Source organism: Ruegeria sp. HKCCD7255, assembly GCF_013031565.1.
Classification (GTDB): Bacteria; Pseudomonadota; Alphaproteobacteria; order Rhodobacterales; family Rhodobacteraceae; genus Ruegeria.
Genome location: NZ_WQAG01000002.1, coordinates 281,783 through 338,552 on the forward strand (window position 1 = coordinate 281,783; position 56,770 = coordinate 338,552).

The 56,770-nt window shown below is 57.7% G+C and carries 54 protein-coding genes, 1 tRNA gene and 1 pseudogene (2 of these 56 cut by a window edge); 31 read left to right on the forward strand and 25 right to left on the reverse strand.

Features of this window, described 5'->3' with window-relative positions; translation table 11 throughout:
• From GOX45_RS05090 to GOX45_RS05110, 5 genes are all read left to right on the forward strand, one after another.
• Positions 1 to 884: the 3' portion of an NUDIX domain-containing protein gene (locus tag GOX45_RS05090; RefSeq protein WP_171098646.1), read on the forward strand. 235 nt of this gene lie to the left of the window's left edge; the window shows 884 of its 1,119 coding nt (coding positions 236-1,119); its start codon lies beyond the left edge, outside the window; it ends in the stop codon at positions 882 to 884.
• A gap of 66 nt (positions 885 to 950) precedes the next feature.
• Entirely contained in the window at positions 951 to 1,985 is a 1,035-nt protein-coding gene (locus GOX45_RS05095; protein WP_171098648.1) for a cysteine synthase A, read from the forward strand.
• Positions 1,985 to 4,402 (forward strand): DUF3772 domain-containing protein, encoded by a 2,418-nt coding sequence (locus tag GOX45_RS05100; protein ID WP_171098650.1) that lies wholly within the window; start codon positions 1,985 to 1,987, stop codon positions 4,400 to 4,402. The genes GOX45_RS05095 and GOX45_RS05100 overlap by 1 nt, the downstream gene beginning before the upstream one ends.
• A gap of 89 nt (positions 4,403 to 4,491) precedes the next feature.
• A tRNA-Ser gene (locus tag GOX45_RS05105) sits at positions 4,492 to 4,581 on the forward strand.
• A 245-nt stretch (positions 4,582 to 4,826) separates the two neighbouring features.
• Positions 4,827 to 5,843 (forward strand): glycosyltransferase family 2 protein, encoded by a 1,017-nt coding sequence (locus GOX45_RS05110; protein ID WP_171098652.1) that lies wholly within the window; start codon positions 4,827 to 4,829, stop codon positions 5,841 to 5,843.
• Here the strand turns inward: GOX45_RS05110 and GOX45_RS05115 are convergent.
• The 3 genes from GOX45_RS05115 to GOX45_RS05125 all read right to left on the reverse strand — a co-directional run bounded on the left by GOX45_RS05115 (position 5,725) and on the right by GOX45_RS05125 (position 9,474).
• Entirely contained in the window at positions 5,725 to 7,401 is a 1,677-nt protein-coding gene (locus tag GOX45_RS05115) for a hypothetical protein (protein ID WP_171098654.1), read from the reverse strand. The two genes, GOX45_RS05110 and GOX45_RS05115, sit on opposite strands and share 119 nt — an antisense overlap.
• 17 nt (positions 7,402 to 7,418) lie before the next feature.
• On the reverse strand, positions 7,419 to 8,309 hold the full coding sequence (locus tag GOX45_RS05120) for a lysylphosphatidylglycerol synthase transmembrane domain-containing protein (RefSeq protein ID WP_171098656.1): 891 nt from the start codon (positions 8,307 to 8,309) through the stop codon (positions 7,419 to 7,421).
• 106 nt (positions 8,310 to 8,415) lie between these two features.
• Positions 8,416 to 9,474 (reverse strand): hypothetical protein, encoded by a 1,059-nt coding sequence (locus GOX45_RS05125; RefSeq protein WP_171098657.1) that lies wholly within the window; start codon positions 9,472 to 9,474, stop codon positions 8,416 to 8,418.
• 287 nt (positions 9,475 to 9,761) lie between these two features.
• Here GOX45_RS05125 and GOX45_RS05130 point away from each other — a divergent pair, with 287 nt between their 5' ends.
• The 3 genes from GOX45_RS05130 (at position 9,762) to GOX45_RS05140 (ending at position 12,134) form a co-directional block, all read left to right on the forward strand.
• Complete coding sequence (locus tag GOX45_RS05130) at positions 9,762 to 10,604, forward strand: glycosyltransferase family 25 protein (RefSeq protein ID WP_171098659.1); 843 nt, start codon at positions 9,762 to 9,764, stop codon at positions 10,602 to 10,604.
• Between the two features lie 106 nt (positions 10,605 to 10,710).
• Positions 10,711 to 11,079, forward strand: a complete 369-nt coding sequence (locus GOX45_RS05135) for a group 1 truncated hemoglobin (protein ID WP_171099253.1) — start codon at positions 10,711 to 10,713, stop codon at positions 11,077 to 11,079.
• Entirely contained in the window at positions 11,076 to 12,134 is a 1,059-nt protein-coding gene (locus GOX45_RS05140) for an adenylate/guanylate cyclase domain-containing protein (RefSeq protein ID WP_171098661.1), read from the forward strand. The genes GOX45_RS05135 and GOX45_RS05140 overlap by 4 nt, the downstream gene beginning before the upstream one ends.
• Before the next feature lie 2 nt (positions 12,135 to 12,136).
• On the opposite strand, the gene GOX45_RS05145 is transcribed toward GOX45_RS05140, so the two are convergent.
• The 9 genes from GOX45_RS05145 to guaA form a co-directional block, all read right to left on the reverse strand.
• Entirely contained in the window at positions 12,137 to 12,751 is a 615-nt protein-coding gene (locus GOX45_RS05145) for a TetR/AcrR family transcriptional regulator (protein ID WP_171099255.1), read from the reverse strand.
• Positions 12,752 to 12,844: 93 nt separating this feature from the next.
• A complete protein-coding gene (ppk2, locus tag GOX45_RS05150) occupies positions 12,845 to 13,714 on the reverse strand; it encodes a polyphosphate kinase 2 (protein ID WP_171098663.1) in 870 nt (289 codons plus the stop codon).
• Positions 13,715 to 13,762: 48 nt separating this feature from the next.
• Positions 13,763 to 14,710 carry an alpha/beta fold hydrolase gene (locus tag GOX45_RS05155; RefSeq protein WP_171098665.1) on the reverse strand — a complete coding sequence of 316 codons (948 nt, stop codon included), beginning with the start codon at positions 14,708 to 14,710 and terminating at the stop codon, positions 13,763 to 13,765.
• Positions 14,710 to 15,657 carry a homoserine O-succinyltransferase gene (metA, locus tag GOX45_RS05160; RefSeq protein ID WP_171098667.1) on the reverse strand — a complete coding sequence of 316 codons (948 nt, stop codon included), beginning with the start codon at positions 15,655 to 15,657 and terminating at the stop codon, positions 14,710 to 14,712. The genes GOX45_RS05155 and metA overlap by 1 nt, the downstream gene beginning before the upstream one ends.
• A 38-nt stretch (positions 15,658 to 15,695) precedes the next feature.
• Positions 15,696 to 16,568 (reverse strand): ATPase, encoded by an 873-nt coding sequence (locus GOX45_RS05165; protein WP_171098669.1) that lies wholly within the window; start codon positions 16,566 to 16,568, stop codon positions 15,696 to 15,698.
• A gap of 49 nt (positions 16,569 to 16,617) precedes the next feature.
• Positions 16,618 to 17,514, reverse strand: coding sequence for a DMT family transporter (locus GOX45_RS05170; RefSeq protein ID WP_171099257.1), 897 nt, complete (start codon positions 17,512 to 17,514; stop codon positions 16,618 to 16,620).
• Positions 17,515 to 17,664: 150 nt separating this feature from the next.
• The gene (locus GOX45_RS05175; protein ID WP_171098672.1) at positions 17,665 to 18,810 is read right to left on the reverse strand and encodes an OmpP1/FadL family transporter; all 1,146 of its coding nucleotides are present in this window, start codon (positions 18,808 to 18,810) and stop codon (positions 17,665 to 17,667) included.
• 118 nt (positions 18,811 to 18,928) lie between these two features.
• Positions 18,929 to 19,792 (reverse strand): DMT family transporter, encoded by an 864-nt coding sequence (locus GOX45_RS05180; protein ID WP_171099259.1) that lies wholly within the window; start codon positions 19,790 to 19,792, stop codon positions 18,929 to 18,931.
• Between the two features lie 133 nt (positions 19,793 to 19,925).
• Complete coding sequence (gene guaA / locus GOX45_RS05185; RefSeq protein WP_171098673.1) at positions 19,926 to 21,500, reverse strand: glutamine-hydrolyzing GMP synthase; 1,575 nt, start codon at positions 21,498 to 21,500, stop codon at positions 19,926 to 19,928.
• Positions 21,501 to 21,591: 91 nt separating this feature from the next.
• Here guaA and GOX45_RS05190 point away from each other — a divergent pair, with 91 nt between their 5' ends.
• Complete coding sequence (locus GOX45_RS05190) at positions 21,592 to 22,032, forward strand: GNAT family N-acetyltransferase (RefSeq protein WP_171098675.1); 441 nt, start codon at positions 21,592 to 21,594, stop codon at positions 22,030 to 22,032.
• Positions 22,033 to 22,162: 130 nt separating this feature from the next.
• Complete coding sequence (locus tag GOX45_RS05195; RefSeq protein WP_171098677.1) at positions 22,163 to 23,707, forward strand: trimethylamine methyltransferase family protein; 1,545 nt, start codon at positions 22,163 to 22,165, stop codon at positions 23,705 to 23,707.
• Here GOX45_RS05195 and GOX45_RS05200 read toward each other — a convergent pair whose 3' ends face one another.
• Entirely contained in the window at positions 23,708 to 24,007 is a 300-nt protein-coding gene (locus GOX45_RS05200; RefSeq protein WP_171098679.1) for a DUF6477 family protein, read from the reverse strand.
• A gap of 241 nt (positions 24,008 to 24,248) precedes the next feature.
• Here GOX45_RS05200 and GOX45_RS22290 point away from each other — a divergent pair.
• The 3 genes and pseudogenes from GOX45_RS22290 to GOX45_RS05215 all read left to right on the forward strand — a co-directional run.
• Positions 24,249 to 25,361: pseudogene (locus GOX45_RS22290) on the forward strand (DUF6456 domain-containing protein); the annotation flags it as partial.
• A gap of 111 nt (positions 25,362 to 25,472) precedes the next feature.
• Positions 25,473 to 26,423 (forward strand): lipoyl synthase, encoded by a 951-nt coding sequence (gene lipA / locus GOX45_RS05210; protein ID WP_171099261.1) that lies wholly within the window; start codon positions 25,473 to 25,475, stop codon positions 26,421 to 26,423.
• The gene (locus tag GOX45_RS05215) at positions 26,420 to 27,571 is read left to right on the forward strand and encodes an amidohydrolase (RefSeq protein WP_171098681.1); all 1,152 of its coding nucleotides are present in this window, start codon (positions 26,420 to 26,422) and stop codon (positions 27,569 to 27,571) included. The genes lipA and GOX45_RS05215 overlap by 4 nt, the downstream gene beginning before the upstream one ends.
• Here GOX45_RS05215 and GOX45_RS05220 read toward each other — a convergent pair.
• Positions 27,561 to 27,734: a hypothetical protein gene (locus GOX45_RS05220; RefSeq protein WP_171098683.1), complete on the reverse strand. Its 174-nt coding sequence runs from the start codon at positions 27,732 to 27,734 to the stop codon at positions 27,561 to 27,563. The genes GOX45_RS05215 and GOX45_RS05220 overlap by 11 nt on opposite strands.
• A gap of 4 nt (positions 27,735 to 27,738) precedes the next feature.
• Complete coding sequence (hpt, locus tag GOX45_RS05225) at positions 27,739 to 28,281, reverse strand: hypoxanthine phosphoribosyltransferase (protein ID WP_171098685.1); 543 nt, start codon at positions 28,279 to 28,281, stop codon at positions 27,739 to 27,741.
• A 73-nt stretch (positions 28,282 to 28,354) separates the two neighbouring features.
• Between hpt and GOX45_RS05230 the strand changes: the two genes are divergently transcribed.
• Complete coding sequence (locus GOX45_RS05230) at positions 28,355 to 28,798, forward strand: type II toxin-antitoxin system RatA family toxin (RefSeq protein ID WP_171098687.1); 444 nt, start codon at positions 28,355 to 28,357, stop codon at positions 28,796 to 28,798.
• A gap of 38 nt (positions 28,799 to 28,836) precedes the next feature.
• Positions 28,837 to 30,132, forward strand: a complete 1,296-nt coding sequence (locus GOX45_RS05235; protein WP_171098689.1) for an MmgE/PrpD family protein — start codon at positions 28,837 to 28,839, stop codon at positions 30,130 to 30,132.
• Here GOX45_RS05235 and pyrC read toward each other — a convergent pair.
• Positions 30,129 to 31,166, reverse strand: a complete 1,038-nt coding sequence (gene pyrC / locus GOX45_RS05240; RefSeq protein ID WP_171098691.1) for a dihydroorotase — start codon at positions 31,164 to 31,166, stop codon at positions 30,129 to 30,131. The genes GOX45_RS05235 and pyrC overlap by 4 nt on opposite strands.
• Before the next feature lie 163 nt (positions 31,167 to 31,329).
• Between pyrC and GOX45_RS05245 the strand changes: the two genes are divergently transcribed.
• From GOX45_RS05245 to GOX45_RS05255, 3 genes are read left to right on the forward strand one after another with little or no spacing between them, the layout of a single operon-like run.
• Positions 31,330 to 32,238: a MoxR family ATPase gene (locus GOX45_RS05245; protein WP_171098693.1), complete on the forward strand. Its 909-nt coding sequence runs from the start codon at positions 31,330 to 31,332 to the stop codon at positions 32,236 to 32,238.
• Positions 32,239 to 32,242: 4 nt separating this feature from the next.
• The gene (locus GOX45_RS05250; RefSeq protein WP_171098696.1) at positions 32,243 to 32,788 is read left to right on the forward strand and encodes an AAA family ATPase; all 546 of its coding nucleotides are present in this window, start codon (positions 32,243 to 32,245) and stop codon (positions 32,786 to 32,788) included.
• On the forward strand, positions 32,781 to 34,040 hold the full coding sequence (locus tag GOX45_RS05255; protein WP_171098697.1) for a VWA domain-containing protein: 1,260 nt from the start codon (positions 32,781 to 32,783) through the stop codon (positions 34,038 to 34,040). The genes GOX45_RS05250 and GOX45_RS05255 overlap by 8 nt, the downstream gene beginning before the upstream one ends.
• Here the strand turns inward: GOX45_RS05255 and GOX45_RS05260 are convergent.
• A complete protein-coding gene (locus tag GOX45_RS05260) occupies positions 34,037 to 34,537 on the reverse strand; it encodes a hypothetical protein (protein ID WP_171098699.1) in 501 nt (166 codons plus the stop codon). The genes GOX45_RS05255 and GOX45_RS05260 overlap by 4 nt on opposite strands.
• A gap of 204 nt (positions 34,538 to 34,741) precedes the next feature.
• On the opposite strand from GOX45_RS05260, the gene GOX45_RS05265 reads away from it, so the two are divergent.
• The 6 genes from GOX45_RS05265 (at position 34,742) to GOX45_RS05290 (ending at position 42,155) form a co-directional block, all read left to right on the forward strand.
• Entirely contained in the window at positions 34,742 to 35,710 is a 969-nt protein-coding gene (locus GOX45_RS05265) for an XdhC family protein (RefSeq protein ID WP_171098701.1), read from the forward strand.
• Complete coding sequence (locus GOX45_RS05270) at positions 35,707 to 36,708, forward strand: molybdopterin-binding protein (protein ID WP_171098703.1); 1,002 nt, start codon at positions 35,707 to 35,709, stop codon at positions 36,706 to 36,708. The genes GOX45_RS05265 and GOX45_RS05270 overlap by 4 nt, the downstream gene beginning before the upstream one ends.
• Positions 36,709 to 36,861: 153 nt before the next feature.
• Positions 36,862 to 37,347, forward strand: coding sequence for a (2Fe-2S)-binding protein (locus GOX45_RS05275; protein ID WP_171098704.1), 486 nt, complete (start codon positions 36,862 to 36,864; stop codon positions 37,345 to 37,347).
• Positions 37,348 to 37,430: 83 nt separating this feature from the next.
• Positions 37,431 to 39,791: a xanthine dehydrogenase family protein molybdopterin-binding subunit gene (locus tag GOX45_RS05280; RefSeq protein WP_171098706.1), complete on the forward strand. Its 2,361-nt coding sequence runs from the start codon at positions 37,431 to 37,433 to the stop codon at positions 39,789 to 39,791.
• A 102-nt stretch (positions 39,792 to 39,893) separates the two neighbouring features.
• Positions 39,894 to 40,685, forward strand: a complete 792-nt coding sequence (locus tag GOX45_RS05285) for a xanthine dehydrogenase family protein subunit M (protein WP_171098708.1) — start codon at positions 39,894 to 39,896, stop codon at positions 40,683 to 40,685.
• Between the two features lie 153 nt (positions 40,686 to 40,838).
• Complete coding sequence (locus GOX45_RS05290; RefSeq protein ID WP_171098710.1) at positions 40,839 to 42,155, forward strand: aspartate aminotransferase family protein; 1,317 nt, start codon at positions 40,839 to 40,841, stop codon at positions 42,153 to 42,155.
• 71 nt (positions 42,156 to 42,226) lie between these two features.
• On the opposite strand, the gene infC is transcribed toward GOX45_RS05290, so the two are convergent.
• From infC to GOX45_RS05320, 6 genes are all read right to left on the reverse strand, one after another.
• A complete protein-coding gene (gene infC / locus GOX45_RS05295) occupies positions 42,227 to 42,775 on the reverse strand; it encodes a translation initiation factor IF-3 (protein WP_171099263.1) in 549 nt (182 codons plus the stop codon).
• Positions 42,776 to 42,934: 159 nt separating this feature from the next.
• Positions 42,935 to 43,786 (reverse strand): ferredoxin--NADP reductase, encoded by an 852-nt coding sequence (locus GOX45_RS05300; RefSeq protein ID WP_171098712.1) that lies wholly within the window; start codon positions 43,784 to 43,786, stop codon positions 42,935 to 42,937.
• A gap of 105 nt (positions 43,787 to 43,891) precedes the next feature.
• The gene (locus tag GOX45_RS05305) at positions 43,892 to 44,299 is read right to left on the reverse strand and encodes a DUF934 domain-containing protein (RefSeq protein WP_171098713.1); all 408 of its coding nucleotides are present in this window, start codon (positions 44,297 to 44,299) and stop codon (positions 43,892 to 43,894) included.
• Positions 44,296 to 45,057 (reverse strand): phosphoadenylyl-sulfate reductase, encoded by a 762-nt coding sequence (locus GOX45_RS05310; RefSeq protein WP_171098715.1) that lies wholly within the window; start codon positions 45,055 to 45,057, stop codon positions 44,296 to 44,298. The genes GOX45_RS05305 and GOX45_RS05310 overlap by 4 nt, the downstream gene beginning before the upstream one ends.
• On the reverse strand, positions 45,047 to 46,711 hold the full coding sequence (locus GOX45_RS05315) for a nitrite/sulfite reductase (RefSeq protein WP_171098717.1): 1,665 nt from the start codon (positions 46,709 to 46,711) through the stop codon (positions 45,047 to 45,049). Before GOX45_RS05315 ends, GOX45_RS05310 begins: the two co-directional genes overlap by 11 nt.
• A 62-nt stretch (positions 46,712 to 46,773) precedes the next feature.
• Complete coding sequence (locus GOX45_RS05320) at positions 46,774 to 47,088, reverse strand: DUF2849 domain-containing protein (protein WP_171098718.1); 315 nt, start codon at positions 47,086 to 47,088, stop codon at positions 46,774 to 46,776.
• A gap of 199 nt (positions 47,089 to 47,287) precedes the next feature.
• On the opposite strand from GOX45_RS05320, the gene GOX45_RS05325 reads away from it, so the two are divergent.
• Positions 47,288 to 47,767, forward strand: a complete 480-nt coding sequence (locus tag GOX45_RS05325) for an Lrp/AsnC family transcriptional regulator (RefSeq protein WP_171098720.1) — start codon at positions 47,288 to 47,290, stop codon at positions 47,765 to 47,767.
• Between the two features lie 84 nt (positions 47,768 to 47,851).
• Here GOX45_RS05325 and GOX45_RS05330 read toward each other — a convergent pair whose 3' ends face one another.
• Complete coding sequence (locus tag GOX45_RS05330) at positions 47,852 to 49,033, reverse strand: cytochrome P450 (protein WP_171098722.1); 1,182 nt, start codon at positions 49,031 to 49,033, stop codon at positions 47,852 to 47,854.
• A gap of 47 nt (positions 49,034 to 49,080) precedes the next feature.
• Here GOX45_RS05330 and GOX45_RS05335 point away from each other — a divergent pair, with 47 nt between their 5' ends.
• From GOX45_RS05335 to GOX45_RS05355, 5 genes are all read left to right on the forward strand, one after another.
• Positions 49,081 to 50,814: an ATP-binding protein gene (locus GOX45_RS05335; protein WP_171098724.1), complete on the forward strand. Its 1,734-nt coding sequence runs from the start codon at positions 49,081 to 49,083 to the stop codon at positions 50,812 to 50,814.
• A complete protein-coding gene (locus tag GOX45_RS05340; RefSeq protein WP_171098725.1) occupies positions 50,811 to 52,040 on the forward strand; it encodes a sigma-54 dependent transcriptional regulator in 1,230 nt (409 codons plus the stop codon). Before GOX45_RS05335 ends, GOX45_RS05340 begins: the two co-directional genes overlap by 4 nt.
• Positions 52,041 to 52,402: 362 nt before the next feature.
• The gene (locus GOX45_RS05345; RefSeq protein WP_171098727.1) at positions 52,403 to 53,404 is read left to right on the forward strand and encodes a DctP family TRAP transporter solute-binding subunit; all 1,002 of its coding nucleotides are present in this window, start codon (positions 52,403 to 52,405) and stop codon (positions 53,402 to 53,404) included.
• 112 nt (positions 53,405 to 53,516) lie between these two features.
• Entirely contained in the window at positions 53,517 to 54,194 is a 678-nt protein-coding gene (locus GOX45_RS05350) for a TRAP transporter small permease (RefSeq protein ID WP_171098728.1), read from the forward strand.
• Positions 54,194 to 55,570 carry a TRAP transporter large permease gene (locus GOX45_RS05355; RefSeq protein ID WP_171098730.1) on the forward strand — a complete coding sequence of 459 codons (1,377 nt, stop codon included), beginning with the start codon at positions 54,194 to 54,196 and terminating at the stop codon, positions 55,568 to 55,570. The genes GOX45_RS05350 and GOX45_RS05355 overlap by 1 nt, the downstream gene beginning before the upstream one ends.
• Before the next feature lie 49 nt (positions 55,571 to 55,619).
• Here the strand turns inward: GOX45_RS05355 and GOX45_RS05360 are convergent, their stop codons facing one another.
• Entirely contained in the window at positions 55,620 to 56,450 is an 831-nt protein-coding gene (locus GOX45_RS05360) for a hypothetical protein (protein WP_171098732.1), read from the reverse strand.
• A gap of 191 nt (positions 56,451 to 56,641) precedes the next feature.
• Here GOX45_RS05360 and GOX45_RS05365 point away from each other — a divergent pair, with 191 nt between their 5' ends.
• Positions 56,642 to 56,770, forward strand: partial view of a multidrug efflux SMR transporter gene (locus GOX45_RS05365; protein ID WP_171098734.1) — the 5' portion only. The gene runs 183 nt beyond the window's last position; only the first 129 of its 312 coding nucleotides appear in the window; its start codon is at positions 56,642 to 56,644; the stop codon falls past the right edge of the window.

Below are 56,770 nucleotides of genomic sequence, written 5' to 3' on the forward strand. Positions count from 1 at the left end.
GTGGTTTCGACTATGCTTTGGATACGCGAACCATAGCATTGGCCGATGGAGAGACCGCGCAGGCCTTGGTGTTTTTTCCCGCGCCGGACCTTTGGACGCCGGACAAACCTTGGAGTTTGCAAGATTGGGCGGATGAATGGGGCGCATTGACGGTTCTGGCGGCCGAGGACGTCATGGCGCAATACGGTATCCTTTCTCCGGCCGAGATTGCCAAAGCTTTCCCGGCAGCTCGAATGCGCGCCTGGGCCAAGCTTGAGGCGCGCAAACGGCTGACCGATGATCCGCGCTCTGTTGCGAAGGACGTTATCGTACACAGCCACAAACGCGCCTATCTGGGCTATTTCGGGATGGAAGAGATCGAGTTCCAACATCGTCAACACGATGGAACTATGGGGCCGGTACTTCATCGCAGTGCTTTGATGCAGGGCAGCGCAGTGGTTCTGCTGCCCTATGATCCGCTGCGCGATCTGGTGTTGTTGGTCGAACAGTTTCGCACGCCGGCTTTTTTGATCGATGATCCCGAGCCCTGGTTGTGGGAACCGGTTGCAGGCATGATCGATCCGGGCGAGACCCCTGAGCAAGCGGTGCATCGCGAATCCATGGAAGAAGCACAGACCGAGCTGACATCACTGCATTATGTCGGGGGGGCCTATTCCTCGACCGGATCATCCACCGAATTTGCCCATCTCTATGTCGGTCTGGGAGATCTGACCGAAACAACCGAAAGCGGCGGCTTGCAGTCAGAGGGCGAAGATATCCGCAGCAAAATCCTGCCTTATGAAGAGTTTATGCAAATGGTTGATACCCATGTCTTCAAGGATCTGCCTCTGCTGACCTTGGCCCATTGGTTGGCCCGTCATCGTGATCAATTGCGGCAGCCATGATCGCCGCTTGTGGTCACGGCAGGTGGCCTGTAAATCTTTCGCACTACCAATAGACAAGAGGGCGCCATGCGCATTGCACGAGACCTGGCCGACGCCGTTGGCAACACCCCACTGATCCGTCTGCGTCGTATCAGCGAGGAAACCGGCTGTGAAATTCTCGGCAAGGCCGAGTTCCTGAACCCGGGCCAATCCGTCAAAGACCGCGCGGCACTGTTCATCATCAAGGACGCCATCGCACGCGGAGAGCTGAAGCCCGGTGGCACCATTGTCGAAGGAACGGCGGGCAATACCGGTATTGGTCTGGCGCTGGTCGGGGCCTCGATGGGGTTCAAGACCGTGATCGTGATCCCGGAAACCCAGTCGGAAGAAAAGAAAGATATGCTGCGTCTTGCCGGCGCGCAGCTGGTGCAGGTACCGGCGGCTCCGTATCGCAATCCGAATAACTTCGTGCACTATTCGCGCCGTCTGGCCGAAGAACTGGCGCAAACCGAGCCGAACGGGGCGATCTGGGCGAACCAATTCGACAATGTGGCCAACCGGCAGGCACATGTGGAAACCACAGGGCCCGAGATTTGGGAGCAAACCGGAGGCAAGGTTGATGGCTTTGTCTGCGCTGTCGGCTCCGGGGGCACATTGGCCGGTGTCGCCGAAGTGCTGCAGCCAAAAGGCGTCAAGATCGGCATAGCCGATCCGATGGGCGCGGGGCTCTATTCCTATTACACCACTGGTGAAATCGCGATGGAGGGTGGCTCGATTGCCGAAGGTATCGGACAGGTTCGGATCACCAAAAACCTCGAAGGGTTCACACCGGATTACTCTTATCAGGTCACGGATAACGAGGCTCTGCCCTATATCTTTGCCCTTCTGCGCGAGGAAGGCCTGGTGATGGGCGGCTCAACCGCGATCAACATGGCGGGCGCTGTGCGCTTGGCCAGAGATCTGGGTCCGGGCCATACGATTGTGACGATCCTGTGCGACTATGGCACGCGTTACCAGTCCAAGCTGTTTAACCCCGAGTTCCTGCGGGAGAAAGAACTGCCTGTGCCGGACTGGATGACCGAGGCACCGCGCAGCATTCCCGGCGTTTTCGAGGACGTATGATGCCACGGCGATTTCGCCTGCTTGCTGGTCTATTTACGCTTTGGTTGATCTGTCTGAGCAGCATGGCCGCTGCTCAGCTGTCGGATCGACAAAGCGAGTATTATCAAAAATGGCTGAGCACGGCGGATCGCGCAGAAGAAGTGATCGAGGCCAACAGGGCCTCGGAAGCAGCGCTTGAAAACCTGCGGCTAGAACTGGACGGGTACCGCGAGGATTTCAACAGGGCGCGTGGGGCCAATACCGAGCGTATCGCAACGCTTCAAAACCAGATTGAGGCGTTGGGACCGAAACCCGAAGGTGACGCGACCGAGCCTGAGGAAATAGCCACACTCCGCGAACATCTTGAAAGCCAACTCAACAGCTTGCGTGTTCCGCGCATTGTGTCGGAGGAGGCGTTTACGCGGGCCAATGGTCTGATCAATGAAATCGACCAGATCCTGCGCGAACGCCAGGCCAAGGAATTGCTGGAACGTGGCCCATCCCCCTTGAATCCAGCCAATTGGCGCCCGGCATGGGTCGACTTTACCGAAGCGACCAAAGGTCTGTGGAACGAGACTATCAGAAATCTCTCGTCCGATGTCGTGCATGAACAACTTCGCAACCGTGGGCTGGGAATATTCCTGCTTGTAGCGTTGGCGGTGGTGCTTGTCAGCTATGGGCGGCGCTGGTCCGAGCAGGGCGGCGCGTATATCCGCCATTGGGGTGGACGTGGAAGCGGTGTCGGAACCTTTGTCGTCTCGCTGCTGCGTGTCCTTCTGCCCTGGCTTGGGGTCGTCGCGTTTGTGAACGCAGTCAAGATGACGGGTATTCCGGGTCTGCGCGGCGCTTTGTTGCTAGAACAAATTCCGTACTGGGCCTGGTTGATCTTTTACTATGACTGGATCGGGCGTCAGGCCTATGTGCTGGGCGCGGCGCAAGGGTTCAAAAGGTTCTCGGAAGCGCCAACCAAAGAGCTTCGGGTCTACCTCGATCTGCTTGCAATAATGCTGATCTTGCACGAGATGGCCGTTCTGTTTGAGCAGATCGAGAATATCTCGGATGCAACCCGGGCCGTTGTTTCTTTCCCCGTGATTGTGGGAACCGCAATTCTACTGCTGAGAATCCGGCGGATACGGCGGCCCAATGCCCAGGACAGTGATGGGAAACCGGTCACCTTGGCCGGGTTCAGCCAATTGGTCGAGATCCTGCGACGGGCCTTGTTTCTGCTGGGCATCGCTGCGCCGATACTGGCCGTATTCGGTTACACGAATGCAGCCGAAGGCATCGTGTTTCCAACGGTCAAAACGCTAATACTGATTGGCGCGCTGGTGATCTTTCAGCGCTTCTTCAGCATGCTTTATGGCTGGATTACGGGGCAGGGCGACGCCGCGCGGGATTCTTTGTTCTCTGTCCTTATCGGTTTTGCGCTGGCACTGTTTTCTCTGCCTCTGATCGCGCTTTATTGGGGTGCGCGCGAGACTGACTTGCGCGAGATTTGGACGCGTATTCTGCAAGGGTTCGATATTGGCGGCGTCACCATTTCGCCCAGCAATTTCCTGACCTTTGTTGCGATCTTTATCATCGGCTATACGCTGACGCGATTGCTGCAGGGCGGGCTGCGCAGTTCTTTGTTGCCCAAGACCAAAATAGATCCCGGTGGGCAGAATGCGATTGTAGCCGGGACCGGCTATGTGGGTATCTTTCTGGCAGCGCTGGTCGCAATCATGGTGGCCGGGTTCGATCTGTCTTCACTGGCCATCGTGGCCGGTGCGCTGTCGGTAGGCATCGGGTTTGGCCTGCAAACCATCGTGTCGAACTTCGTCTCAGGCATCATCCTGCTGGTCGAGCGCCCGATCTCGAAAGGGGATTGGATCGATGTGAACGGGATGATGGGCTATGTCCGCGACATCTCGGTCCGGTCGACGCGGATCGAGACCTTCGACCGGTCGGATGTCATTGTACCCAACTCGGATCTGATCAGCGGTGTCGTTACCAACTATACCCGCGGCAACACAATCGGACGCGTGATCGTTCCCGTGGGCGTGGCCTATGGCACGGATACGCGCAAGGTCGAGGCCATATTGGGTGAGATCGCCAATGCCCACCCCATGGTGCTGGCCAATCCGGCTCCGAGTGTTGTGTTCCAGGGGTTTGGTGCGGATTCGCTGGATTTTGAAATTCGTGCGATCCTGCGCGACGTGAACTGGATGCTCTCTGTCAAGTCGGACATCAACCACGAGATCAACCGTCGCTTTACAGAAGAAGAGATCGAGATCCCGTTCGCACAGCGCGATGTCTGGCTGCGTAACGCCGAAGTACTGCGCGCGGCTTCTGAGCCACCCGCAACCAAGGATCCAGAGGCCCCGAAAGAACCCTCGAAGTCGCCGGTCGAACTGAGCGAGTCGGATATGGATTCCGGCACCGGTGACGAGACCTGACTGTGGTGGCAGGCCCAACAAAAGGCTGAACTTTTCGAAGCATTCTGGCCTTGCAAATCCGCTTGTGATGGTTCACATACCGTCGATACGGAGAGGTGGCCGAGTGGTCGAAGGCGCACGCCTGGAAAGTGTGTAGGCGGGAAACCGTCTCCAGGGTTCGAATCCCTGTCTCTCCGCCATATACTCTTTCAAATGTTCGGAGATCGCCGCATTTGAACGTGCATGACAGGGCTGTTCGAGGGGAAATTGCCACGCTTTCATGAGAATATGCACTGACTTTGGCTCATGTTCCGTCGCTTTGCTGGACGTCGCCGGTCAATCGCCGTTAGATTTCTGAAAACGAGAAAAACGGGTCAGAGCAGAACAATGACTGTCAATTCTTCCGAAATGCGGGCTTTTCCGCAGTGTTTTCGTGTGATGTGCCATGCGCGCTGATATTCTCTTGTCCATTATTATCCCGGCCCATCATGAGGCTGAAGGGCTGCAAGAGAGCTTGACGGTCATTCGCGGCCATACCGAAGATCTGTGTGCTGTTGAGTTCATTGTGGTCGATGACGGCTCGTCGGACGGTACGTGGCAGGTCATTCAACAACTGTCCACACAGCACAGTGATATTCACGGCGTGCGCCTGTCGCGCAATTTTGGAAAAGAAGCTGCTATCGCGGCGGGGCTTGAGGCAGCGCGCGGGGATGCGGTCGTAACCATTGACGCTGATCTGCAGCACCCGCCCGAACTGATCCGTGAGATGTTCAGGAAATGGCAGGCGGGCGCCAAGGTGGTGAACACCGTCAAGGAAAACCGTGAAGAGGAAGGTCCGATCAAGGCCTTTCTGACACGATGCTACTTCAAATTGTTCTTTGCTTTGGCCGGGATGGATGTAGGCAATGCGGCGGATTTCAAACTGCTCGATCGCGAGATTGTCGATTGCCTGATCGCCTTACCCGAGCGCGAGCGGTTCTATCGCGGGCTGGTTGCCTGGGTCGGGTTCGAGCAGGACACGATCCTGTTCACCGTTGCGCCGCGCAATGCAGGTGAAGGCAAGTGGTCGATGACCAAATTGCTGCGGTTGGCGCTCGACTCGATCGTGTCGTTCAGCACCACGCCGATGCATTTGATGACGTTTCTGGGCGGAGCGTTTGGCCTTTTGGCTGTCGCGCTCAGCCTTCGAACTTTGTGGCTGTGGATCACAGGCGCCGCTGTTCCGGGTTTCACCACGGTTATCTTGCTGCAGATCATCGTTGCCTCAATCTTGATGATCGGGTTGGGCATCATTGGGATTTACATCGCCAAGATCTATGAAGAGGTAAAGCGCCGACCCGACTTTATTGTTCGGGAGCGGACGTCGATGCGACCTCTGGCGCATAGCGATAGACGTCAAACGGACCAACCTGAAACGGAGCTTCGGAGTGTGCCTTCACGTGATCCAGAAGCTGCGCGCTGAGCGGGGTCAGGTATTTGTCAAACCTTCGGTTCACCACGTTTAGCGGAGCGGCCTCGTCCAGCGCGGTGATGGTGTTGGTGACATCGGCGTCACTTAGCAACCCCATGGCTGTCGAGAAATAGCGCACGGGCGGGGTGCGATTTGTCATGAAGTACAACTGTGGCTCGACCGGAATGGTCATCAGGTGCTCATCATCTGAGCCTGTGCGTTCAAGTTCTTTCAGTAGGGCTTCAAAATCCGCGATGTCATCTTGCATCAGCCGCAGGCTGACACCTGGTAGCTCTGCCCGGACCGGTGGGCCGCGCCGTTCACCTGCAATGATACCGGTCAAACCACGCTCGACCGGTTGACCGGCCTGAAACGCAATCGCCCAAAGCGCGACGGCCAGCACGATCACCGACAGCGCAAGGGTGCCGCGCAAGATCAGCAGCGCGCACAACACCGCGGGCAGGACAAACATCAGGTAGATCGGGATCTGATAGTGCAGAGCGCCGATGGCCCAGAATACGGCCAAAATAGCGGTGGGTGAGCAGCGTTGAACATGCGTCACATCGCGGTTCACTATAATCCCAAGGGCCGGAACGGTCAGGATCAGGAAGATCCAAGCCAGACCGGATAGCGATGCCACCAGACCAGCACCCGAAAGCATAACCTGCCACGCCATTTGCAGCAGGTTCCAAAAGCTGGCCTGTGCGATGAAAGCCTGCCCGTGGATCGACAGCGCCGAAAACAACATGTCGTTGAGCCAGAATCCAAAAGCGTCCTTTGAAAGGTTTGATATCGCCAGCGGAAGCCCGGCGATCAGAAACCCGGCTAGAACCAACATCACGGTGCGTCCGGCATATCCCCAAGAAAACCGTGCAGTCAGCGTTGCCGTGATCAGCAGGCCCAAAGGCCAGATACCGGCCCAGAGTAAGGCCGAAATCTGATCTTTGGTCGCTACATAGAGGATCAGCCCAAGGCTTGCGACGGCCCCGATCAGCAAGGCCGGACCTCGTGGATTGTCCTGTTCCTTTGGGGCCTCAACCAGCAAGACGCAGATCAGTCCCAAGGCCAGGAAAACACCGCTGAGCTGGCGGGTAAAGAAACACATTCCGACCAGAAGGCCTGCCAGAAACAGCCGCAGCATGGACCCCGGCCGCAGCTTTTCCAGGCACAAGGCCAGAACGAAGAACCAGCCCAAGGCGTGCCAATTTGCGCTAGGGTTCGGGAATTGCACAAAGGAAAAGGCCGCAACGGCAATGCCGCCCACACAGGCGACGAAAGGACCCCGCGATGCGAGAAGGATGTAGGCGATGATGCTCTGCACCAGCGTGATTGCGATCAAAGGATAGCGCAGGCTCAGCAGGTCCTCACCAAACAGGCGAAAGGCCCAGGCGTTCAGCAGGTTGCCGTAACCGGCATGCAGATCGATGATATCCTTGTGGATAATGTCCCCGGCATTCATGCGCTGCGCGATGTAGGCGTAAACGCCTTCATCCACCGGCCACCAGAACAGATCATGGTAGAAAAACAACAGCAACGCGACCGACATCAGGCTCAGGAGTACCCCTGCCATATGAGGGTGTCGCGCGATCACCGGGCTGCGTCAGTCTGAGAAAACAGGGTTGTTGCAGCCGAGCCGATAGCTGCGGCCACGGCCTGCGACAGGCCAAAGATCACCGCCATTGCAATGGCGGTTGGGGCCTCGACCCCAATGGTGGCAAAGGCTGCGGCGGCAGCGAATTCCCGCGTTCCCCAGCCTCCAACTGAAATCGGTAGCGTCGCGGCCAGCAAGACCGCGGGAAACAGCACCAAAACCCCGAAGAACCCAACCGGAGCCCCTTGTTCCAGAAAAAACAGGTAAGCGATCAGGATGGAGGCGAGATGAGCAAAGATGGACAGGGCCGCGGACAGCCCTGCCACAGATAGGAACGCCGGGCCCAGAGCCGCTTTGTTTTTCGCACTACGTTGCCACCAGATAAGGATCGCGACCGTTATCGTTGTCGGCAGGACAAAGGCGGCAAGGGCCACATAGATGGGAAGGATGGATGCGGCGGCGATGGCTCCAACAAGAACGATGGCACCCAAGGCAGCAAGTCCGATGATGCGATCAAAAACGCCAACCGCCATGGCGGTGCTCAGGCTCAACCCGTGTTTGCGCACCAAAAGCACACGCCCGGCATCGCCTGCCAAGCCGGTGGGCAGCAGCAGGTTGCCCAACGTGGTCAAAAAGGTCAGCCGCGTGGCTTCCGTCAGGCGCAGATGAGCACCAACAGAGCGGGCCAGGATGGCAAAGCGCCAGGACAGGATCAAAACGATGCCGGCCTGAATGGCAACCATCACCGCAAAGATCCAAAGCGGTATAGCGCGCAGGCGTACCCAGACCTCGGACAGATCGATCAGGCTGGCGGCGATCCCCAGCAAGAGGATCAGGCTGAGTACCCTCAGAAGGGCGCGTTTGCGGGCGTGACGCGGGTCTGTCACTGATGACCCCGACGCGCCGGATGGAGATCCGAAAATTGCGCCAGGAAAGCGCGACCCCTCGGGGGAGGCGCTGTCCTTGGGCGGCAGCTGGACGGTTTCCACCGGATCAGCCTTGCGTGTTCAGATCCAGCGTTTCGCGGATTTTCGGCTTGCGCATTTTCCACAGCTTGCTGTCCACGATGTAGTGATGGAAATTCACGATCTGATAGAGAACGATGGTGGCCGACAGACCGGCAAAGAACACCCAGTCGATGGCGCGCAGAACGCCCCAATACACCACGCCGGTGATCACGATGCAGGTCAGAAGATAGAGCCACAACCGCTGTGGCTGCGAGATATAGGACAGGAACTTGGCATCGGGATCCACGCCGTCCTTGAAGCGTTTGACGTTGAACATCCAGACGAACAGGATGTACTGCGCGTTGTGCCAGATGTTGATCATCAGCCAGCCGATCGTGATGTCACTGGTGCCAACATAGGCCAGATAGAAGATCGCAAAATGCGACAGCATGTACATCGAATGAACGATGGCCAGACGCCCTTCGCGCGCGGCCATGACGCGCGCAACGACCCAATAGGCCAGAAGGGCAAGAGTGATATATCCGGCGATTGCAGCAACTTGCGGCGGAACCGGTGCTGACCACAGCTCTAGCCCAATAAATGTTGGCTGCTGCTCGGCAGAGCGACTGAGGATGCCAAAGATCGGCAGCGCGTAGAAAATCGCCTGATCCAGCCAACCATCTTCGTATTTCGCCTGCGGATCCTTGCCGCGATAGGCGCGCGAAATGCCCCAGCTCTGACGGGCATAGTGCCACCACTGCCAATAGAAATAGATCGTTACGATGACCCAGAGGCCAAAGACCCACGCAACGCCCAAAGTGCCGACGACCACGAGTGGCAACAGGATGAACAACATGTTCTTGTTCTCGGCATAGCTTTGCTTGTCAAAGCAGATGCGCGTGTAGGTGGCGATCACGTGGTGATAGCCCAGGAACCAAAGATCGATAACCAGTATCGGATAGAACAATGACGGCTCGATAAGTACCACGGCGCCTGTGATACAGGACAGCGCCAGCAGCCCGATAATGAAGCCGGTATCAAAGCGTGCGTTTCTGAGCCAAGGAAGCTCGGCATAGGTGCGGGTCGGAAGCGATGCGTCGGTCACTGCGTAAATCCTCGAAAGCTTTTTGTTTTTTGTGAGATGGGTACCACTTGGTCATGATCTTAACCAAGAAGAATGGCGCAAATTGGGCCTTGCAATGACATTGGTGTAGCGCCGTAATCACAGGTAAAAACATGTATTTCAGAGCTTTGTTTCGAAAATGTATACAGTTTAAGTGCGTTGAAAACGGTCGAGAAGCCGCGCCAGGCGGGCGGGTAAAGCGATTTGACCCAAAGGGCAGAGACTGTCACACAAGGGGCAGATATCCGCGCTTTCTCAAGGGGTAGTCCGTGCAGCATGTCATCGAAGAACCTGGGGACTTTGTGCACTATATCAATCTTGATCGCGTCCCGGCGCGCAAACGTTTCATGGAGACGCAGTTCGCTCGGGCAGGGTTAAACAGCGCCCATCGGATCAGAGCGATTGATGCGGGTCAAGACGCTGCGTTGGATCAAAATGGCTATGTCCCCGGAACCGGCACCCGCTGGGGCTTGAAACGCAGCGAAATAGCCTGTTTCGAAAGTCACCGCCTGGTTTGGCGGCAAGCGCTCGAGCGCGATGCACCGGCTGTTGCCGTTTTCGAAGATGACGTGGAAATGTCAGCAGGCGCGGGCGCTGTGATAACAGAACTTCTGCGCAATCCTTCTGAATTCGATTTTGTAAAGCTTGACTATTCGCCGCGGTCCTTGCGGTTCGGTGCTGAGACAACCATCGGATCGATTGTGGTGCGCCCCATGCTGGAAATGGCGCCAAGCGCGGCAGCCTACGTGGTGTCGCAAGAGGCGTGTCGTAAACTGCTGGGTTGGTCGGAAAGCTATTCGGACCATTTGGATGATTTCGTCTCGCTGCCGCGTCCGGGTTGGCGCATGTATCAGTGCTTTCCCGCAGTTGGCGTTCAAATGATCTGGTCGGCCAGCCAAACCGAAGTCGAAGCACCCGTCGCCGCCAGTGAGCGAACACAGGATATCAAGACCAACAGCGGATTGGACAAGGGCCCAGCCTGGTTTCGTGTGCGCCGGGAACTTCGGGCTGCAACTCGCAAGCTCTACTGGCGTCTGGGGGCGCAAACCCGGCTATTAGATCAGGGGGGATATGTGGGGTACATTCCTTGTGCAGATGACTTGAAAGTCTGAACAAATTCGCGTTTCGGACAAGTGTTTACGCGTTAATCGTTAACAAAAGGCCCAAACTGATATAGCGTGGTTGTGTTGACCACTTGAATTCAGATTGGTGCGAGTTGTGAGTCAGACGATCTATGAAAAATACGGCGGGTTCAAAACCATCAGCCGTATCGTAATGACCTTCTATGAATGGGCTTTGGATTCCGACGAAATTGGTGACTATTTCGACGATATCGACATGCCGCGTCTGATCGACCATCAAACCAAGTTCGTCTCATCTCTGGTCGGTGGCCCGGCGTCGTTCAGCGACGAACGGATCGAAGCCGTGCATCGCCACCTGAACATCTCACATAGCGATTTTGATGAGATGAGTGCGTTGTTTGCGCAAGCGCTGGAGCATCACGGGATGGCGCCTCGTGATATCGAAATTGCCTTGGCTGCGATTGAAGAAAAGCGTGGGATTATCGTCGTTCGGACCCCTGCATGAGCATTCTGGCCATCAATGAACATCTGCTGCGCGCCATTGGTGTGGGCGTCGCGGTGCTGCGCGCGTCTGACCTGACCTTTGTGTTCCACAATGGTCCCTTTGCGGAATGGTTCGGCACGCCTGAACCTGGTCAAACGCTGCCTGAGTTCTTCCCGGATCTGGATCTGCGAGAATTGGAAGACGTCAAGCAATCGGGTCTTCAATACTCGGCCGAGCTTCAGATCAAGCCCAAACGCCGCACGTTGATTTTTGCAACGACGGTATCTCTGGCCAATGGGTTGGAAGAGCAAGTGCTGGTGGTCGAATTCCAGAACATCACGCGTATCCGCGAGTTGGAAAGCATGATCGACAGCTATTCGACCATGGTTGAACGCAACACCCGAGAGTTGGAGCGCGAGAAAGAGCGCGTCGAGCGTCTGTTGCTGAACCTGATGCCGCGCGCGGTCTATGAAGAGTTCAAGACCTTTGGCGTGGTGACCCCGCAGCTTTACAAAGAAGTCTCGGTTGTGATGCTGGATTTCGTCGGGTTCACGGATTTTGCCGCCAAAACTGACCCGACTGTCACGCTCAGCGAGTTGAACGATATTTTCACGGCCTTTGACCGCATCGTTGAACAGTTCGGGTGCGAGCGTATCAAGACGATTGGCGATGCGTATCTGGCGGTTTCCGGGATGCCGGATGAAACCCCCGATCATGCCACCGCCGTGGCCCATTGCGCAGTGCGTTTCCTGCGGTATCTGGAACGGCGCAACGAAAGCCATCCGCATAAGTGGCAGGCACGTGTCGGGCTGGCCACTGGGCCCGCCGTTGGTTCGGTGGTTGGGGTACAGAAATATGTCTATGACGTGTTTGGTCCGGCGGTGAATACCGCATCACGTCTTCAGGTTTTTGCAAAACCTATGCATATCGCGGCGCCGGCCGATATGACCTATGCCTTGATCGACGAATTTCAGATCACCGAAATTGGTCCGGTAGACATCAAAGGCATGGGTGTCATGGATCTGGTCAACGTCACCTCGCGCCTGAGCACGCCGCAAAGAACGCGCTCGTTCTAAGGTTAGTCGTCTTGGGGTAAGAGGCCGAGGCCGCGCAAATAAATACCTATGCCGGTCTCCAGCAGGTCTTCGGGAGGGTAGGGTGAAGTGGCGCCAGTGTTGCGGGCAAAAAGTTCGACCACCCCATGGCTCATCGCCCAGATATGGGCACTGAACATCGAAGCGGGGGGGCGTTTTTCCGGCGGGATGTGACGCGACAGATCTTCGGCTGCCCTTTCAAGAACCCCTTTGGCACGGTTTGCGGCCATCGCCAGTTCGGGGGTGCGGTTGACCGAAATGCCACTTTCGAACATGGCGATGTAATGGCCTGGATGTTTGCGGGCAAAGGCCAGATAGGCGCGACCGGTTGCTTCGAACGCTGCCAGAGCGGACGGCTGACCCTTGTCATAGGCAAATTGCATCAAGTCAGCGAATATTTCAAACCCCTGGCGCGCGGCCTCGGCAATTAGATCCTCGCGCCCCTGGTAATGGCGATAGACTGCTGCCGGGGTCACACCAGCGGTCTTGGCCGCCTCAGACAGGGTGAATCCGGTTGGACCCTTGGCTTCGATCAGGGACAGCGCGGCCTCGATCAAGGCTTGTTTGAGGTTTCCGTGATGATAGCCGCGTTTGCTCATGCCCGGGTCATCTTTTTCTGACTGCTTGCCGTCTGGATGCATAGACATAGAGCACACAGCCAGTAGCGTCCAACGGTGATCGGCGTTTGAGGGTCACGCATCCCAAAGTTCCGGTCCACCGCAAATCTTGGGATCGGGTGAGCCTACAGCGCCGGGGTCTTTCTGGTCATAGTTCAGCGCGCTCAGAACAGTGCGGATCGCAGCAAGGCGGGCACGCTTTTTGTCATCTGACCGGACGATATTCCAGGGAGACCGATCCGTGTGGGACCGGGTCAGTGTTTCCTCGATCGAATTGCTGTACTCGTCCCATTTGTCCAGACCTGCGATATCGATCGGGCTGAGTTTCCATTGCTTTAGCGGGTCTTCCTCACGCGCAAGAAACCGATTCAGCTGTTCTGCGCGACCGACGTTCAGCCAGAACTTGAAAAGTGTTATGCCGTCATTCACAAACCCGGTTTCCAGTGGCAAAACTTGTCGGAAGAAACGCTCGCGCTCTTCGGGCGTGCAAAAGCCAAAGACGTTTTCGACCACGCCACGATTGTACCAACTGCGGTCGAAAAACACGATTTCCCCAGCGGAAGGCAGATGCTGCACGTAACGCTGGAAATACCATTGGCTCCGCTCGGCGTCCGAGGGTTTGCTCAGCGCGACATTTCGCGCGCCCCGTGGGTTAAGGTTTTCCCGGAACCGTTTGATTGTTCCGCCTTTTCCAGCGGCATCCCGGCCTTCGAATATCAAGGCGATCCGTTGTCCGGTTTCTTTGGCCCAGGCCTGCATCTTGACCAGTTCGATCTGGAGCGCGTCCATCTGATCGAAATACTCATTGGATTTCATCTTCTCTGAGTAGGGATAGCTGGGCGTCAGAATCTCGCCTTTCTTGGAGGTCTCAATCGCTTTGCGAACGTCCTTTGGAGCGTCTTTCTTGAAATACTTCTTGATTGCCCCTTGTGTGGTATGGGTCATCCGCACCTCGCCATAAAATCCATAACTTACTATGGATTACACAAGAGATTAACGCAAACCCGCACGTTCAGCGGCCCGGTCAATTGCTTCAGCAACGGCGTCGGCTGCCACGATCTGTGGCATGTGGCCTATGCCGTCCAACTCCACCAACTCTGCCCCGGGAATCTGCGCCAAAAGGCCCGGGCCGTGCCAATCCAGGCTTACGGTCGTGTCAGCGGTGCCATGCACGATCTCGGTCGGAACGGAAATATCCCCATATCGTGGCTGCAATTCGGTTACTTCATCCAGAAGGTTGGCCATTTGACGGGCGTTGGTGTGCATCGAGCCGCGTCGAATCGTCAGATCAGGGCCAAAATGGTCCGCATATCCTTCAGGGGCGGTTTGCGGTGCAAAAACCTGATCCAATGCATTGTCCACGAACCATTGCGGCACAAAGCTCGACACAAAGGGCAAGACAAGCGCATCGCCGACCTTCGTAGACGCCATCTGGTTGAACCCGCTCAATGGCGTTTCCCAGGGGATTGCGGGTGGCGCCATAAGAACCAAGGCAGATAAGTTGTCTGGGCGGGTCACAGCCCAAGCCAATGACACTGATGCGCCATAGCTTTGCCCCGCGACAATCGGTTTTTCAGCCCCCAGTTGCGCCGCGGCATTTTGTAGAACTTCTGCTTGTTCCTCAATAGTTTCGCCGTTGGGGTTGAAGCTGTCGGAATAGCCCAGCCCGGGCCGGTCGAAGACGATCACCCGATAGCGATCGGACAAGATCGGTGCCAAAGCAAAGGTCATGTCGCGGGTATTGCCGTTCGAACCATGGATCAGGACCACATCAGGGCCTTCGCCCATCACCACGGCGTGGATGCGGATGCCGTCGACGTCAATGAACTGGCCCTCGGCAGGAAATGCGGTCTCGGCTTCAGCGGTCTGGTGGTAAGACCGCCATAGAGCAAAGCCCCACATCAGCACCAACACCACAAGCAAAAGGACCGCGACACGCATCAGCTTGATCCGGACCTCAAATCGGTTTTCTCGACACCGATCCGTGTGATGTCATACGGGGTGGTTTCGTAGATCTCACTGATCCAGTTGCCATAAAGCAGATGCGCATGGCTGCGCCATCGGTTTTGAGGCGCCCGGGTCGGGTCATCGTCAGGGTAGTAGTTCATGGGCACGTTAATCGGCGTGCCATTGGCAACATCCCGGTCGTATTCCTGTTTCAGCGTGTCGCTGTCATATTCGAAATGGTTGAATATATAGAGCGCACGATGGGCCGGGTCCTCAACCAGACAAGGCCCAACCTCGTCACTGCCCAAGAGTGTTGTCAGACCTTCCGCTGCGTCGATCTCGGCTTGTTTCATTTCGGTCCAGCGGCTTACGGGAATGACGCAATCATCAGAAAACCCACGCAGAAACGGTGAAGCAGGCACAAGGTTCTGATGTCGGAAACACCCAAAGGCCTTGGCGTCCAGAATGTGTTTTTTCACACCGTGGAAATAGTTGATCATTGCCATTCCGCCCCAGCAAACACCGAAAGTGGAGTGTACGTTGGTTTGGGTCCAATCGAAAACTTCGCCCAGCTCTTGCCAATAGGTGACCGCATCAAACTCCAGATGCTCAATCGGCGCGCCGGTGATGATCAAGCCATCAAACTTCTGATCCTTGACCTCCTGGAACGGCTTGTAGAATTCGGCCATATGAGCTGCGGCTGTATTCTTGGTCTTGTGTTCCGTCATGCGGATCAGAGACAGCTCGATCTGCAGGGGCGTGGCCCCGATCAGACGCGCGAATTGGTTCTCGGTCTGAATTTTCTTGGGCATCAGGTTCAGAAGCCCAATCCGCAGGGGGCGGATATCCTGACGGGTGGCCTGATCTTCGTCCATGACCATGACACCCTCTTGGCTGAGGACGTCAAAGGCAGGCAGGTCGGACGGGATCTTGATCGGCATGAGGGGGGCGTTCCAAAAGTATAAACAAGGCCTGATACTTAGGTCGGGTTGGCGCGAGCCTCAAGGGTGCGTTCGATCAACTCATCGAAATCGCCCGAGTCACGGACCTTGCCAATGTCATCGGCGGTAACCGTAATGCCCCAGTTGTCGGCCATCGCCTGATAGCGCGGCTGACGATGAGCCAACGCACGGGCATAGGTCCAGCGCACGAAGGCATCCGGGTCGACCTCCGACGCGGCACAGTTTTCCTGCTTGAGGTATTCCTCCCACATCTGGTCCAAAAATTCGGCCTGGTAGGACATCGGCTTTGGAGCCTTGTCGAACCGGCGGATCAGTTCTTCGGTATGGGCGTCATCACCTTGTATCCAGATCATCAGCGTCTGGCGCGACAGTTCCGACAGGATCTGATCGTTTGGATCGTCCGGGTTAACCCATTCACAGATCGACCCGCCCGTATCGCAGATAAAATAGGGATAGTGATACAGTCGTTCAGCGCGGTCGATGAAATACTCTGTATCCAACAAGGCATGGATCTCGGCCAGTCGGAATTGCTCTTGCCGGCGGCGGTACTCCGATATCTCTAGCCCGCCCAGATCGGGGTTGCCCGGTTTACCAAGATAGGCCGAAACCGGCGTCAGGTTTTCGAACGAGATATTCGAGCCGATATAGATGGAATCCGACAGCAGAAGTTCACGTAGGAACGGCACTTTCATTGCCTGTGCCTTGGCGTTGTCGGTGATGTATTCGCCCATATAGCGCGTGCCGATGCGGTAATCGATCGAATAGTGAAACCAGTCGCCCGCGTCGCGCAGCACGTTCGAGACATAGGTTTTACCAAGCCCCGACATGCCAAAGAACAGCACTTTCTTTCGCGCCGCCTCGCGCCAATCCTTTGCCGAGTTATAGATCATCTTCCGCAGCCTCTTGTTTTGACCTAGCTAAATCGGGCCGGGCGCGGCGTCAATCTTGTCGGTTGGCACGGCTGAGAAGGATCAGACCGAGGGCCAGAATGGCAAAGCCAAGATAGGCGTTGGGCGACAGCGCCTCATCGCGCAAGGTTGCGCCCAGAACAATCGCCACGGGCGGGATGATCAGGGTGACCAACATCAGATTGCCGCTGCCCGCTTTGGCCAGCACGCGGTAATAGAGCAGATAGGCGCCCGCGGTGGCGATGATTGAGTAATACCCAATCGCAAGCAGCGCTTGCCAGGGCAACGCAAAGGTCGGTACACCATCTACAGCCAGCGTGATCGGTGCCATCATCAGGGTGGCACTAGTCAACATGCCCGCCGCAGCCACCTGAGGTGGCAGGTCGGTCAGGTGTTTTCGGGCCCACACGGCGGCGCAGGCATAAGAGACGGTGCCCGCAAGTATCGCCAGTTGGGCCAGGCTTGCTGGGTTCAGGCTGGTGAAATTCTGTATCCCTATTGCAATTGACACCCCCAGAAACCCAAGCGTGACACCCAGCAGCCGGAGCGGGGTCAGGCGTTCGTCTTTGAAAAACACTGCCGCCAGCAAAACACCAAATATCGCGGTGGCTGCGTTCAGGATCGAGGTCAGCCCGGTCTCAACATAAAGCTGACCCCAGGCCATCAGGGAAAAGGGTAGCACATTGTTCAACAGCCCCATGACCAGAAAAGCCAGCCAATGGCGCGCGCTTAGGTGCAGGGGGACACGTCTGAGCCAAATGACGATCCAAAGGACCAAACTGGCCCAGAACACGCGGTGAAAGACCGACGTGACCACGGGCACAACATCCAGAGCGACGCGTATTGACAGGAAAGATGCGCCCCAAATCACGCCCAAAAGGACGAATTCCATCCAGGTTTTTGCCGTAAGTGTTTTTTGCAAAGCCATGGTTGTCTTTGTCACGCACAGATCGCGGCGACGACCCGGATCATGCGCAAAAAACCCTGCCCGTCAGGCAGGGTTTTGGTGGTGTCATCCCATTTGGTCAAGGGGCTCAGCGCAGAGCATTGAACGTGTTGACCCCCCTTGAACACAGGGTCAGAAGCTGAAGCCCACGCGGATCCCAAAGCTTACCGCGTCGTTGCCGCTGAAATCTGCGCGCGCAACGTCTGGTGTGCCGGTTTCTGCGAAAGCGTCACCCAGATCTGTGTACCGCAAGCCACCGCTGATCCGCATGTTTTCATGGGTGTATTGCAAACCAACACCAATGCTTCTGAAGCCATTGGTCGGCGCAAGCGGCGATACCAGATCGTCGTCATCAGCTTCTTCATAGCCAAGGTTGACCGACGCCGCCCAGTTTTCGTTGAAGCGATGCGCCAGGCCCAGGTTGAAGGTGAACGAGTTGTTGAGGTCAATCAGCTCGACGCTGGGAAGCGGCCCAACGGCGGTTGTGCTCAACTGTGTCTGACTGTGGTCGGCCCAACGCACGCTGCCGAAAAGAAGCGTGTCTTGGGCAACGCCAGTCTGAAAGTCCAGATTGACCGATTGTGGTGTCTCGACCTCTTGCGTTCCGGTCAGGGTGACCGGGAACAAAGGCGAGCTTTCCGTGGTGTCGAAGTCAAAAGAAATCTTCGACTGGTAGGTCAGGGCAACCCGCAGTGCGATATCGGGGATCTCATAGGCGGCACCCAGAACCCAGCCAAAACCTCCCTCACGATCAAGGTCGATCCCGTAACCCGAGAATGGACCATAAGCCAGGCCTTGCAGCTGGATATTACCCTCAACCTGTTGGTAGCGCACGCCACCGTGCACACTCCAGTTGGGGTCGAACTTGTAGCGCAACAAGGCTGTATAGCTGTCAGATTCGGCAAACGCCTCGGTCCCGCCCAAAAGCAGCGATCCTGGCTGCGTTGGGTTGCCCGACGGCGTGGGATAGCTGATATCCGACCCAAAGGGCTGATCATAGATCAGTGCGGCCGAGAATTGGTCATTGAATTGGTACTTTACCCCCGCACCAACTTGGTTGAAGTCCTGCGCAACGTTCCCTGTGGGCGTTCCGAATGGGTTTTGGTTGGTCAGGTCGGTCCCTTCGACATCCGGGTTGGTCCTCGATACAAAAAACTCCGCATAGTTTCCTTCTTCGAAGATCAGGGTTATCGGTTGGCCGCTGCGATCCAGACCACCTGCCTGCGCTGTTGTCGCTCCGACACACACGGCGCAAGCGCTAAACAGCGCTTTCCTCATATTATTCTCCCTTACACTGTCCAATGCCGGAAAACTGCTCTTGTTTGAGGTCACCCGGCGGTGTTACCGGGCTGTTACTCCCTTATACGTTAAAGTTCCGTCAACTGGTGACCCCGCGTTACTTTGAGGTCTTGACGTTACGGACTGTTGCAGATTCGTTACGATTCTCGGACCGAACATTCAGGTAGATACCCGCAAATATCACAATGGCACCCAACAGGGTCCAGAGGTCGATCGGCTCGTGATACAAGAGCATCCCAACGATCGCGATCGTTGGAAGACGAGCGAAATCAAAAGGGATGACGACCGTTGCGGGCGCAATGGCCAGCGCATTTGTGATGCAGAAATGCGCGAGCAAACCGGCAAATCCAACCAACAAAAGGAAAGGTACAGTACTGCCATTGGGCAGGGTGATCTCACCATCAATGGCCGACGCGACAAGACCCAATATGGCCTGCATCACGGTCAGCCAGAACATAATGCAACCGATGCTGGCAAAGCGGGTCAGCGACTTGGTCGTGATTGTTGTCAGCGCAAAGAATACGGCCGACAGAGCTGCGGTGACCAGTCCAAGACTGATCGGCGCTGTACCGGGTCGCGTAACCATCAGAATTCCGGCAAATCCGATAAGTGCCGCAATAACTTTGAGAGGCGTAAGACGCTCTTTCAACAAAAGCGGCGACAATAGGATGACCCAAATGGGCTGCGTAAACTCCAACGCGAAGACCTGGGCCAGTGGGATGACACCAATCGCATAGAACCAAAGGTTCTGCCCGGTGAAATGCAGCACGTTGCGCAGCCCGTGTTGACCAAGCTTTTGGGTGGAAACCTGATGCCACTTTCCGGTGAACGTAAGAACCAGGCAAACAACGCAAACGCCAACAAGGCTGCGATAGAACATGATCTCGAACGTGTCGTGCGTTGTGCTCAATTCGCGCCCAGCCACCGCCATCGACGTAAACGAGGCAATTGCCCCGGTCATCCAAAGCCCGGCTTTGGCGATCTGCGGTTTTGCGGTGGTCAATTCGATCTCGTTTCACAGGTTAAGTATCGCATGGATACGCTTTTGACCGAGTGTGTATACGAAAAAAGCCGGGACAAAGCCCGGCTTTGAACTATTCCCACTCGATCGTGCCCGGAGGCTTGGAGGTGATGTCATAGGTGCATCGGTTGATGCCTTTCACCTCGTTGATGATGCGGGTAGCGGTTTCACCGAGGAACTCGTGGCTGAACGGGTAATAATCTGCGGTCATGCCGTCCACCGATGTCACGGCGCGAAGGGCGCAGGCATAGTCATAGGTGCGCCCATCGCCCATAACACCAACCGTGCGGACGGGCAGGATGGCGACAAAGGCTTGCCAGATTTCGTCGTATAGACCGTGTTTACGGATCTGGTCGATATAGATCGCATCTGCCTCGCGCAGGATCTCAAGCTTGTCGCGGGTGATCTCGCCGGGGCAGCGGATGGCAAGGCCCGGGCCGGGGAAAGGATGGCGGCCTATGAAGCTGTCGGGCAGGCCCAGTTCGCGGCCCAACGCGCGGACCTCGTCCTTGAACAGCTCGCGCAGCGGTTCGACCAGTTTCAGACCCATCTTTTCCGGCAGGCCGCCGACATTGTGGTGCGATTTGATCGTGACCGAGGGGCCGCCCGAGAACGACACGGATTCGATCACATCGGGGTAGAGCGTGCCTTGCGCCAGAAACTCGGCGCCCTCGATCTGATCGGCATATTTCTGGAACACGTCGATGAACAGCTTGCCGATGATTTTGCGCTTGGTCTCGGGATCGCTTTGGCCTTCGAGTTCGCCAAGAAACAGCTCGGTCTCATCCGCATGGATCACCTGCAGGTTCATGTGATCGCGGAACATGCCGACCACCTCGGCGGCCTCGTTCTTGCGCAAAAGCCCGTGGTCGACGAACACGCAGGTCAACTGGTCGCCAATGGCTTCGTGGATCAACGCGGCCGCGACCGAGCTGTCGACACCGCCCGACAGAGCACAGATGACCTTTTTGTCGCCAACCTGGGTGCGGATCGCCTCGACCATCTGTTCGCGATAGGCGCCCATGGTCCAGTCGCCTGTGAACCCGGCCAGGCGCACGAAGTTTTCATAGAGCCGCGCACCGTTCGGTGTGTGGTGAACCTCGGGGTGGAACTGCACGGCGTAAAAATGCCGGTCAGTGTCGGCTGTAATGGCATAGGGCGCGTTGGGTGAGGTTCCAAAAACCTCAAACCCCGGTGCCAGCTGGCTGACATGGTCGCCATGGCTCATCCAGACCTGCTCGTCGCCGTCTGCGAACCAACCCTCCAGAATATCAAGCGGCTGGCCGGGCGTGACAAAAGCGCGCCCGAATTCTGCGGTGCCGCCACCGCCAGATATCTTGCCACCTTCGACCTTGCCACCCAGTTGCTGCATCATCACCTGTTGGCCATAGCAAATGCCCAGAATGGGCACGCCATAGTCAAAAATCTCTTGCGGTGCACGGGGCGAACCTTCGCGCGTCACACTGTCGGGGCCACCTGAGAAGATCACCGCCTTGGGGGCCATTTGGCGCACGAAATCCATAGTGACATTCTGATAAGGGTGGATTTCGCAATAGACATTCAACTCGCGCAGGCGGCGTGCAATCAGTTGCGTTACCTGGCTGCCAAAGTCGATGATGAGAAGGCGGTCGTGGGTGTCCTGGGTCATGTCTGGCTATTAGGTTGCAGGACCGCGCAGTGCAAGCAGAATGAGCGGCAACTCGCTTTCTATTGGCAGATGCATCATATCGGAGGGTCATATGCCTGAAATTGAACTGAGAAAAGCCGTCCAAGGAGATGCCGCACCTATTCGCGCCTGTATCCAATCGGCCTATGCGGAGGCCCTGCGGGATTTGCCGGATTTGCCGGATGTTTCGGGTGGGGTCGAAGAGGAAATCGCCGCACATGACGTTTATGTTGCAGCGCGTGGACAGGACGTCTTGGGTGTAGTCGTGTTTGAACGGGTCGATGACGCAATCATGGTGTTTAATCTGGCGGTCGGTCCGTGGGCACAAGGGCAGGGGTTGGCGAAACGGCTGCTGAAGGTGGCGAAAGATCAGGCTGTTCATGAGGGATTGACGCGTATGGTTCTGAAAACGCATGTCAAAATGACCGCCACACGGGCCATGTATCAGCATATGGGATGGGTGGAAACGGGCGCTGACGGGAACACGGTAGCATTGGAAAAGGTCTTGGGCTGAACATTGTCACTCAGCGTCATATGTCGCTTTTTCCCCAATAGCGCCGCAATACACCGGCAGAGCGTGTAAGGTGTCCTGTACCACCACGTTCAAATCGTAGCATTCAGAAGCATAAAGGCGGGATATTCGCATGGCTGAAGCAAACACCCGACGCAGAACCAGAGGCGGCGGTGGCGCGGCACGGCGGGCCGAGCGCACTGCAGTCAAGATCGAGACTGCGAAATACATCGAACGCAATATTCCCAATTTCGAGGTTCTCAACGACGAAGCGCTAGAGATCATCGAGGCAAATGCCGAGACGGTACTGGCCGAGATCGGGGTCAATTTCGTTGATAACCCGGCCGCACTTGAACGTTGGCGCGATGTGGGGGCTGAGATTGAAGGCGAGCGTGTACGCATTCCGCGCGGACTGGCACGTGAGTTGATCAAGACAGCGCCCAGCAGCTTTACGCAACATGCCAGAAACCCAGAGAAATCCGTTGTTGTCGGTGGCCGCAACCTGGTTCTGGCACCGGTATACGGCCCTCCCTTTGTGCGCGATGCCCAGGGTGGTCGGCGCTATGCGACGATGGAAGATTTCAACAAATTCGTGAAGCTGGCCTATATGTCCAAATGGCTGCACCATTCGGGCGGGACAGTGTGCGAACCCACCGATGTGCCGGTGAACAAGCGCCATCTAGATATGTTGCTGGCGCATATGACGCTTTCCGACAAGCCCTTCATGGGCTCGGTCACCGATCCAAGCCGTGCGCAGGATTCGGTTGAGATGTGTGAGATCCTGTTCGGCAAAGAGTTCGTGCAGAACAACACGGTGATGACCTCGCTGATCAACATCAACTCGCCCATGACCTTTGACGATATCATGATGGGCGCGCTCGAAGTTTATGCCAAGAACAATCAGGCTTGCATCGTGTCGCCCTTCATCGTAGGTGGCGCAATGGCTCCGGTCTCGGTTGCGGGGACGTTGACGCAGGTTCTGGCCGAGGTTTTGGCCGGTGTGGCTTATACGCAGATCATCCGTCCGGGTGCGCCTGTAATCTTTGGGGCATTTGTATCTTCGATCGACATGAACTCGGGTGCGCCGACCTTCGGAACACCCGAAGCATCGCACGTAACCTATGGCGCGGGTCAACTGGCGCGGCGTCTGGGTCTGCCGTTCCGGTCTGCAGGGTCGTTCTGTGGCTCGAAACTTCCCGATGCGCAGGCCGCCTATGAAACAGCGAATTCGCTGAATATGGGGCTGATGGCAGGTGTGAACTTCATGCTGCACGCGTGTGGCTGGCTTGAAGGCGGTCTGGTCGCTGATTTTGAGAAATTCGTCATGGATGCCGACCAGTTGGGCGTGTTGCACGGGCTGGCCAAAGGCGTGGCCTATGACGAAAATGCTCAGGCCATGGATGCGATCCGCGAGGTTGGTCCCGGCGGGCACTATCTGGGATGTGCCCACACACAGGCCAATTTCAAGGAAGCTTTCTGGAAAACCGACCTGTTGGATTACAAGCCGTTCGAGACGTGGGAAGAAGAAGGCGCGCGCGATACGCGAGCGCTGGCCTCGGCGCGGGTTGAGCATCTGCTTGCCAACTATAAGCAACCGCAGATGGACCCAGCCATTCAAGCCGCGCTCGAAGCTTATGTGGCCGATAAAAAGGCGTCGATGCCCGACGCGTTCACCTGATCAGGCGTAATGCGAGGCGCGGCTGGCCTGATACAGCTGCGCTTCGCCGATCAAAGCGATCAATATGTCCAAATGCCTGACCAGCGAGTAGGCCGCATCCTCATCTTGCCGCAGGTCATTCACGTCCCGCTCCACCTCGATCAAACGCATCAGCGCGGCACCCGTTGATGGCAGGGACCCATACCCCAGAACACGCTGCAAGTGCCGTTCGCGATCATAATCCTGCGCGCCGATCTTAGCCGCGCGGGTCAAAAGACGGGGGCGGCGCAATGCTGAAATCATGGTCATCAAGTCCTGCATGGGAAGGCTCCTTGGGTCAGAATTTCTCTGGCCATGTTGTTGCACAACCTTAGCGGGTGTTGCCTTGTCCAGCTTCGCCCCGAACGTTGGTTTCACGAGTGTTTATCTTTTTGAACCAATTCTGCTCGCTGTCGTCCGAGATTAACGAACGAGCAACGAAAGCACCTCTAGTTAGATTTGGTTAACTAAGAATCCGGCGACAGAGATTGGCATTTTGTTTTGTCGACGAGGGCAAATAAATATGGAAAACAGCATGGCTTTCACCGTTCCTGCATGGGTCCCGGAAGGGGCGCAGCGATACCTGGCACATACCGAGTCGGGGCGATCGATCAGGGATATTGCGCGAACCGAGGGGTGCCATGCCTCGACTATTCTCAGGCAAATCCGGCGTATTGAAATGCGTCGGGATGATCCCTTGGTGGATGCGGCCCTTCAGCGGTTGGCAGATACGCATTTTACCGACGAACCGGGGCAGGTGGCAGGATCGCATATGTATGGCGCCGACGCGGATAATCCGCTTGCCGCCTATGATGAAGAGTTCGACCGCGAGGCTTTGCGCGTATTGCGCCGCATGTGTGAAACCGGCTCTGTTCTTGCTGTTGCCGAAGATATGGACAAGGCTGTGGTCGTCCGTGACAACGGGGACGGCGGCACCACAAAAACGGCGGTTGTGGAATGCAAGATCGCACAGGCGCTGGCGCTTAAGCAATGGATAACCTGCGACAATCCCGGTCGTATTTCGCGCTATCGGATATCGACCTCCGGCCGCGCGGCGCTCAGCCATCTGGTGGCTGAGGCGGAAAACCGGGCAAGGTCGCGAAATGAATTTGGCATGGCCGAGGCACAGGCTGATTTCCTGCCATTCAACGCCAAGTCCGCGTCTGCTCCCGGACGACCGAAAAAGCTCGCGCGCGCCCGATACAGCTCGGCTGAAAGCCCGTTGATCGCGTTGGCGCGACGGCGTGACAGGGATGGCAAACCGTTTCTGGACGACAGTTTGGTCACTGCGGGCGAGCGCTTGCGTGAAGATTTTGAGCTGGCTCAGATCGGACCGAAAGTGGCCCAGAATTGGGAGCATTTTCTGACCGCCGGGACAGGTGTGCGGAACGATGGACAGCTGTCCGGCGCTCAAGGTTCAAGCGGCGCCCGCGATCGTGTTGTTGCTGCGCTGTCAGATCTGGGGCCGGGGCTCAGCGATGTTGCGTTGCGCTGCTGCTGTTATCTGGAAAGGTTGGAATTGGCGGAAAAACGCATGGGTTGGTCGGCGCGATCCGGCAAGATCGTGCTGCGCATCGCCTTGCAGCGCTTGAAACGGCATTACGAAGACCAGGCTGAGCCGGACCGATTGATTGGTTGTTCCCCGGGGGCTGTTAAACGCATAGCGGCCATGCGTCGCTGGGCTGGAGGTGAGGCTTGCACTATGTTAGGCGTATGCAAGTTTGACCCGAAGTCAGGAAAACCTCTCGTGCGTGATCTGAAAATTCCCGAGCAACGCCACCCTGAAAAGGCCCATCGGCCCGACAACGATCAGCCGAAAAAGCCAAAGTGGATTCGTGTGAAAGCGCCCGGCGGCAAGGGCTATGCCGACACGCATAAGATCATGCGGGAAAACAATCTGGTCACGGTCTGCGAAGAGGCCGGGTGCCCCAATGTCGGCGAATGCTGGAGCCAGGGCCACGCCACCATGATGATCATGGGCGAGATTTGTACCCGCGGCTGCACCTTCTGCAATATCGCCACGGGTCGGCCTGACGAATTGGACGTGTTCGAACCGGGCCGCGTGGCCCATGCGGTCGAGAAGCTGGGGCTTAACCACGTGGTGATCACCTCGGTGGATCGGGATGATCTGACGGATGGTGGCGCGGATCATTTCGCGCAGACCATTCGGGCGATACGTCACCGGTCGCCCAAGACCACAATCGAAATCCTGACGCCCGATTTCCTGAAATGCGACCCGTCGGTGCTTGAGATCGTGGTTGAGGCCAAGCCGGATGTGTTCAATCACAACCTCGAAACCGTCCCCGGCCTTTACCCCGAGGTTCGCCCGGGTGCGCGCTATTTTCACTCGCTGCGTCTGTTGCAACGGGTGAAAGAGATGGACCCGTCGATCTTTACCAAATCCGGTATCATGGTCGGGCTGGGGGAAGAGGAACAGCAGGTGCGGCAGGTCATGGATGACATGCGTGCTGCCGATATCGATTTCCTGACCATTGGCCAGTATTTGCAGCCCACGCCCAAACATCACCGCGTAGATCGCTTTGTCACGCCCGAAGAATTCGCAGCTTATGAGAAAGCGGCCTTTGGCAAAGGGTTCTTGATGGTCTCGGCCACGCCTTTGACCCGGTCTTCTTACCACGCAGGAGATGATTTTGCCCGGCTGCGCGCCGCTCGGCAGAAGAAACTGGGCCAAGTATGACGCCTGAACAGCAGGCGTGGCTGACCCAGTGTCGCCACGCGCTGCATCAACACCCCGAACTGTCCGATGAGGAAGAGCGCACTGCCGCCCGCATTGTTGAGTTGTTGCAAGGCTTTGCGCCTGATCAGGTTCAGACCGGTCTGGGCGGGCATGGGGTTGCTGCGATCTACGACAGTGGTCAAGACGGACCGGTGGTTGGCATCCGTTGTGAGCTGGATGGATTGCCGATCCAGGAGATCTCAGATCAGCCCTATGTGTCGCAGGTCCCTGGCAAGGGTCACCTTTGTGGTCACGACGGACATATGGTCATGGTTCTGGGCGTCGCTCAGGCCCTTGCTGCGCGTCGCCCGACACGCGGGCGCGTGGTGTTGATCTTCCAGCCCGCCGAAGAAACCGGGCAGGGTGCCATCACCTATCGCGCGGATTCCCGGTTCGAAGAGTTGGGCCTGGACTATGTGTTTTCGCTGCACAACCTGCCCGGGCTGGCTCTTGGCACGGTCGAGCTGTGTCAGGGCCCAGCCAATTGTGCGTCGCGCGGGATGCGGATTGTTCTGACGGGCAAAACCTCTCATGCCGCCGCTCCACAGGATGGGGTGTCCCCCGCAGGTGCTTTGGCGCGTCTGATGCCCGCTTTGGCCGGGCTTGGCCCAGCAGGGGCTTTGAATACCGATTATGCTCTGACCACAGTTACGCATTCCCGGCTTGGCGCTGCGACCTTTGGCGTTGCTCCGGGTGAGGCTGAACTTTGGGTGACTCTGCGCACTGTGACGGACGCTCGTATGGAACAGTTGATCGCCGAGGCAGAGGCTTTGGTGCAGGACGTTGCACGTGACGAGGGGCTATCGGTTCAGATCAGCTATGACGATGTGTTTGAGGCTTGTGTCAACAACGCCGAGGCCGTTGCGGTGCTGGCCTCTGCCTGTGCAACACAGCAGGTTTCGTGCGCGCAAGTGTCCGACCCTCAACGGTTTTCCGAAGATTTCGGTCAGTTTGGCAAATCCGCCAAGTCGGCGATGTTCTGGTTGGGCTCCGGCGCGGAACAGCCGCAATTGCACAACCCGGACTATGATTTTCCCGATGCGCTTATCCCCATCGGAACGGGTATCTTCCTTGCAGCAATTGATCAGGTACTGGGCGTCAGGGCCTGAACTTCGCGGGCTCCAGCGTGGCCCAATCCGGCCACCAGCCAAGATATTGAATACCCGCCAATACCCCGCAGGCAAGCAGCACGCCAAACACCAGTTTCACCCGACGTTCTGACGGTGGCCGGCGCGCCCATTTCGACATGCGAAGCAGATGGCGCGGGTTCATGGGGTCACTCTTCGACGAACCGCACCTTGCCGATAAAGGGCAGGTTGCGGTTGCGCTGCGCATAGTCGATCCCATAGCCCACAACAAATTCATCCGGGATTTCGAACCCGATCCAGTCTGATCGGAAATCGACCTCGCGTCGGCTGGGCTTGTCGAGCAAGGCGATGGATTTCAACCGCGCGGGCTGGCGGCTTTGCAGCAAGTTGGTGACATGGTTCAGCGTGTGTCCGGTATCGACGATGTCCTCAACCACCAGCACATCACGCCCTTCAATTGCGCCCCGCAAGTCCTTGAGAATACGCACCTCTCGACTGCTTTCCATCGAGTCGCCGTAAGAGGAGGCTTCGAGGAAATCGACCTCGATGGGCAAATCCAGTTCGCGCACAAGGTCAGCGATAAAGACGAAACTGCCGCGCAACAGACCCACAACAACCAACTTGTCGGTGCCTGCGAACTCTTCGGTGATCTCGCGGCAGAGCTCCTCGATCCGCGCGGCGATGGCCTTGGCCGAGATCATCTCATCTATCACATATGCGCGCTCGCTCATCACTGCCCCCTTGATCTTTCGCGCGCAACATACGAAATCACGCGGCATTGTCACCAGTTAATGCCCGGATACCATGCCCACCCACTCGGAAACCCGCTCTCTGTCCTACACCGCTCAGCAGATGTATGATCTGGTTGCAGATGTCGCGAAATACCCCGAGTTCCTACCTTGGTGCGCAGCCGCCCGCATTCGCCGGACCTATGCCGAAGGTGAAGGCCAGGTGATGGAGGCGGATCTGGTGATCTCGTTCAAAGTGTTTCGGGAAAGGTTCGGCAGCCGGGTAACACTGTTCGACGCAGCCAAACGGATCGATACCGAATATCTGGACGGACCGTTCAAATACATGAAATCCGATTGGCAGTTTGAAGACACCGAGCAAGGGTGCAACATCTCGTTCCATGTGGATTTTGAGTTCAAGAACGCGATCTTGCAGGGCATCATTGGCGTTGTTTTCAACGAGGCCATGCATCGAATCGTGCGTGCCTTTGAACAGCGGGCAGCTGATCTCTACGGCTAAGGCTTTACCCACGGCCAGCGCACGCTAGAGTGCAGGTCATGGCCAAACTGACAAACGCACTTGCCGACTTTGCCTGCGCCCCGCTTTCGACGACCTTGCAAACGCGGATCGTGACCTCGTTGTCGATGCTCGACTGGATCGCGGTCGGGTGCGCCGGTAAGGACGAGCCGGTGTCAAAGATCGTTCGGGATATGGTTCTGGCCGAAGCGGGCGCAGGGCAGGCGCATTTGTTTGGTGGCGGCACCGCACCGCTGCGTGCGACTGCGTTGGTGAATGGCACCATCTCGCACGCGTTAGACTACGACGACACCCATTTTGCTCATATCGGTCACCCCTCGGTTGCTATTTTGCCCGCAGCGCTGGCTCTGGCCGAAGCAAAGGACAAACCGATCGTCGATCTGCTCGAAGCTGCGCTGATCGGAATGGAGCTTTCCATTCGTGTTGGTCTTTGGTTGGGGCGGGCGCATTATCAGGCGGGTTTCCATCAGACCGCGACATCCGGTGCATTTGGGGCCGCAGTCGCCTGCGGGCGGTTGCTGGGGTTGAATCCCGCGCAGATGCGACAGGTTCTGGGTCTGACAGCGACACGTGCGGCGGGCCAGAAATCCCAGTTCGGCACGATGGGCAAACCCTATAACGCAGGCGTCGCCGCTGCCAACGGGCTTGAGGCCGCGCAGTTGATCACCGCCGGGTTTCAATCGAATGATCAGGCGCTTGAGGGCACATTTGGGTTCGGGGCGACCCATCTGGGTGAGAATGACACCGACAGTGCCTTGCAGGGCTTGGGCCACGACTGGCTGTTCGAGTTGGTCAGCCACAAGTTCCATGCCTGTTGCCACGGTCTGCACGCAGCGCTTGAGGCTGCGCGGGAGCTGGATATCGCTGAGCCAGAGGTGGCCGAGATCAAGGTCAAGACCCATCCGCGCTGGATGACTGTCTGCAATCAGGTGAACCCGACCACGGGGCTGGGGGCGAAGTTTTCCTACCGTACTGTAATCGCGATGCAGGCTTTGGGCTATGATACGGCGCTGCCTGAAAGCTTTACGGATCAAATCTGTCAGAACCCGCGGCTGAAGTCCTTGGCTGACCGGATCACGGTTGAAGCTGATAACAGCCTGTCAGAAACTCAGGCGAAGCTTGCATTGTTGCGCCGCGATGGTGCGCGGCTGGAGGCCGAACATGACTTGCAAACGCCCCTGGCGCTGGCCGACCGGGAAGATCGGGTCAGGGCCAAAGCGGTAAAGCTGATCGGGCGAGACGAGGTTGACGAGATCTGGTCAATGCTGCGCACCGGAGGGCGCGCAGCGGATTTGGCGGCGCATCTGAACGGCTAGACCACGCGCCAATGCAGGGGAAAGCCCGGGTCAAACACGGTGACAGGCCCGTCTCCAGACTCGATCTTGGCCGGATATTCGACCGGCGCACCTTTGGACAGGGTGATGGTGTCTTCATTGACCGGCAATCTGTAAAACTCAGGCCCGTTGAGCGACACAAACCCTTCCAGCTTGTCCAGCGCATCCGCCCGGTCAAACATCTCGGCCACCAGCGACATGGTATTGGTCGCAGTGAAACAACCCGCGCAGCCGCAGGCCATTTCCTTGTTGTCATCGGTATGAGGCGCGCTGTCAGTGCCCAGAAAGAACCGCGCATCGCCCGAGGTCGCCGCCGCGACCAGGGCCAAGCGGTGCTCCTCGCGCTTGGCAACAGGCAGGCAATAATAATGCGGCTTGATCCCGCCAACCAGGATATGGTTGCGGTTGATGATCAGGTGATGCGCCGTAATCGTCGCCCCTAGATCGGTCGCGTTGGCTTTGACATACTCCACCCCGTTCGAGGTTGTAATATGCTCCATCACCACACGCAGGCCCGGGGTGGATCTGCGGATCGGGTCCAGTACGCGGTCAATGAACACCGCTTCACGGTCAAAGATGTCGATTTCTGCGTCTGTGACCTCCCCATGAACACACATGGGCAGACCGATCTCGGCCATTTTCTCAAGCACCGGGCGCACCTTGTCGAAATCGCGCACGCCCGAGGCCGAGTTTGTCGTCGCTCCCGCCGGGTACAGCTTGACCGCTTTGACCAACCCGCTGGCATGGGCCGCAGCCACATTTTCGGGATCGGTGTCCTCGGTCAGATAAAGCGTCATTAACGGCTCGAACGTCATGTCTTCGGGCAGGGCGGCCAGAATACGGTCACGATAGGCGGCGGCCTGATCGCCTCGCACCACTGGCGGAACAAGGTTGGGCATGATGATCGCACGGGCAAAATGGCGCGCGGTTTCAGGTAGAACGGCTTGCAACATCGCGCCGTCGCGCAGGTGCAAATGCCAGTCGTCGGGACGGCGGAGTGTCAGGCTATCGGTCATGGGCCTGCGCTAGCACAGCTGCGGCAAAAGACCAACCAACCGCAGACCTGACCCGACAAAAAACTTGCCTCGCCACGCGGCCAGCGTAGCTCTGACGCAGGCCAAGGTCTTGACGCCCGTGCAGCGGCATGACCTTTTAGCCGATGACAGGGCAGGAGGATCCATGACGCAGCCAAATTCCATCGATGCGGTCCAGCAGATGCTGACAACGCAAGGCTATGTCTGTGGCCGCGCCCTGGCGACGGTTGTGTTCTTGTCGCTCAAACTGGGCCGCCCGCTGTTTCTGGAAGGTGAGGCTGGTGTCGGCAAGACCGAGATCGCCAAGGCTCTGGCCGCCGGTCTGAACCGCCGACTGATCCGCTTGCAATGTTACGAAGGTCTGGATGCGTCCTCGGCGGTCTATGAATGGAACTTCCCGGCACAGATGGTGGCCATTCGCACAGCCGAAGCCTCGGGCGGGGCCGACCGGGCTGCTCTGCAGGACGAGCTGTTCTCAGATGACTACCTGATCGAACGTCCCTTGCTGCAAGCCATGCGCCCGGATGAAAACGGCGCGCCGGTTTTACTGATCGATGAGCTTGACCGCACTGACGAGCCGTTCGAGGCCTTCCTGCTCGAAGCGCTCAGTGATTTTCAGGTGACGATCCCCGAGCTTGGCACCGTCAAGGCGCCAGAACCTCCGATTGTGATCGTCACCTCGAACCGCACCCGCGAAGTCCATGACGCGCTGAAACGTCGTTGCCTTTACCACTGGGTCGACTACCCCGATTTCGAACGCGAAATCGCAATCCTGCACGCCCGCGCGCCCGAAGCCGCTGAAAGCCTCAGCCGAGAGGTTGTGGCCTTTGTCCAGCGTTTGCGCACCGAAGACCTGTTCAAGAAACCGGGTGTGGCCGAAACCATCGACTGGGCCAAATGCCTGCTCGCCCTCGATGTCATGAACCTCAGCCCCGAGGTGATCGGCGACACGCTGGGCGCGATCCTGAAATACCAGGATGACATCCAGAAACTGCAAGGGTCCGAAGCCAAACGGATATTGGACGAGGCCAAGGCAAGTCTGGAACCAGCTTGATCCGATGAGTGTCGCGCCCGTTATCCATATTGGCGGTTGGCCCGGTGTGGGCAAAATGACAATCGGACGGATACTGGCTGAGGCTTTGGGTGGCCGACTGATCCATAACCACCTGATGCTGGATGCTGCGCGCGCGATCTATGCCCGCAATACACCCGAGAGCGCCGCCATGCGCGAAGAGGTTCGACACCTCATTTTCGATCACGCTCGCCGTTTGCCCAAGGACGTGCCCATCGTTCTTACCGACGCGTTGGCGGATGAACCGGCCGCTTTGCCATTGTTCCAACTAACACTGGACCTTGCTAATGATCGCAACGCGCCTTTGTATCTTTTTGTATTGGACAGCTCCGTAGAGGAAAATCAGCGAAGATTGCGGGACCCATCCCGAAAGGGTGGTGCCAAATTGATGGATGCCAACGTTCTGGCATCTATCCGACAGACGGATACGCTGTTTGTTCCTGACGAAGCAGTGGTCTTGGACGTTTCGAAAATGGCGGCTCAAGCAGCTGCGAATGAAATCCTTACCCATCTCGGAAAAGTAGATGGCTGAGCTGCTCCCCCCCGATATCCCGGAAAACCCCAAGCTGGCGCAGAATATCACGCATTTTGCTCGTGCGCTGCGCAAGGCGGGGCTGCCCATCGGGCCGGGGCGTGTGATTGATGCGATCCGGGCGGTGCAAACGGCTGGCTTCACCGAAAAACAGGATTTCTATTGGACGCTGCACGCCTGTTTCGTAAATCGTCCCGAACATCGCACTGTCTTTGCGCAGGTCTTCCGCATGTATTGGCGCGATCCGCGGTATATGGAGCATATGATGGCCATGATGCTGCCGGCCATCCGGGGCGTGCAGGAAGAACGCAAGGCCGATGCCGGGGAAAAGCGCGCGGCTGAGGCTTTGTTGGACGGCGTTGAACAGGACGCACCTGAACCGGTTGCTCAGGACGAGGGCGAGACCGAGATTGAGATTGACGCCACCCAAACCGCCTCATCCGAGGAGCGGTTGCGCAATCTCGACTTTGAACAGATGAGCACCGCCGAGATCGCGCAGGCCAAACGGGTTCTGGCGCAAATGTCCTTGCCGGTCAAACCGATCATGTCGCGGCGCGGGCAGGCCAGTCATCTGGGCTACCGCATCGACCGTGCCCGGACCCTGCGCGCAGCCATTCGCCAGGGCGGAGAGCTGCGCGACATTGCCCGACAGCATCCCAAACCCCGCTGGCCCAATCTGGTGGCGCTTTGTGATATCTCTGGCTCGATGAGCCAGTACAGCCGGATTATCCTGCATTTTCTGCATACGGTCTCGAATGCAAAAGGTGCGGGCTGGGCCAAGGTTCATGCCTTTACCTTTGGCACCCGACTAACCAATATCACCCGTCATCTGCATCAGCGCGATGTGGATACGGCGCTGGCCGCTGCCGGGGCCGAAGCGCAAGATTGGGAGGGCGGGACGCGGATCGGCGATTGCCTGCATCAGTTCAATCGCGACTGGTCGCGGCGGGTCATGGGGCAGGGGGCCGTGGTGCTGCTGATCACCGACGGGTTGGAGCGTGGTGACCCCGAAGGGCTGGAGAAAGAGATCGAGCGCCTGCACCTGTCCTCAAAACGCCTGATCTGGCTGAACCCGCTTTTGCGGTGGGACGGGTTCGCCCCCAAGGCGCAGGGGGTGGCCGCGATGCTGCCTCATGTGGACAGTTTCCGCGCCGGACACTCGATTGCATCGCTGCAAGATCTGGCCGCCGTGATCTCTGAACCCGACGACGAGGGGCAGAAAGCCCGATTGATGGCGGCGCTGTCTGCCTAAGACAGCTGTTCCGCGTTGCATTTGCGCGCCATTTCCATGGCTTTGTAGGTGCCGGTCAGGTCAACGGTGAAGGCAAATTCTTTTTCGGGAAACACCACCATCACCTTTTGCTTGGCCAGATCTTCGGCAAATTGCGGATCATCCGACAGCACATACCCGCCGGAATAGCCTTTGGTGATGTTGCCGCGCATTCCGGTCGCCTCGCCAACATAGATGTTGTCACCGATCAGAATCGCCACCGCCTCCTTTTCGTCGCGCTTGATATCGGTTTCCGCCTTGGTAAAGACACCCACATATCCAACACCGCGATCTTCGGTAAGACCCATCTGAACCACGTTTTCCGAATCGTCCACCGCCTCGATCAGACAGGATTTCTTGTCTTCATCGATAAAGACCTTCCAACCTTCGACCTCGCCATAGCGCAGAAAGCTGTCGGCATAGCTTGCTGTCGACATCAATAGACCCAGTGCAGCGCCGACAGTAAAAATGCGTTTCATTTTTGTCTCCTGTGTTGAAATCGCTGGGGGCTTGTCCAATGCCCACCTGAACGTATGAGCACGCTAGAACGCCCGACACATACAATCAATCGATTCTGAATATTTGCACCTTTGGGGGCTGTTTGTTGCTTGGATGAGCGCCCAGTCAGCTTTTCAATTTGCGAAAGCTGCTTATGTTGGAGCGGATAGGGAGCGGAGGCCAAGATGGACAGATTCGACAGCAGTCCCGAAACAGCGCTGAAGTGGTATCGCGACGGGACCGGGGCTGCTCTGGCCACCGTTGTCGAAACATGGGGCAGCGCCCCGCGGCGCGTCGGCTCTCAATTGGTGATTGGCGGCGATGGTCGCATCGAAGGCTCGGTCTCGGGCGGGTGTGTCGAAGGCGCTGTGATCGTCGAAGCCTTGGAAGCGATCGAAGAAGGCAATGCCCGTCTGCTGGAATTCGGAGTCAGCGATGAGGATGCCTTTGCCGTCGGGCTGGCCTGTGGCGGGACGATCCGCGTGCTGGTCGAACCTGTGGGCAAGGTTCTGCCCGAGGCGATGCTGGCCGAATTGGTGCAGGCCCGGGCAAGGCGCGAGCCGCTGGTCTATGAGGTGAATGTCGAAACCGGACACCGCGCGCTGCGCCGCAATGCGCATGCCGACCGCGTTCGGATGGATCGGTCGGGCTTTGACGAAGACGGACAGACCTTTGTGGCGGTGCACAACCCGCCGCTGCGCCTGATCGTGGTGGGCGCGGTGCATATTGCGCAGGCCCTTGTGCCGATGGCGCGGATAGCGGGGTACGATCCGGCAATCGTTGACCCGCGTGAAGCTTTTGCCTCGGACGAACGATTCCCGGGTGAGACGATCCTGACGGACTGGCCTGATGAGGCGGTGATGAAGCTGGGGCTGGACAGTCGCACAGCCATTGTATTGCTGACCCATGATCCCAAACTGGATGATCCCGCGCTCGAGGCCGCTTTGTCGGCGGGCGTTTTCTATATCGGTGCATTGGGGTCGACCCGGACCCATGCCAAACGGGTAGATCGGTTGACGCAGGCCGGGTTCACACAAGAGCAGATCGCACGCATTCATGGCCCTGTTGGGCTGGATATCGGCGCGGCCAGCCCTGCCGAAATTGCAGTTGCGATTCTGGCTCAGATGACCGCTGTGCTGCGAGGCAAAGCGTGAAGTTCGGCCAGGTCCCGGTTACCGAGGCACAAGGGGCGATTCTGGCGCATTCCGTGCAGGCAGGCGGTCGAAGGCTGCGCAAGGGTATCGCGCTGGATCAAGCGCATCTTGAGGCACTGTCTGCCGCAGGCATTGCCGAGGTCACCGTGGCCCGACTGGAGCCCGGCGATTGTCACGAAGACGAGGCCGCGCGGCAGCTTGCAGCCGCTCTGACACCCGATCCGAAATCCGCCAATTTGCGTGTGACCGAGCCGTTTACAGGGCGCGTCAATCTGCTGGCCGATGGCCCGGGGGTGGCGGTTCTGGATCTCGAGGCGATAAGCGCGGTTAATCAGGTCAACCCGATGATCACCGTCGCCACCGTGCCCCAATACCAGCAGATGGGTGAAGGCGGCATGGTCGCCACGATCAAGGTAATCTCTTATGCGGTGCCTGGTGGCGATGTGATGCAAGCAGCCCGCTTTGCGCAGGACGCTATTCGCCTTGCACAACCCATCCATCACAGTGCTGGTTTGGTGGTGACCGACATACCGGGAGGGCCCGCCAATGAAAAAGGGATCACAGCCATTCGCGGTCGGGTTGAAGCATTGGGGATGGATCTGGCGGATGTGCAAGTCGTGCCCCATCGCGTTGACGCACTGAGCGCGGCGTTGAAAGGCCTGCAGGGCGATGTTGCGCTGATCCTGACAGGCTCTGCCACGTCGGACCCGCAGGATGTCGCGCCCGATGCTGTGCGCGTGGCTGGTGGGCATGTGGACCGGTTCGGGATGCCCGTGGACCCCGGTAACCTCTTGTTTCTGGGCAGTTTGGGAACGCGGCCGGTGATCGGCCTACCGGGCTGCGCGCGGTCTCCGGCGCTGAACGGGGCCGATTGGGTGCTGTCTCGGGTAGCTTGCGGGATTGAAACCACGGCAGCAGATATTGCCGGCATGGGCGTCGGCGGGCTGCTGAAAGAGATCCCGACACGCCCACAACCCCGAGCGCAGCGCCGCAAATGACGCCACGTCAGTTTTACGCTTTTGCGTAAGGGCGATGCCTGCGAAGGCTTGCTGGGTGAATTGGCTGAAAAATCAAGCAAATATTTTTGTTCTCAAACAAATTTTCCCGTGTTTAACTCGGGCCCAACGAAAACACCAAATTGGGAGGATCTCATGACACAGGTCTCAATGACCGTGAACGGTAAGTCCGTGAGCGGTGACGTCGAAGGCCGGACATTGCTGTCCAGTTTTCTACGCGATCACCTGTCTTTGACCGGAACACATGTCGGCTGCGACACGGCGCAATGCGGCGCTTGTGTGGTGCATGTGAACGGCGAAGCCGTGAAATCATGCAATATGCTGGCGCTTGAGGCGGATGGTGCCGATGTGGGCACAATCGAAGGGCAGGCTGCCGAGGACGGTACGCTGAATGTCATCCAGCAGGCGTTTCAGGATCATCACGGGCTGCAATGTGGATTCTGCACTCCGGGCATGGTGATGAGCGCTGCGGCGTTGCTGAAAGACAACCCGCGCCCGTCCGAGGCTGAGATTCGCAAGTATCTGGAAGGCAATCTGTGCCGCTGTACCGGCTATCATAACATCGTCAAGGCGATCATGGCCGCATCGGGCCAGGACGTTAGCAGTATCGCTGCGGAATGATACCGCTGCGGGCGAGATTGAGCCGCCCGTGAGAGACGTAAAGGATGCGCCGGACGCATCCGTTTATCGGAGGAGAACAAGCAATGCCCAAAGACAGTGGCATCGGAGCCAGTTCCAAGCGGCGCGAGGACGTACGCTTTCTGACCGGAGCAGGCAATTACACCGACGACATCAACGCGCATGGCCAGGCCCATGTGTATTTCCTGCGCTCGGACATCGCGCATGGACGGATCAACAGTATCGACACGTCAGCCGCTGAGGCGATGCCGGGCGTGGTCAAAGTGTTCACCGGCAAGGATTTCGAAGGCGTGGGCGGTATGCCCTGCGGTTGGGAAGTCACCGACCGGCATGGCGCGCCCATGCAGGAGCCGCCGCACCCCATTCTGGCGCAAGGCAAGGTTCGCCATGTGGGCGACCCGATTGCCGCTGTCGTGGCCGACAGTCTGGAACAGGCGCGTGACGCGGCCGAAGCGATTGAGGTCGATCTCGACGAATTGCCAGCCGTGTTGGACATGAAAGCCGCCGCGCAAGAGGGCGCGACGCTGGTGCATGACGACCTGAAAAACAACATCTGCTACGACTGGCATCTGGGCGAAGAAGACAATGACAAGATCAACGGGATCTTTGCCAATGCGGCCCATGTGACCACTCTGGATCTGGTCAATAACCGTCTTGTGGCCAACCCGATGGAGCCGCGTGTGGCGCTGGCCGAATACAGCCGCGGCACCGACGAATACACGCTCTATACCACATCACAGAACCCGCATGTGATCCGGCTGCTGATGTGTGCCTTCGTGCTGGGCCTGCCCGAGCACAAGGTGCGCGTTGTGGCCCCGGATGTGGGCGGTGGGTTTGGCACCAAGATCTTCCACTATGCAGAAGAGGCGTTCTGCACCTTCGCGGCCAAGGCCTGTAACCGTCCGGTCAAATGGACATCGAGCCGGTCCGAGGCGTTCATGTCAGATGCGCAGGGCCGCGACCATGTCAGCACGATCGAACTGGCGCTGGACGCGGATAACAACTTTATCGCTCTGCGGACAAATACTTACGCCAATCTGGGTGCGTATTTGTCGACCTTCTCCAGCTCGGTTCCGACCTGGCTGCATGGCACGCTGATGGCGGGCAATTACAAGACGCCGGTCATTCAGGTGAATGTGAAGGCCATGTTTACCAACACCGTTCCGGTCGATGCCTATCGTGGGGCAGGCCGCCCTGAGGCGACCTATCAGCTGGAACGCGTGATCGACAAAGCCGCGCGTGAGTTGGGGGTCGACCCGATTGCCTTGCGCCGCCAGAACTTTGTCACTCAGTTCCCCTATGACACGCCTGTGGCGCTGACCTATGACACCGGTGACTATCACGGAACGATGGACAAGCTTGAGGCCGCTGCTGACATCGCGGGCTTTGCCGCGCGTCGGGCTGAGAGCGAAGCCAAGGGCAAGCTGCGCGGTCTGGGCATCAACTGCTATATCGAGGCTTGCGGCATCGCCCCGTCGAATATCGTGGGTATGCTGGGTGCACGCGCGGGTCTTTATGATGCTGCGACCGTGCGCGTGAATGCCACCGGCTCGATCAGTGTGATGGTGGGGGCACATAGCCACGGGCAGGGGCATGAGACCGCCTTCCCGCAGGTTGTGGCGGACATGATCGGCATTGACGAGTCGATGGTCGAGATCGTGCATGGTGACACCTCGAAGATCCCGTTTGGCATGGGCACCTATGGCTCACGCAGCCTTGCGGTCTGCGGCTCTGCGATGGTGCGCGCGACCGAGAAAGTGATCGACAAGGCCAAGAAGATCGCAGCCCACCTGCTGGAAGCGTCCGAGGCGGATATCGAGTTGAAGGATGGTCAATTCAGCGTCGCAGGCACCGACAAGTCGGTGGCCTGGGGCGATGTGACCCTGACAGCTTACGTGCCGCATAACTTCCCGCTAGAGGTTGAGCCGGGGCTGGAAGAGACCGCCTTCTATGATCCTGCCAACTTTACCTATCCCGCTGGGGCTTATGCCTGCGAGGTTGAAGTTGATCCCGAAACCGGGAAAGTCAGCATCGAGGCGTTCACGGCTGCGGATGACTTTGGCAATATCATCAACCCGATGATTGTGGACGGCCAGGTGCATGGCGGAATTGGCCAGGGGATCGGGCAGGCGTTGCTTGAGAACTGTGCCTATGACGAGAACGGCCAACTGCTGAGCGCGTCCTTCATGGACTATGCCATGCCGCGTGCAGATGACGTACCGTTCTATGGTGTGGATCATTCCAGCCAGACGCCGTGTACGCACAACCCTCTGGGTGTGAAAGGCTGTGGTGAAGCTGGCGCGATTGGTTCGCCGCCCGCTGTGGTCAATGCGGTTCTGGATGCGCTGAATTCGGGTGGAAAGGCCATCGATCATATCGACATGCCGGTAAGCCCATCGCGCGTTTGGACGGCGATGAACAGCTGAGAGGTCAGGGAAGCTGGGGGCTCTGCCCCCAGACCCCCGAGGTATTTTTGAACAGAAGAAGGACGGGGCGCGCCTTGTCCTGATTTTGGAAAGGAAGACGAGATGTATAATTTCGAGTTTGAGAAGCCGTCGACCATAGCGGATGCTGTGGCGGCTTTGGCGGCGGAAGATGCGCAAGCCCTGGGGGGTGGTCAAACGCTGATCCCGACGCTGAAACAGCGACTTGCGTCCCCATCGGCACTGGTGTCGCTCAGCGGCATTGCCGAGATGATCGGTGTCTGTGTCGAGGATGACGGATCTGTGGCCATCGGCGGGGCAACCCCTCATGCTGTGGTGGCCCGAGAGGCGGCGAGCTCATATCCTGCGCTTGCGGCGTTGGCCGGGCAGATTGGCGATCCGGCTGTGCGCAATCGTGGTACAATCGGCGGGTCGGTGGCCAACAATGATCCGGCGGCTTGTTATCCAGCGGGTGTATTGGGTTCGGGCGCGACCATCGTGACCAATACGCGTGAGATCGCAGCCGATGATTTCTTTGAGGGCATGTTCAGCACAGCGCTTGAGGAAGGAGAGATCATAACGCAGGTCCGGTTCCCGGTGCCACAGGCGGCATGTTACGAGAAGTTCCTGCAGCCCGCGTCTCGCTTTGCCCTCGTTGGAGTTTATGTGGCGCGCTTTGCCGACGGTGTGCGCGTGGCGGTGACGGGTGCCAGCGAGGACGGTGTGTTCAGGTGGTCCGAGGCCGAGGCGGCGCTGAGCAAGGAGTTCCGCGCGGACGCGCTGATGGATCTGAAGATCAACCCGATGAACATGATCGGCGATCTGCATGGCAGCAAGGAATACCGCGCGCATCTGGTCAGTGTGATGACCAAACGCGCAGTATCGGCCTGTCTGTAAAGCTCGCTTTCAAGCGATTGAAAAGCCCCGAGGGAGACCTTGGGGCTTTTTCTTTTGGTTGAGACGACATTGTGCGCCGATGAAAAAGGAGTAGGTTTCACCTTGAAACCAGCGTGCCGCGCTGGCGTTTGAACGGCTGCAAAGGACAATGCCATGAGCCATGTATTTCCACGTCATACCAAAAGCGAATTGCCAACGGCTGTTGGCGGGGACGGGTGTTACCTGTTGGACGCTCAGGGGCGTCGATATCTGGATTGTGGTGATGCGGCTGTGTCCTGTCTGGGCCACTCGAACGCGGCGGTTATTCAGGCGGTGCAGGATCAGGTGGCAAAAATTGCCTTTGCCCATACCGGGTTCATGACGTCTGAACCTGCCGAAGACTTGGCCGATCTTTTGATCGACCATGCGCCCGGTGATCTGGATCGGGTCTATTTTGTTTCTGGCGGGTCCGAGGCGACCGAGGCTGCGATCAAGCTCGCGCGGCAGTATTTTCTGGAAATCGGCCAGCCTGAACGACGCCACGTGATCGCTCGGCGGCAGAGCTATCACGGCAACACGCTTGGGGCGTTGTCGGCGGGTGGGAATGAATGGCGCCGCGCGCAATTCGCACCGATGCTGATCGACATGACGCATATTCCTGCCTGTTACGAATATGCCGAAAAGCCAGATGGTGAGAGCAGTTATGACTATGGGCAACGGGTCGCCAACGCTTTGGAGGCCGAAATCCAGCGGCTCGGGCCTGACACGGTGATGGCGTTTATGGCTGAACCTGTAGTTGGCGCGACACTGGGCGCGGTGCCGGCGGTCGAAGGGTATTTCCAGAGAATTCGCGAAATATGTGATACTTACGGGGTACTTTTAATTCTGGATGAAGTGATGTGCGGAATGGGGCGCACGGGGCATCTCTTTGCCTGCGCGCATGATAATGTCGAGCCCGATATTCTGTGTATCGCAAAGGGATTGGGCGCGGGTTATCAGCCAATCGGTGCCATGCTGTGCAGTTCAAAGATCTATGATGCGATCCGTCAGGGCTCGGGCTTTTTCCAGCACGGGCACACCTATGTTGGTCACCCGGTGGCGACTGCTGCGGCGTTGGCTGTTGTGCAAGAGCTGACGGAGCATGACCTGCCGGCGCGTGCAGGTGTCATGGGAGAAAAGCTGAAATCCAAATTGAATGCAGCCTTTGGTCAGCACGCGCATGTCGGCGATATTCGCGGGCGGGGTCTGTTTATCGGGGTGGAACTGGTCGAGGATCGGACCAGCAAAGAACCATTTGATCCGTCGCGCGGCATTGCGGGAAAGATCAAGAAAGCCGCGATGGCCGAGGGCTTAATCTGTTACCCGATGTCGGGCACGCGCGATGGGCGCAGTGGAGACCATATACTGTTGGCGCCACCCTTTATCATTGAAGACGCGCAGCTTGATGAGTTGGTCGACAAGCTGGGGCGGGCTTTGGATCAGGTTCTGTAGGTCTTTGCCTCGCGCAAAACAAAAGCCCCTTCGTGTGCGAAGGGGCTTGTCGTCTGCAGATTTCAGGGGTCTTATTTCTGCGGAAGTGGGCCGATCATCATGATCATCTGACGACCTTCCATCTTGGGCATATTCTCGACCTTGCCGATTTCTTTGATATCTTCGGCTACGCGTTCCAGAAGCTCGCGCCCCAGATTTTGGTGGGCCATTTCGCGACCGCGGAAGCGGAGAGTGACTTTGACCTTGTCGCCCTTTTCCAGAAACTTGAAGACGTTCTTCATCTTGACGTCATAGTCATGAGTGTCGGTGTTGGGCCGGAACTTGACCTCTTTGACCTCGATGACTTTTTGTTTCTTGCGGGCTTCGCTTTCGCGTTTTTGCTGTTCGTATTTGAACTTGCCGAAATCCATGATCTTGCAGACGGGCGGCTTGGCGTTGGGCGAGATCTCGACCAGATCAAGGCCCGCATCTGCGGCAAGTTGCATGGCTTTGGCAGGATGAACCACCCCGACATTTTCACCTTCGGCGCCAATCAGGCGAATTTCGGGGGCACGGATGCTTTCATTGACACGCGGGCCGGTCTCTCTCTGAGGCGGCGCGTTGTGAGGTCTGCGGGCTATGGGTTCATTCCTTTGATAATTGCAGAATTTCGAGCCCGGAATTTAGACCGCCCAACGCTGCGTTTCAAGCGGCATAACGAAGGCGCGGAACGAAAATCACCGGATTTTTCAGATGTTTTGGGCCAACCGGGCGGTGGCGCGCCCGGTTGAAGATCGTGATCAGCCGACAAAGGCCTTTTCGATGACAAATTCCTTGGGGTCGGAATTTGCTCCTTCGCGCAGGCCGAACTCTTCCAGGATGGCCTTGATGTCATGGTTGAACGCCAGGCTGCCGCAAACCATTGCACGGTCGGTTTCAGGTTTGATACCGCCTTCGATGCCCAGATCGGCAAAGACCGTTCCGTCTTGCAGCAGGGTGGTGATGCGGCCCATCTTGGGGCTGTCTTCGCGTGTTGTGGTCGGGTAATAACGGATCTTGTCCGCAAAACCTTCGCCCATCAGCTCGGCCAACAGCTCATCTTGTTTGATGCTTTCAATCAGCTCGCGACCATAATTCAACTCGGCCACGTCGCGGCAGGTATGGGTGATGATGACCTCGTCATAGTCTTCATAGGTCTGCGGCTCGCGCAGCAGCGATGCAAAGGGGGCAAAGCCTGTGCCGGTGGCAAAGAACCAGATTCGCTTGCCGGGCAGCAATGCGTCATGCACCAGTGTGCCAACCGGCTTGGGGCGCAGGATGATCTGATCACCGGGCTGGATATGTTGAAGCTTGGAGGTCAGCGGGCCGTCCTGCACCTTGATCGAATAGAACTCAAGCTCTTCGTCCCAGGACGGCGACGCGATCGAATAGGCGCGCAGCAGAGGTTTCTGGCGGCCGGTCTTGGGGTCAGGGTCGCCCATCAGGCCGATCATCACAAACTCGCCCGAGCGGAACCGCAATGAGGCGGGACGCGTGACCTTGAACGAGAACAGCTTGTCCGTCCAATGTTTGACATCGGTTACAGTTTGGGCGTCGGGAAGGACGGGGGCCTTGACGGCGGTGGCTTCGGTCACGGGTTTCATCTCTGTCATCGTTTCACAGCTGGTCGGGCGACCGGCATCTCCGTTTAAACACTGTTAGAAGGCAAGAAAAGGGGACAGATTGCCCCCGTTTCTTCACAAGCAGGCGATGTCGGATTATCCGCGCAGGCGTGCCTGGTAGTTGTTGTCTTTCCAATTGGCGCGGGCCAGCCACTGATCTTCGGGCTGACGTGTGGCCAAAGCGTTGTCGATTTCAACCTCGTCAAACCCGCTGCGGCGGGCCATGGCGTACTGGTCAGCCAGCACATGACCTTTGGCGCGTAAGCGCCCCGTATAGCCTTTCAGGCGCAAGACGCGCGCGATGGTAAAACCGCGCCCATCCGCCGACGACGGAAAGTCGACCCGCACCATTTTGGCGCAGCCCAGACGTTCAACCAGCTCATCAGGGTCGGTGTCCGAGGCCACATCCAGGGCCACAACATCATTCGCGGCATCATCCAGTGTGACATAGCCGTCGGTCCAGTCATCGGGGCTGAACCCCTCATCGGTTACGATTACGTTCATGTTTTCTCTCCGGCGCGCACCATCTTGCCATCGACAAAATGAATGCCGCATTCTTCCTTGTTCTGATCGCGCCAGCGTCCGGCGCGGGGGTCTTCGCCCGCTTTGACCGGTGAGGTGCAGGGGGCACAGCCGATCGAAGGGTATCCTTTGGCCACCAGCGGGTGCCGGGGCAGGTTGTTTTCTTCCATATAGGCGCGCACATCTTCGGGCGCCCAATGGGCCAGCGGGTTCACCTTGATCCGGCCTGTACCGTCTTCGACCTCAAAGAATTCAAGCGCGGCGCGGGAGCCCGCCTGAAACCGTTTGCGTCCGGTGATCCAGCCATCAAAACCGGACAGTGCCCGTTGCAGCGGGAAGGTTTTGCGCAGGTTGCAACACGCATCCATGTCACGCAGGCGCAGCGCGCCGTACGGATCGTCACGTTGAACGTCCTCTTCATCCGCGCGGATGATTTTGACGTTCTTCAACCCCAGACGTTCGCTGACCTCTTGCTGGTATTCCAGCGTTTCTGCAAACAGCATCTGAGTGTCGATGAACAGCACCGGGGTCATCTTGTTGACCACCGCCGCCATATGCAGCAACACCATCGACTCTGCGCCGAAACTGGAGACCAAGGCCAATTCGTCGATCGCCTCAAGCGCGCCATGCATCACGTCATGGGCCGAGTGATGGCGGAACCGGGCATTCAGCGCCTCGACCTTTTCGGTCAGTTCGGCGCGGTCTTTGCCCAGCTCCGTCTGGATCAGGTCAAGCGGCATTCGCCTGCGCCTCGGGGTAGAGGGCTGCCTTGAACGGAGCCATGCCAACCCGGCGATAGGTCTGCAGGAACTCTTCCTCTGCGCTTTCGCGCTGTTCCAGATAGGTGTCGACGATCCGTTCCACCGCCGGAACGATTTCATCATAGGCAAAGCCGGGACCTGTACGGTCGCCAATGGCCGCCGTTTCGGTTCCGTCGCCACCCAGGGTGATCTGGTAGTTTTCGACCCCTGCGCGATCCAGGCCAAGGATGCCGATATGACCTACATGGTGGTGACCGCAGGCGTTGATGCAGCCCGAGATCTTGATTTTCAGATGGCCAATATCATGCTCAAGCTTGAGGTCATCAAACCGTGTTGCGATTTCTTGTGCCACAGGGATCGAACGCGCTGTCGCCAGTGCGCAGTAATCCATGCCGGGGCACGCGATGATATCGCTGATCAGGCCGATATTGGCGGTGGCCAGCTCATGTTCCTTGAGCTTCGCATGGATCGCTGGCAGGTCCGATTTGTGGACATGCGGCAGGATCACGTTCTGCTCATGGCTGATACGCAGCTCGTCATAGGCGAACTCTTCAGCCAGATCAGCCATCACGCGCATCTGCTCGGCAGTTGCATCACCCGGCGTTGCACCGTGTTTCTTGATCGAGATCGTGACAATCGCGTGGTCCGCGTTCTTATGCGGCGCGATATTTGTGTCGACCCACGAACGGAAAACCGGATCGTTGGTATAGGCGCTTTCAAAGGACGCAACCGAGCCCTCGCGGAAATTGGGCGCCGCGAAGTGGGTCTTGATCTCTTCCAGCAGGTTCATGTCAGCGCCTTTGAATTGCGGACGTACCTGTAGGAAACGTTCATTAACCTTGGCTCGGATGGTGTCGATGCCATTTTCATGCACGGTGATCTTGATACGCGCTTTGTACTTGTTGTCGCGCCGACCGATCTGGTTCCAGACGGAAACCGTGGCTTCCAGATAGGCCAGCAGATCGTCAAAGGCGACAAATTCAGACAGTTCCTTACCGATCATCGGGGTGCGGCCCAAACCGCCGCCCACGATGACACGCGCGCCCAGAACACCTTCGCGCTCAACCAGTTGCAGACCGATATCATGCGCCTTAATCACGGCACGATCGTTTTCCGAGCCGGTGATGGCGATCTTGAACTTGCGCGGCATGAACTGGAATTCCGGGTGATCGGTCGACCACTGGCGCAGCAATTCTGCGTACGGGCGCGGGTCGGCGACCTCATCCGCGGCAGCGCCTGCGAAATGGTCGGCGGTCACGTTGCGGATGGTGTTGCCGCTGGTCTGAATGGCGTGCACGCCAACCTCTGCCAGAGCGTCCAGCATATCCGGCACGTCTTTCAGCTTGGGCCAGTTATACTGAATGTTCTGACGCGTGGTGAAATGGCCATAGCCCTTGTCCCACTTTTCGGCCAGCAGGGCCAGTTGGCGCATCTGATCACTGGAGAGCGTGCCATAGGGAATGGCAACCCGCAGCATATAAGCGTGAAGTTGCAAATACAGGCCATTCATAAGGCGCAGGGGCTTGAACTCATCTTCTGTGAGCGATCCGTCGATACGACGCTCGACCTGTGCACGGAATTGCTTGTTACGTTCTTCCAGGAAGGCTGTGTCGAACTCAGAGTAACGATACATGTCTAGCTGTCCTTCGTTGCAGCCCCAGGTCCGGGGCCTTTAAGGGGAGAAGTGGCCTGTGATCAGGACCGGGGCTGCGTTTGTGTTTCCTGCTTTCCATGGGCGTAGTTGGAAGGCCCAGTACGGCGGAAATCCTCACGGAAATGGGTAGGTTCGGGACCGTTTTCACCGGCAATGGCATCTGCCAGATAAGCACCCACGATGATATTGGCCTGGCGCTCGGCATCCAGCAGACGCAGCTGCGCATGGGCTTCATCGGTGATCAGCTCGGCCTCGGACAATGTCCGCGACCAACGGTCATCTTCTGTCAGATAGATCACATCGCCTTCCATCAGGTCATTGGCGGTGACCACCTTGGGTGTAAACGCGCGGGCCATGTGGCGTGCTCCTTAATCTTCTGTCTGTGTCAGTCGGCGTCAGGACAGGGATGCGCCAGGTGCCGTCTGCGGTGTTTGACTTGATCCTCAATATAGGAAATATTCCCACTTGTTTGCCATATGGTGCGGTAAATAAGAACATACGTCCTTCTGCTTGCCGGTTTCGGGACGTTGGTTTTGGAATTGGGACGGAATTGGAATGTCGGTTCGAATAGATGATACAGATCGGAAAATTCTAGCGGAGCTGCAGCGCGATGCCAGCCAGTCACTGGACGAAATTGCAGCGCGGGTTGGCAGTTCCAAGACACCTGTCTGGAATCGTATCCGCAAGTTGAAGGGCGCCGGTATCATCGGGCAGCAAACCGTGCTGCTGGACGCCGAAGCGCTTGGATTTGAAGCAACTTTCTTTGTTCTGATCCGCACGTCGGAACATGAGGCTGACTGGCAACGCAAGTTCCTCAAGGCGCTGCGTGACAGGCCGGAAGTGCAGGAAGCGCACCGTTTGGCCGGGGATATCGACTATATTCTCAAGGTGCGCGTAAAGAACGCCCGTGCTTACGACGCGTTCTATCAGACGCTGATTTCAGAGGTGAGGGTACATAACGTGACTGCCTTGCTGTCGATGGAAGAGATCAAATCAACCACGATGCTGCCGTTGGAAGCATTGAAAGAGGTGTGAGGCCTGCATGCAACTTTGCCCACCGTCCAAATGTGGTGGTCGCCCACCGAAGTATTCCGACAGATGAAGCCAGGGATCCGAAGACTATGTCTCGACCATCAGCTCGGTAAGGCCGTGGAAATGATAGGTCGGTGCATAGCGGGGCTGTCCGTGCAAGCGCAGCTTGGGACATCGCTGGAACAGGATCGGAAGGGCGATGCGCATTTCAAGCCGGGCCAGCGGGGCGCCGACGCAGAAATGGATACCCCCGCCAAAGCTGCTGTTGGTGGTGATTGCTCGGCTCGGGTCAAATCTGTTGGGGGCGGGCCAGAGTGCTGGGTCTCGGTTGGCGGCCCCCAAAAGCAGCGCGATCTGGTCGCCGCGTTGGAACCGGTGGCCGTAAAGATCGATCTCTTCATAGGCATAGCGGGTGAACAGATGCAGCGGCGGGTCATAGCGCAGAATCTCTTCTATCGTCGCATCGATCGAATCTTGGGTCAGCGCTTCTGGGCCAGTTCCAGTTTCGAGGAGGGTTTTGACACCATTGCCGAGTGAATGAACCGTGGCCTCGTGCCCGGCATTCAGCAGAAGAATGCAGGTTGAGATCAATTCGCCATGGGACAGTTTCTCGCCCTTGTCTTCGGCTGCGATGAGCGAGGTAATCAGATCATCGCGCGGCTGGCTGCGGCGGGTTTCGATATAACCCGTCAGGAAGGCGGTGAAGTCTTGCGTGGCGCGGGCGGCTGCGTGCTCAGTTTCTTTGGTGCGACCGGCCTGATACATGGCCACCATCGCATGGGACCAGCGCAGCAGGTCGCGGGCCCGATCCTCTGGCACGCCCAGAAGCCGACAGATCGTGATGACCGGGATCTGGGTGCAATAGGCTGACAGCAGATCGAAGGGCGCATCGGGGAATTGATCGATCAGGCTGTGGCAGAGGGTTTCCAGATCATCGCTCAGACCCGCAATGGCACGCGACGTGAAGGCACGCAGGACCAAAGAGCGCAGGCGGGTATGGCGTGGGGGCTCAGCTTCGAGCAGGGAATGGGCCTCGACAGTCAGCCAAGGGGTCAGGTGATCTGGTTGGGGCTGTTCCAGCTCTTTGGGTTTTTCGGTACCGAAACGCCGGTCGCGGAACACCTCTTGCACGGCATTGTGTGAGACCGCAGCTGGCATGTTGTAGTCGGTCCAATAGACCAGATCGCCCAATTGCCGCGCCCGGTCGTAGAACGGGTAGGGGTTCTGGACAAAGTCAGTTTCGGTCGGGGATTGCTGGATCGTCTTCATGCGCTGCACACTTGCCACGGCGCGTGTTGAATGCAAGACCCTAAGACATGCAACGGATTTGGATCATCCTGGGTTTTCTTGCCGTCGTCGGGCTTTTGACCGTCGGCGTCTGGACCTATGGTTACCGGCAGGCTTTGTCGCAGCTGAGCGAAAAGGCCGAAGCGGATCTTGAATTGGCCGCGGACCGTTTGAGCACGCAGATGCAGGTCTATCAGGAGCTTGCGGTGCTCATGGCCGACCATCCGAGCCTTCAGGGGCTTGAGACGCTGGAACAGGCGCGCGTGGCGCAGGCGGTGTTGCTGGATGTTGCTGACAAAACAGCCGCTGTGAATATCATGGTTCTGGATCGAGATGGGCGAGTATTGGCTGCAGCGCAGCCGGTGCGGCAGGGGCAGCTTTTCACCCATCCCGCCTTTCAGCGCGCCATGCAGGGGTCGCTAGGCAATGCGCATGGTGTTGATCCTGACAGCGGGAACCGGACCTATTCCTATGCCGCTCCTTCGTTTGGGCTAGAAGGGCAGGTGGATGGCGTTCTGATGGTCGTTGCCGACGTGCAGGATGTGGAACAGACCTGGCGCGGCAGTACCGAGGCGGTGTTTTTTGTCGATGCCGAGGGGGTTGTGTTTATCTCGAACCGGTCGGACCTGTTGTTCTGGCAGCGCATTGCGGGTCAGTCGGGGTTGGTTCCGCCAGAGGGGCGCGATACTGCTTTTGACGCACGTTTCGTCGGTGCGCATGAGCTTTGGCGCCTGAATTGGGGGCGGTACCTGCCCCAGAAAGCCTTGCACCTGACGCTGGATCTACCTGTTATCGACATGACGGCAGAAGTTCTGGTGGATGTGGCGCCTGCGCAGCGGCTGGCGGGTTTGCAGGCCTCGGCGGTGGCGGCGATCTGTCTGGCCTTCGGGGCGTTGCTGTTTCTGGCCACGGAGCGCAGACGGGCCTTGGCCGAAGCAAATGCGGTGCTAGAGACACGCGTGAAAAAGCGGACCGAGGCATTAACGGTTGCGAACACAGCATTGCGTCGCGAAGTGGTCGAACGGGAAGAGGCGGAGGCGGCGCTGAAGCGGGCTCAGGACGATCTGGTTCAGGCCGGCAAGCTGAGCGCTTTGGGGCAAATGTCGGCGGGGATCAGCCATGAGCTGAACCAGCCTTTGATGGCCATTCAGCAATTTGCCGAAAACGGCACCGCCTTTCTGGAACGCGGGAAAGATGACAAGGCGGGCGAGAACCTTGGTCGCATTGCCCAGATGGCAGCGCGGATGGCACGCATCATCAAGAACCTGCGCGCATTTGCCCGCAATGAAAGCGAGCCGATGGGCAAGGTTGATCTGGTTCAGGTCATCAATACGGCGGTTGAGCTGGCTGAAGTGCGGTTGAAAGCGGAACAAGTAGAACTGGTCTGGCAGCCACCCGATCTGCCGGTCTTTGCCTGGGGTGGAGAGGTGCGTTTGGTGCAGGTTTTCGTCAACCTGATCAACAACGCAATCGACGCGATGATCCATCAGCAGGACCGGCGCATCGAGATCACGCTTCATACCAAGGATCGCCTTGAAGTGACCGTGCGCGACAACGGTCCGGGCATCGAAGAGCCCGAGAAACTGTTCGAGCCATTTTATACCACCAAGGCCGTGGGCTCATCCGAAGGTATGGGGCTGGGGCTGTCCATCTCATACGGGTTGGTGCAAAGCTTTGGTGGCAATATTCGAGGCGCCAACACCGGTAACGGCGCGGTGTTCACCGTCGAGTTGGATCCGGTCAGACAGGAAAAGGTTGCATGATCCGAAAAGTGCTGGTGGTCGATGACGATGCGGCGGTGCGCGAGGCTTTGTCCCAAACGCTGGAACTGGCCGATTATGAGGCGATAGCCTGCGGATCCTTTGTGGCGGCAAAAGATCTGATCCAGCCCGATTTCGCGGGGGTGATCGTTTCTGATATCCGGATGCCGGGTCGGGATGGGTTTCACCTTTTGACCTATGCAAAAGACATGGATCCCGAGTTGCCCGTGGTATTGCTGACTGGTGAGGGGGATATCCCGATGGCGGTCGAGGCGATGGGGTCGGGGGCTTTTGACTTTCTGGAAAAGCCCTGTGCGGCGGCGGATCTACTGGCCGTTTTGGAGCGCGCCTGCGCAGCGCGTCATGAGGTTCTTGAGCAACGCGCGATGAAATATGCGCTTGAGCGGGGCGATGCGGCGGCGCGAATGTTGTTTGGCCAATCCGCGCAAGCGGATGAGCTGCGCGCGCGTGTGCGCTCGGTCGCGCCGACCTTGGCGGCGGTGTTGGTCATGGGGCCTGCTGGAAGCGGTATCTCGAAAGTAGCCGAGGTCATTCACCTGATGTCGCCCCGGTCGCAGGGTGCTTTTGTCAAACGTCTGGCCTCGGGGCTGACGGTCGAGACCTTTCAGCTTGCCTGTCAGGATGCGGCGGGGGGCTCGCTGTTTCTGGATGAGGTTTCGGCCTTGCCGGAACCGGTGCAATACGCGGCGGCTGAACTTTTGGATCAGGACGGGGACGTGCGGATCATAGCGGGGACGACAAATGATCTTGCCGAACTGTCGGGGCAGGGCCGGTTCTTGCCTGATCTGTTCTATCATCTGGATGTGATGCGCGTGCGGATCCCGGCCCTGTCCGAGCGCCCCGAGGATATCCCGGTGATCTTTCGCCATTATGTCGCCCAAGCGGCGGAACAGGCCGGGATTGCCGCGCCCGAGGTGTCGACCGAGCATCTTGCGGCGCTTATGGCCAGCGACTGGCCGGGCAATGCACGATCCCTGATGTCTGCAGCGATGCGGTTTGTGCTGGGTATGCCTGAAGACGTCGCGCAGGCCGCGTCATTGGGATTGAGCGAACAGATGGCGCGAGTCGAGCGATCCTTGCTGATCGCAGCGCTGGGGCGTCACAATGGCAAAGCATCAGAGGCGGCAAAAGCGCTGAAGCTGCCGCGCAAGACTTTTTATGACAAGCTGGCGCGGTATCAGATCCGTCCAGAGGATTACCGGCGCTAGCGCTCCCGCCGGGTTGGCCTGCATTGACATGCAGTTCAACCCGTTGGGCGTGGCAGTCTGCGGTGCGGACTGCGGGTGCGCCAATGTCAGCCTAGCTGTGATTCGCTTTGGTGATTCGAGAGATGTGCGAAATCTCGCACAATCCTGAATTGCCCTGTGCGAAATTTCGCACACCCATTGGGTCGAGCGACTGAGTGAATTTTCGAATGATATGTAAGATACTGTATTTAAATGATATTAACAGGTATCGTTCCGCGCGATCAAAATGTTGAGCGGTTGCGGCTGAGTCGTTTCACTACCGGACATGGCCGTGGGTTCGTTGAAACGCGGCACTTGATAGGAAGTCTGGGAGGAAAAGACAGATGAAATTCCTGACAACAGCTGCCACCGCATTGGCGTTGTCCGTAACCGCAACAGCCGGTTTTGCCGCCTGTGATGATGGTGAGATCGTGGTGAAGTTTGCCCATGTCACCAATACTGACAAACACCCCAAGGGCATCGCGGCCTCGCTGCTGGAGCAACGTGTGAATGACGAGATGAATGGCGTCATGTGCATGGAAGTGTTCCCGAACTCGACCCTTTATAACGATGACAAGGTTCTTGAGGCCATGTTGCAGGGCGATGTGCAACTGGCCGCGCCGTCGCTGTCGAAATTCGAAAAATTCACCAAACAGTTCCGCCTGTTCGATCTGCCGTTCATGTTCAAGAACATCGATGCTGTGGATGCGTTCCAGGCGTCCGATGCTGGGCAGGCGATGAAGGACAGCATGCAGCGTCGCGGCTTGCAGGGGCTGGAATTCTGGCACAATGGCATGAAGCAGATGTCAGCCAACAAGCCGCTGGAAACACCCGCCGACGCAGATGGTTTGAAGTTCCGCGTGCAGTCTTCGGACGTGCTGGTGGCGCAGATGGAAGCCATCGGTGGAAGCCCGCAGAAAATGGCTTTCTCTGAGGTGTATGGTGCGTTGCAGCAGGGTGTTGTGGACGGGCAGGAAAACACCTGGTCGAATATCTATGGCAAGAAGTTCTTTGAGGTTCAGGACGGTATCACCGAGACCAACCATGGCATCATCGACTATCTGGTTGTCACCTCGGTTGACTGGCTGGACAGCCTGGAACCGGACGTGCGGGACCAGTTCCTGACCATCCTGTCCGAAGTGACGGAAACCCGGAACAAGGAAGCCTTTGCCGTGAACGAAGCCGCCAAAGCGTCGATCACCGAAGCAGGTGGCATCATCCGCCAGTTGGATCCAGAGCAGCGTCAGGCTTGGGTCGACGCGATGAAACCGGTCTGGGACAAGTTTGCCGGAGACGTGGGTCAGGACAAGATCGACGCCGCGCAAGCCATCAACGCCGGGTTCTAATCCGGTCAGGCCGCGCGTCGCGGGACTGGGGAGTTAACGACGCGTGTGCTCTGGCGGGCCGGCCAACGGCCCGCCATTCTCCCTATCATCTGAAAAACGTGGGGACAAAGATATGTCTGGTGCGAAATCCGGCCCGACCGGGCTGGTCGACCATATCGAAGAGACGCTTATTGCGGTGTTGTTGGGCCTGATGACGGTCGTGACTTTCGCCAATGTCATCGCGCGGTTCTTCTTCAACTCGAACATCTTGTGGGCGCTTGAGCTGACGGTGTTCATGTTCGGGTGGCTGGTGCTGCTTGGGGCTTCTTATGCGGTCAAGAAACACGCCCATCTTGGGGTCGACGCGATCCTGAACATGCTAGCGCCCGCGCCGCGCCGGATTCTTGCTCTGATCTCGGTAGTTTGTTGTCTGTTGTTCTCATTGCTGTTGCTGAAAGGGTCTTATGACTACTGGGCCGTGTTCGCCGATCTGCCACCCACATCCGGTCGCTGGTTCCCGACAGGGTTCAATTTCGACGCCCGCAGTCAGAGCTTTTACGAAGTCGATGATATTCCGATGGTGGCGCCTTTCAGGTTTCTGGAGGACATGATCAACTATGGCGAATACTACGAAAAACTGCCCAAAGTGGTTCCGTATTTCATCCTGCCTTTGTCAATGTTGCTGCTGGTGATCCGCTTTGCGCAGGTTGCTGTGCAAATCTGGCGGGGCGAGACTGATCGACTGGTCGCCAGCCATGAGGTCGAGGACGAGATCGAAGAGGTTCGCGCGCAGCAGGGGGAGCATAACTGATGGATGTTGTTCTGCTGTTTTCGATGGTCATTGGCCTGCTGCTGATCGGGGTTCCGATTGCGGTGGCGCTGGGGCTAAGCTCAACCCTGTTCCTGCTGATCTATTCCGACAGTTCGCTGGCCTCGGTCGCAGGCACACTGTTTGAAGCGTTTGAGGGGCACTTTACCCTGCTGGCGATCCCGTTCTTCATCCTTGCTTCGTCCTTCATGACAACGGGTGGTGTGGCCCGGCGGATCATCCGCTTTTCGATTGCCTGCGTGGGTCATCTGCCCGGTGGCCTGGCGATTGCGGGTGTGTTTGCCTGCATGCTGTTTGCCGCCCTTTCAGGCTCGTCTCCGGCAACCGTGGTGGCCATCGGCTCGATTGTCATCGCCGGGATGCGGCAGGTGGGTTATTCCAAGGAATTCGCTGCCGGTGTCATCTGTAACGCCGGGACGTTGGGCATTTTGATCCCGCCTTCCATCGTGATGGTTGTCTATGCGGCCGCTGTCGAGGTTTCGGTCGGGCGCATGTTCCTTGCCGGTGTCATCCCGGGCCTTATGGCGGGTCTGATGCTGATGGTGACGATCTATGTCATGGCCAAGGTCAAAGACCTTCCGAAAGGTGATTGGAAAGGGTGGGGCGAGATCTTTGTCTCGGCCAGAGAAGCCGGTTGGGGCCTGTTCCTGATCGTGATCATCCTGGGTGGTATCTATGGCGGGATCTTCACGCCGACCGAGGCGGCAGCGGTCGCGGCTGTCTATGCCTTCTTCATCGCCAGCTTTGTCTACAAGGACATGGGGCCGCTGAGCACGGCGGACGGCGAGCGCAACCTTTCGCTGCTCAAAAAACCCTATGCGTTGATCACAGCGTTCTTCCATCCAGACACCAAGCACACGCTGTTTGAGGCTGGGAAGCTGACCGTCACGCTGTTGTTCGTGATCGCCAACGCGCTGATCCTGAAGCACGTTCTGACAGATGAACAGGTCCCGCAGCACATCGCCAGTGCGATGCTGTCGGCGGGGCTGGGGCCAGTGACCTTCCTGATCGTTGTGAACGTGATCTTGCTGATCGGCGGTCAGTTCATGGAACCTTCGGGGCTGTTGGTGATCGTTGCGCCGCTGGTGTTCCCGATTGCCATCGAATTGGGTATCGATCCCATCCATCTGGGCATCATCATGGTGGTGAACATGGAGATCGGGATGATCACGCCTCCGGTCGGGTTGAACCTGTTTGTCACGTCTGGTGTCGCGGGGATGCCGATGATGAGTGTGGTGAAAGCGGCGCTGCCGTTCCTGGCTGTGCTCTTCGTATTCCTGATCATGGTAACCTACATACCCTGGATCTCGACCTTCTTGCCCAATACCTTCATGGGGCCGGAAATCATCACCAACTAGACACTCTTTGCCGGGCTGGTTTCGCGGCCCGGCAAACCTTTTTTCCGGTTTAGTGAGAATACCCGTATTTCTTGAGGTATTCCGCCACCCAACTGATCCCACCATAGGCGCGACGGCGACGGCTGCCCCAATAGCCTATCTTGTCATTGACCAATTCAACCGGTTTTGGATCACCGTTGAAGATCACGATTTTCGGGCGCCTCGGGCGGTGTTTGTACTGCCGAAATATCAGGCCGAACGGCCAATAGTGCACAAGGTGAATGATCCCCACGCACCAGTTTTTCGGGTAAACTTTTCGGTTGAACGCACGTGCTGAAATATAGTTCTGATCATTGTCGTATTTCGGCAGCGCCGTGCGGCCGTCGAACTGGTCAAAGAGGTGAAACTGTTCGGACGGGATGAACCCGACGATGGACGAGTTTCCGCGCGTCACCTTGTTCATCAACCACGGCGCACGATCCCAGATGACCGCCGGTATCATGCGCCAGACAAACCCACGAAACTTCGGCATCAGGAAAAGCCCACCCTGGTCCTGAACGAGCGTCAGCAGCGGGGCAAGATCACCGGTGATCAACAGATCCAGATCCAGAAACAACGCAGTATCGTAGTCGGCGACAATGTCTCGGTTGAACATCAGCAACTTGGGCCATTTCCCGTGGGTCCAGTCCTGACGATCGAGTTGAGGAAAGCCTAAGGGATAGGTGAGAATACCCTGATCCAAGCCGTGGGGGTTATCGGTTATGCAAAGAAAGTCATGTTCCAACTGCAAGTGGTCTTGGACCGCCCCAAACAGCATATTGACGTAGTCCGGGCCAAAAGCGTCGCCCCATTTCATACAAATCACGCATGTCTTCGGCTTTGAATGCTTCTCGACTTTCATCTGAATGTCCTCATTCCCATAACCGTTCCGCTGTTGGGTTGGGAAATTGTGACACAAGAAGGTCTCAACAGAATGACACGCGTCCGTCTCTCTTGAAGAACACGCAAGATCGCTTACGTTCTGGAGAGAGGACGACCCCCCCAACCATGGGACAAGTATCGGGACGACCCGATAATAGATGAGGTCGTTCTATGCCCTGGATTTATCTTCTTCTTGCTGGCCTGCTCGAAATTGTTTGGGCTTTTGCCATGAAACAAACAGCTGGCTTCACCCGATTGTGGCCAACGGCCATCATGGCCGTGTCAATGGCGGGCTCGTTT

Coding starts and splice junctions, on each gene's coding strand:
- GOX45_RS05095 (WP_171098648.1), top strand. CDS start 951: ATGCGCATTGCACGAGACCTGGCCGACGCCGTTGGCAACACCCCACTG.
- GOX45_RS05100 (WP_171098650.1), top strand. CDS start 1,985: ATGCCACGGCGATTTCGCCTGCTTGCTGGTCTATTTACGCTTTGGTTG.
- GOX45_RS05110 (WP_171098652.1), top strand. CDS start 4,827: ATGCGCGCTGATATTCTCTTGTCCATTATTATCCCGGCCCATCATGAG.
- GOX45_RS05115 (WP_171098654.1), bottom strand. CDS start 7,401: ATGGCAGGGGTACTCCTGAGCCTGATGTCGGTCGCGTTGCTGTTGTTT.
- GOX45_RS05140 (WP_171098661.1), top strand. CDS start 11,076: ATGAGCATTCTGGCCATCAATGAACATCTGCTGCGCGCCATTGGTGTG.
- GOX45_RS05145 (WP_171099255.1), bottom strand. CDS start 12,751: ATGAGCAAACGCGGCTATCATCACGGAAACCTCAAACAAGCCTTGATC.
- ppk2 (WP_171098663.1), bottom strand. CDS start 13,714: ATGACCCATACCACACAAGGGGCAATCAAGAAGTATTTCAAGAAAGAC.
- GOX45_RS05155 (WP_171098665.1), bottom strand. CDS start 14,710: ATGCGTGTCGCGGTCCTTTTGCTTGTGGTGTTGGTGCTGATGTGGGGC.
- metA (WP_171098667.1), bottom strand. CDS start 15,657: ATGCCGATCAAGATCCCGTCCGACCTGCCTGCCTTTGACGTCCTCAGC.
- GOX45_RS05165 (WP_171098669.1), bottom strand. CDS start 16,568: ATGATCTATAACTCGGCAAAGGATTGGCGCGAGGCGGCGCGAAAGAAA.
- GOX45_RS05170 (WP_171099257.1), bottom strand. CDS start 17,514: ATGGCTTTGCAAAAAACACTTACGGCAAAAACCTGGATGGAATTCGTC.
- GOX45_RS05175 (WP_171098672.1), bottom strand. CDS start 18,810: ATGAGGAAAGCGCTGTTTAGCGCTTGCGCCGTGTGTGTCGGAGCGACA.
- GOX45_RS05180 (WP_171099259.1), bottom strand. CDS start 19,792: ATGACCGGGGCAATTGCCTCGTTTACGTCGATGGCGGTGGCTGGGCGC.
- guaA (WP_171098673.1), bottom strand. CDS start 21,500: ATGACCCAGGACACCCACGACCGCCTTCTCATCATCGACTTTGGCAGC.
- GOX45_RS05190 (WP_171098675.1), top strand. CDS start 21,592: ATGCCTGAAATTGAACTGAGAAAAGCCGTCCAAGGAGATGCCGCACCT.
- GOX45_RS05195 (WP_171098677.1), top strand. CDS start 22,163: ATGGCTGAAGCAAACACCCGACGCAGAACCAGAGGCGGCGGTGGCGCG.
- GOX45_RS05200 (WP_171098679.1), bottom strand. CDS start 24,007: ATGCAGGACTTGATGACCATGATTTCAGCATTGCGCCGCCCCCGTCTT.
- GOX45_RS05215 (WP_171098681.1), top strand. CDS start 26,420: ATGACGCCTGAACAGCAGGCGTGGCTGACCCAGTGTCGCCACGCGCTG.
- GOX45_RS05220 (WP_171098683.1), bottom strand. CDS start 27,734: ATGAACCCGCGCCATCTGCTTCGCATGTCGAAATGGGCGCGCCGGCCA.
- hpt (WP_171098685.1), bottom strand. CDS start 28,281: ATGAGCGAGCGCGCATATGTGATAGATGAGATGATCTCGGCCAAGGCC.
- GOX45_RS05230 (WP_171098687.1), top strand. CDS start 28,355: ATGCCCACCCACTCGGAAACCCGCTCTCTGTCCTACACCGCTCAGCAG.
- GOX45_RS05235 (WP_171098689.1), top strand. CDS start 28,837: ATGGCCAAACTGACAAACGCACTTGCCGACTTTGCCTGCGCCCCGCTT.
- pyrC (WP_171098691.1), bottom strand. CDS start 31,166: ATGACCGATAGCCTGACACTCCGCCGTCCCGACGACTGGCATTTGCAC.
- GOX45_RS05245 (WP_171098693.1), top strand. CDS start 31,330: ATGACGCAGCCAAATTCCATCGATGCGGTCCAGCAGATGCTGACAACG.
- GOX45_RS05250 (WP_171098696.1), top strand. CDS start 32,243: ATGAGTGTCGCGCCCGTTATCCATATTGGCGGTTGGCCCGGTGTGGGC.
- GOX45_RS05255 (WP_171098697.1), top strand. CDS start 32,781: ATGGCTGAGCTGCTCCCCCCCGATATCCCGGAAAACCCCAAGCTGGCG.
- GOX45_RS05260 (WP_171098699.1), bottom strand. CDS start 34,537: ATGAAACGCATTTTTACTGTCGGCGCTGCACTGGGTCTATTGATGTCG.
- GOX45_RS05265 (WP_171098701.1), top strand. CDS start 34,742: ATGGACAGATTCGACAGCAGTCCCGAAACAGCGCTGAAGTGGTATCGC.
- GOX45_RS05275 (WP_171098704.1), top strand. CDS start 36,862: ATGACACAGGTCTCAATGACCGTGAACGGTAAGTCCGTGAGCGGTGAC.
- GOX45_RS05280 (WP_171098706.1), top strand. CDS start 37,431: ATGCCCAAAGACAGTGGCATCGGAGCCAGTTCCAAGCGGCGCGAGGAC.
- GOX45_RS05285 (WP_171098708.1), top strand. CDS start 39,894: ATGTATAATTTCGAGTTTGAGAAGCCGTCGACCATAGCGGATGCTGTG.
- GOX45_RS05290 (WP_171098710.1), top strand. CDS start 40,839: ATGAGCCATGTATTTCCACGTCATACCAAAAGCGAATTGCCAACGGCT.
- GOX45_RS05300 (WP_171098712.1), bottom strand. CDS start 43,786: ATGACAGAGATGAAACCCGTGACCGAAGCCACCGCCGTCAAGGCCCCC.
- GOX45_RS05305 (WP_171098713.1), bottom strand. CDS start 44,299: ATGAACGTAATCGTAACCGATGAGGGGTTCAGCCCCGATGACTGGACC.
- GOX45_RS05310 (WP_171098715.1), bottom strand. CDS start 45,057: ATGCCGCTTGACCTGATCCAGACGGAGCTGGGCAAAGACCGCGCCGAA.
- GOX45_RS05315 (WP_171098717.1), bottom strand. CDS start 46,711: ATGTATCGTTACTCTGAGTTCGACACAGCCTTCCTGGAAGAACGTAAC.
- GOX45_RS05320 (WP_171098718.1), bottom strand. CDS start 47,088: ATGGCCCGCGCGTTTACACCCAAGGTGGTCACCGCCAATGACCTGATG.
- GOX45_RS05325 (WP_171098720.1), top strand. CDS start 47,288: ATGTCGGTTCGAATAGATGATACAGATCGGAAAATTCTAGCGGAGCTG.
- GOX45_RS05330 (WP_171098722.1), bottom strand. CDS start 49,033: ATGAAGACGATCCAGCAATCCCCGACCGAAACTGACTTTGTCCAGAAC.
- GOX45_RS05335 (WP_171098724.1), top strand. CDS start 49,081: ATGCAACGGATTTGGATCATCCTGGGTTTTCTTGCCGTCGTCGGGCTT.
- GOX45_RS05340 (WP_171098725.1), top strand. CDS start 50,811: ATGATCCGAAAAGTGCTGGTGGTCGATGACGATGCGGCGGTGCGCGAG.
- GOX45_RS05345 (WP_171098727.1), top strand. CDS start 52,403: ATGAAATTCCTGACAACAGCTGCCACCGCATTGGCGTTGTCCGTAACC.
- GOX45_RS05350 (WP_171098728.1), top strand. CDS start 53,517: ATGTCTGGTGCGAAATCCGGCCCGACCGGGCTGGTCGACCATATCGAA.
- GOX45_RS05355 (WP_171098730.1), top strand. CDS start 54,194: ATGGATGTTGTTCTGCTGTTTTCGATGGTCATTGGCCTGCTGCTGATC.
- GOX45_RS05360 (WP_171098732.1), bottom strand. CDS start 56,450: ATGAAAGTCGAGAAGCATTCAAAGCCGAAGACATGCGTGATTTGTATG.